The sequence below is a fragment of the Capnocytophaga sp. G2 genome (assembly GCF_035282625.1).
GTDB lineage: Bacteria > Bacteroidota > Bacteroidia > Flavobacteriales > Flavobacteriaceae > Capnocytophaga.
This window is the reverse complement of the sequence record NZ_JAYKBU010000003.1, coordinates 115,343-172,147: the sequence shown is the minus strand read 5'-3', so window position 1 is coordinate 172,147 and position 56,805 is coordinate 115,343. Positions and strand designations below refer to the sequence as shown.

At 35.7% G+C, this 56,805-nt stretch carries 60 protein-coding genes (1 of these 60 running past the window's edge); 28 read left to right on the top strand and 32 right to left on the bottom strand.

The window, feature by feature from the left end; translation table 11 throughout:
* The first annotated feature begins 587 nt into the window (after positions 1 to 587).
* From VJJ03_RS03295 to VJJ03_RS03265, 7 genes are all read left to right on the top strand, one after another.
* Positions 588 to 869, top strand: a complete 282-nt coding sequence (locus VJJ03_RS03295; protein WP_323973827.1) for a hypothetical protein — start codon at positions 588 to 590, stop codon at positions 867 to 869.
* Positions 866 to 1,642, top strand: coding sequence for a hypothetical protein (locus VJJ03_RS03290; protein WP_323973825.1), 777 nt, complete (start codon positions 866 to 868; stop codon positions 1,640 to 1,642). The genes VJJ03_RS03295 and VJJ03_RS03290 overlap by 4 nt, the downstream gene beginning before the upstream one ends.
* Positions 1,608 to 1,886, top strand: a complete 279-nt coding sequence (locus VJJ03_RS03285) for a hypothetical protein (protein ID WP_323973823.1) — start codon at positions 1,608 to 1,610, stop codon at positions 1,884 to 1,886. Before VJJ03_RS03290 ends, VJJ03_RS03285 begins: the two co-directional genes overlap by 35 nt.
* Positions 1,883 to 2,659, top strand: a complete 777-nt coding sequence (locus tag VJJ03_RS03280; RefSeq protein ID WP_323973821.1) for a hypothetical protein — start codon at positions 1,883 to 1,885, stop codon at positions 2,657 to 2,659. The genes VJJ03_RS03285 and VJJ03_RS03280 overlap by 4 nt, the downstream gene beginning before the upstream one ends.
* Positions 2,634 to 2,903, top strand: a complete 270-nt coding sequence (locus VJJ03_RS03275; protein ID WP_323973818.1) for a hypothetical protein — start codon at positions 2,634 to 2,636, stop codon at positions 2,901 to 2,903. The genes VJJ03_RS03280 and VJJ03_RS03275 overlap by 26 nt, the downstream gene beginning before the upstream one ends.
* Complete coding sequence (locus VJJ03_RS03270) at positions 2,900 to 3,682, top strand: hypothetical protein (RefSeq protein ID WP_323973816.1); 783 nt, start codon at positions 2,900 to 2,902, stop codon at positions 3,680 to 3,682. Before VJJ03_RS03275 ends, VJJ03_RS03270 begins: the two co-directional genes overlap by 4 nt.
* Before the next feature lie 270 nt (positions 3,683 to 3,952).
* Entirely contained in the window at positions 3,953 to 4,186 is a 234-nt protein-coding gene (locus tag VJJ03_RS03265; RefSeq protein WP_323973814.1) for a hypothetical protein, read from the top strand.
* Between the two features lie 181 nt (positions 4,187 to 4,367).
* On the opposite strand, the gene VJJ03_RS03260 is transcribed toward VJJ03_RS03265, so the two are convergent.
* From VJJ03_RS03260 to VJJ03_RS03245, 4 genes are all read right to left on the bottom strand, one after another.
* Positions 4,368 to 4,841, bottom strand: a complete 474-nt coding sequence (locus tag VJJ03_RS03260; protein WP_323973812.1) for a DinB family protein — start codon at positions 4,839 to 4,841, stop codon at positions 4,368 to 4,370.
* Between the two features lie 80 nt (positions 4,842 to 4,921).
* Entirely contained in the window at positions 4,922 to 5,326 is a 405-nt protein-coding gene (locus tag VJJ03_RS03255) for a DoxX family protein (protein WP_323973810.1), read from the bottom strand.
* 61 nt (positions 5,327 to 5,387) lie between these two features.
* Entirely contained in the window at positions 5,388 to 6,242 is an 855-nt protein-coding gene (locus VJJ03_RS03250) for an NADAR family protein (protein WP_323973808.1), read from the bottom strand.
* Positions 6,239 to 7,129, bottom strand: a complete 891-nt coding sequence (locus VJJ03_RS03245; RefSeq protein WP_323973805.1) for an AraC family transcriptional regulator — start codon at positions 7,127 to 7,129, stop codon at positions 6,239 to 6,241. Before VJJ03_RS03245 ends, VJJ03_RS03250 begins: the two co-directional genes overlap by 4 nt.
* A gap of 197 nt (positions 7,130 to 7,326) precedes the next feature.
* On the opposite strand from VJJ03_RS03245, the gene hemA reads away from it, so the two are divergent.
* Positions 7,327 to 8,565 (top strand): glutamyl-tRNA reductase, encoded by a 1,239-nt coding sequence (hemA, locus tag VJJ03_RS03240; RefSeq protein ID WP_323973803.1) that lies wholly within the window; start codon positions 7,327 to 7,329, stop codon positions 8,563 to 8,565.
* A gap of 185 nt (positions 8,566 to 8,750) precedes the next feature.
* Here hemA and VJJ03_RS03235 read toward each other — a convergent pair whose 3' ends face one another.
* Positions 8,751 to 9,233 carry an Lrp/AsnC family transcriptional regulator gene (locus VJJ03_RS03235; RefSeq protein ID WP_040358054.1) on the bottom strand — a complete coding sequence of 161 codons (483 nt, stop codon included), beginning with the start codon at positions 9,231 to 9,233 and terminating at the stop codon, positions 8,751 to 8,753.
* A gap of 65 nt (positions 9,234 to 9,298) precedes the next feature.
* Positions 9,299 to 10,378 carry a M14 family zinc carboxypeptidase gene (locus VJJ03_RS03230; protein ID WP_323973802.1) on the bottom strand — a complete coding sequence of 360 codons (1,080 nt, stop codon included), beginning with the start codon at positions 10,376 to 10,378 and terminating at the stop codon, positions 9,299 to 9,301.
* A gap of 133 nt (positions 10,379 to 10,511) precedes the next feature.
* Between VJJ03_RS03230 and VJJ03_RS03225 the strand changes: the two genes are divergently transcribed.
* The 3 genes from VJJ03_RS03225 (at position 10,512) to VJJ03_RS03215 (ending at position 13,276) form a co-directional block, all read left to right on the top strand.
* Positions 10,512 to 10,937, top strand: coding sequence for a helix-turn-helix domain-containing protein (locus VJJ03_RS03225; RefSeq protein WP_009745747.1), 426 nt, complete (start codon positions 10,512 to 10,514; stop codon positions 10,935 to 10,937).
* Between the two features lie 54 nt (positions 10,938 to 10,991).
* Positions 10,992 to 11,771, top strand: coding sequence for a TerC family protein (locus VJJ03_RS03220; RefSeq protein WP_416377842.1), 780 nt, complete (start codon positions 10,992 to 10,994; stop codon positions 11,769 to 11,771).
* A 608-nt stretch (positions 11,772 to 12,379) separates the two neighbouring features.
* Positions 12,380 to 13,276, top strand: coding sequence for a cation diffusion facilitator family transporter (locus VJJ03_RS03215; protein ID WP_323973800.1), 897 nt, complete (start codon positions 12,380 to 12,382; stop codon positions 13,274 to 13,276).
* A gap of 13 nt (positions 13,277 to 13,289) precedes the next feature.
* Here the strand turns inward: VJJ03_RS03215 and VJJ03_RS03210 are convergent, their stop codons facing one another.
* Complete coding sequence (locus VJJ03_RS03210; RefSeq protein ID WP_323973798.1) at positions 13,290 to 14,369, bottom strand: AMP-binding protein; 1,080 nt, start codon at positions 14,367 to 14,369, stop codon at positions 13,290 to 13,292.
* 8 nt (positions 14,370 to 14,377) lie between these two features.
* Positions 14,378 to 15,244 carry a CPBP family intramembrane glutamic endopeptidase gene (locus VJJ03_RS03205; protein WP_009745742.1) on the bottom strand — a complete coding sequence of 289 codons (867 nt, stop codon included), beginning with the start codon at positions 15,242 to 15,244 and terminating at the stop codon, positions 14,378 to 14,380.
* Positions 15,245 to 15,310: 66 nt separating this feature from the next.
* On the opposite strand from VJJ03_RS03205, the gene miaA reads away from it, so the two are divergent.
* Positions 15,311 to 16,216, top strand: a complete 906-nt coding sequence (gene miaA, locus VJJ03_RS03200; RefSeq protein WP_323973796.1) for a tRNA (adenosine(37)-N6)-dimethylallyltransferase MiaA — start codon at positions 15,311 to 15,313, stop codon at positions 16,214 to 16,216.
* 243 nt (positions 16,217 to 16,459) lie between these two features.
* Here the strand turns inward: miaA and VJJ03_RS03195 are convergent, their stop codons facing one another.
* From VJJ03_RS03195 to prfB, 5 genes are all read right to left on the bottom strand, one after another.
* On the bottom strand, positions 16,460 to 17,101 hold the full coding sequence (locus VJJ03_RS03195; RefSeq protein WP_323973794.1) for a hypothetical protein: 642 nt from the start codon (positions 17,099 to 17,101) through the stop codon (positions 16,460 to 16,462).
* A 9-nt stretch (positions 17,102 to 17,110) separates the two neighbouring features.
* Positions 17,111 to 18,109: a hypothetical protein gene (locus VJJ03_RS03190; protein WP_323973792.1), complete on the bottom strand. Its 999-nt coding sequence runs from the start codon at positions 18,107 to 18,109 to the stop codon at positions 17,111 to 17,113.
* 46 nt (positions 18,110 to 18,155) lie between these two features.
* A complete protein-coding gene (locus VJJ03_RS03185) occupies positions 18,156 to 18,464 on the bottom strand; it encodes a hypothetical protein (RefSeq protein ID WP_009745738.1) in 309 nt (102 codons plus the stop codon).
* Between the two features lie 386 nt (positions 18,465 to 18,850).
* Positions 18,851 to 21,370 (bottom strand): type I DNA topoisomerase, encoded by a 2,520-nt coding sequence (gene topA, locus VJJ03_RS03180; RefSeq protein ID WP_323973790.1) that lies wholly within the window; start codon positions 21,368 to 21,370, stop codon positions 18,851 to 18,853.
* Between the two features lie 51 nt (positions 21,371 to 21,421).
* A complete protein-coding gene (prfB, locus tag VJJ03_RS03175) occupies positions 21,422 to 22,525 on the bottom strand; it encodes a peptide chain release factor 2 (protein WP_323973788.1) in 1,104 nt (367 codons plus the stop codon).
* A 216-nt stretch (positions 22,526 to 22,741) separates the two neighbouring features.
* On the opposite strand from prfB, the gene VJJ03_RS03170 reads away from it, so the two are divergent.
* From VJJ03_RS03170 to dnaG, 4 genes are read left to right on the top strand one after another with little or no spacing between them, the layout of a single operon-like run.
* Positions 22,742 to 23,365: an L-threonylcarbamoyladenylate synthase gene (locus VJJ03_RS03170; RefSeq protein WP_323973786.1), complete on the top strand. Its 624-nt coding sequence runs from the start codon at positions 22,742 to 22,744 to the stop codon at positions 23,363 to 23,365.
* Positions 23,366 to 23,386: 21 nt separating this feature from the next.
* On the top strand, positions 23,387 to 24,130 hold the full coding sequence (truA, locus tag VJJ03_RS03165) for a tRNA pseudouridine(38-40) synthase TruA (RefSeq protein WP_323973784.1): 744 nt from the start codon (positions 23,387 to 23,389) through the stop codon (positions 24,128 to 24,130).
* Positions 24,131 to 24,139: 9 nt separating this feature from the next.
* Positions 24,140 to 24,532: a VOC family protein gene (locus VJJ03_RS03160; RefSeq protein ID WP_009745733.1), complete on the top strand. Its 393-nt coding sequence runs from the start codon at positions 24,140 to 24,142 to the stop codon at positions 24,530 to 24,532.
* A 9-nt stretch (positions 24,533 to 24,541) separates the two neighbouring features.
* Positions 24,542 to 26,506, top strand: a complete 1,965-nt coding sequence (gene dnaG, locus VJJ03_RS03155) for a DNA primase (protein ID WP_323973782.1) — start codon at positions 24,542 to 24,544, stop codon at positions 26,504 to 26,506.
* A 1-nt stretch (position 26,507) separates the two neighbouring features.
* Here dnaG and VJJ03_RS03150 read toward each other — a convergent pair whose 3' ends face one another.
* Genes VJJ03_RS03150 through VJJ03_RS03135 form a run of 4 tightly spaced genes read right to left on the bottom strand, consistent with a single transcriptional unit; the run spans position 26,508 to position 31,475 of the window.
* Positions 26,508 to 27,689 carry an aspartate aminotransferase family protein gene (locus VJJ03_RS03150; RefSeq protein WP_323973780.1) on the bottom strand — a complete coding sequence of 394 codons (1,182 nt, stop codon included), beginning with the start codon at positions 27,687 to 27,689 and terminating at the stop codon, positions 26,508 to 26,510.
* Position 27,690: 1 nt separating this feature from the next.
* On the bottom strand, positions 27,691 to 28,371 hold the full coding sequence (gene aat, locus VJJ03_RS03145) for a leucyl/phenylalanyl-tRNA--protein transferase (RefSeq protein ID WP_323973778.1): 681 nt from the start codon (positions 28,369 to 28,371) through the stop codon (positions 27,691 to 27,693).
* 43 nt (positions 28,372 to 28,414) lie between these two features.
* Complete coding sequence (locus VJJ03_RS03140; RefSeq protein ID WP_323973776.1) at positions 28,415 to 30,349, bottom strand: putative porin; 1,935 nt, start codon at positions 30,347 to 30,349, stop codon at positions 28,415 to 28,417.
* Positions 30,350 to 30,371: 22 nt separating this feature from the next.
* Complete coding sequence (locus VJJ03_RS03135) at positions 30,372 to 31,475, bottom strand: formimidoylglutamase (protein WP_323973774.1); 1,104 nt, start codon at positions 31,473 to 31,475, stop codon at positions 30,372 to 30,374.
* Between the two features lie 233 nt (positions 31,476 to 31,708).
* Between VJJ03_RS03135 and VJJ03_RS03130 the strand changes: the two genes are divergently transcribed.
* From VJJ03_RS03130 to VJJ03_RS03115, 4 genes are all read left to right on the top strand, one after another.
* Positions 31,709 to 32,530, top strand: a complete 822-nt coding sequence (locus tag VJJ03_RS03130; protein ID WP_009745726.1) for a universal stress protein — start codon at positions 31,709 to 31,711, stop codon at positions 32,528 to 32,530.
* Positions 32,531 to 32,727: 197 nt separating this feature from the next.
* Entirely contained in the window at positions 32,728 to 33,918 is a 1,191-nt protein-coding gene (locus VJJ03_RS03125; protein WP_323973772.1) for a porin, read from the top strand.
* A gap of 16 nt (positions 33,919 to 33,934) precedes the next feature.
* Positions 33,935 to 35,113 carry a porin gene (locus VJJ03_RS03120; protein ID WP_323973770.1) on the top strand — a complete coding sequence of 393 codons (1,179 nt, stop codon included), beginning with the start codon at positions 33,935 to 33,937 and terminating at the stop codon, positions 35,111 to 35,113.
* A 596-nt stretch (positions 35,114 to 35,709) separates the two neighbouring features.
* The gene (locus VJJ03_RS03115) at positions 35,710 to 36,519 is read left to right on the top strand and encodes a DUF6291 domain-containing protein (RefSeq protein ID WP_323973768.1); all 810 of its coding nucleotides are present in this window, start codon (positions 35,710 to 35,712) and stop codon (positions 36,517 to 36,519) included.
* Positions 36,520 to 36,590: 71 nt separating this feature from the next.
* Here the strand turns inward: VJJ03_RS03115 and VJJ03_RS03110 are convergent, their stop codons facing one another.
* Positions 36,591 to 37,163, bottom strand: coding sequence for a hypothetical protein (locus tag VJJ03_RS03110; RefSeq protein ID WP_009745792.1), 573 nt, complete (start codon positions 37,161 to 37,163; stop codon positions 36,591 to 36,593).
* A gap of 13 nt (positions 37,164 to 37,176) precedes the next feature.
* Positions 37,177 to 38,712 carry a helicase HerA-like domain-containing protein gene (locus VJJ03_RS03105; RefSeq protein ID WP_323973766.1) on the bottom strand — a complete coding sequence of 512 codons (1,536 nt, stop codon included), beginning with the start codon at positions 38,710 to 38,712 and terminating at the stop codon, positions 37,177 to 37,179.
* 210 nt (positions 38,713 to 38,922) lie between these two features.
* On the opposite strand from VJJ03_RS03105, the gene thiL reads away from it, so the two are divergent.
* The 5 genes from thiL (at position 38,923) to VJJ03_RS03080 (ending at position 44,514) form a co-directional block, all read left to right on the top strand.
* On the top strand, positions 38,923 to 39,966 hold the full coding sequence (gene thiL / locus VJJ03_RS03100; protein WP_323973764.1) for a thiamine-phosphate kinase: 1,044 nt from the start codon (positions 38,923 to 38,925) through the stop codon (positions 39,964 to 39,966).
* Between the two features lie 93 nt (positions 39,967 to 40,059).
* Positions 40,060 to 41,715, top strand: a complete 1,656-nt coding sequence (locus VJJ03_RS03095) for an SPOR domain-containing protein (RefSeq protein ID WP_323973762.1) — start codon at positions 40,060 to 40,062, stop codon at positions 41,713 to 41,715.
* A 115-nt stretch (positions 41,716 to 41,830) separates the two neighbouring features.
* Positions 41,831 to 42,595 (top strand): alpha/beta hydrolase, encoded by a 765-nt coding sequence (locus VJJ03_RS03090; RefSeq protein ID WP_323973760.1) that lies wholly within the window; start codon positions 41,831 to 41,833, stop codon positions 42,593 to 42,595.
* 1 nt (position 42,596) lies between these two features.
* Positions 42,597 to 43,199 (top strand): ribosome biogenesis GTP-binding protein YihA/YsxC, encoded by a 603-nt coding sequence (yihA, locus tag VJJ03_RS03085; protein WP_009745798.1) that lies wholly within the window; start codon positions 42,597 to 42,599, stop codon positions 43,197 to 43,199.
* A 22-nt stretch (positions 43,200 to 43,221) separates the two neighbouring features.
* Positions 43,222 to 44,514 (top strand): phenylacetate--CoA ligase family protein, encoded by a 1,293-nt coding sequence (locus VJJ03_RS03080; RefSeq protein WP_323973758.1) that lies wholly within the window; start codon positions 43,222 to 43,224, stop codon positions 44,512 to 44,514.
* A 78-nt stretch (positions 44,515 to 44,592) separates the two neighbouring features.
* Here the strand turns inward: VJJ03_RS03080 and VJJ03_RS03075 are convergent, their stop codons facing one another.
* The 13 genes from VJJ03_RS03075 to VJJ03_RS03015 all read right to left on the bottom strand — a co-directional run bounded on the left by VJJ03_RS03075 (position 44,593) and on the right by VJJ03_RS03015 (position 53,978).
* Positions 44,593 to 45,567 (bottom strand): glycosyltransferase family 2 protein, encoded by a 975-nt coding sequence (locus tag VJJ03_RS03075; RefSeq protein ID WP_323973756.1) that lies wholly within the window; start codon positions 45,565 to 45,567, stop codon positions 44,593 to 44,595.
* A 31-nt stretch (positions 45,568 to 45,598) separates the two neighbouring features.
* Positions 45,599 to 46,684 (bottom strand): 3-dehydroquinate synthase, encoded by a 1,086-nt coding sequence (aroB, locus tag VJJ03_RS03070; RefSeq protein WP_323973835.1) that lies wholly within the window; start codon positions 46,682 to 46,684, stop codon positions 45,599 to 45,601.
* Between the two features lie 12 nt (positions 46,685 to 46,696).
* A complete protein-coding gene (locus tag VJJ03_RS03065) occupies positions 46,697 to 47,194 on the bottom strand; it encodes a GNAT family N-acetyltransferase (RefSeq protein ID WP_009745802.1) in 498 nt (165 codons plus the stop codon).
* 31 nt (positions 47,195 to 47,225) lie between these two features.
* Positions 47,226 to 48,263, bottom strand: a complete 1,038-nt coding sequence (locus tag VJJ03_RS03060) for an RluA family pseudouridine synthase (protein ID WP_323973754.1) — start codon at positions 48,261 to 48,263, stop codon at positions 47,226 to 47,228.
* Between the two features lie 26 nt (positions 48,264 to 48,289).
* A complete protein-coding gene (locus VJJ03_RS03055) occupies positions 48,290 to 48,901 on the bottom strand; it encodes a hypothetical protein (RefSeq protein WP_323973753.1) in 612 nt (203 codons plus the stop codon).
* 85 nt (positions 48,902 to 48,986) lie between these two features.
* Positions 48,987 to 49,250: a hypothetical protein gene (locus tag VJJ03_RS03050; RefSeq protein ID WP_009745805.1), complete on the bottom strand. Its 264-nt coding sequence runs from the start codon at positions 49,248 to 49,250 to the stop codon at positions 48,987 to 48,989.
* Between the two features lie 31 nt (positions 49,251 to 49,281).
* Positions 49,282 to 49,980 (bottom strand): 4-hydroxy-tetrahydrodipicolinate reductase, encoded by a 699-nt coding sequence (gene dapB, locus VJJ03_RS03045; RefSeq protein WP_323973749.1) that lies wholly within the window; start codon positions 49,978 to 49,980, stop codon positions 49,282 to 49,284.
* 76 nt (positions 49,981 to 50,056) lie between these two features.
* Positions 50,057 to 50,905 carry a glycosyltransferase family A protein gene (locus tag VJJ03_RS03040; protein ID WP_323973748.1) on the bottom strand — a complete coding sequence of 283 codons (849 nt, stop codon included), beginning with the start codon at positions 50,903 to 50,905 and terminating at the stop codon, positions 50,057 to 50,059.
* A gap of 16 nt (positions 50,906 to 50,921) precedes the next feature.
* On the bottom strand, positions 50,922 to 51,518 hold the full coding sequence (gene pncA / locus VJJ03_RS03035) for a bifunctional nicotinamidase/pyrazinamidase (RefSeq protein ID WP_323973747.1): 597 nt from the start codon (positions 51,516 to 51,518) through the stop codon (positions 50,922 to 50,924).
* A 12-nt stretch (positions 51,519 to 51,530) separates the two neighbouring features.
* Entirely contained in the window at positions 51,531 to 52,208 is a 678-nt protein-coding gene (locus VJJ03_RS03030) for an SIMPL domain-containing protein (RefSeq protein WP_323973746.1), read from the bottom strand.
* Between the two features lie 98 nt (positions 52,209 to 52,306).
* A complete protein-coding gene (locus VJJ03_RS03025) occupies positions 52,307 to 52,597 on the bottom strand; it encodes an HPF/RaiA family ribosome-associated protein (RefSeq protein ID WP_009745810.1) in 291 nt (96 codons plus the stop codon).
* A gap of 17 nt (positions 52,598 to 52,614) precedes the next feature.
* Positions 52,615 to 53,505, bottom strand: a complete 891-nt coding sequence (locus tag VJJ03_RS03020; RefSeq protein WP_323973743.1) for a tyrosine-type recombinase/integrase — start codon at positions 53,503 to 53,505, stop codon at positions 52,615 to 52,617.
* A gap of 11 nt (positions 53,506 to 53,516) precedes the next feature.
* The gene (locus tag VJJ03_RS03015) at positions 53,517 to 53,978 is read right to left on the bottom strand and encodes a copper resistance protein CopD (protein ID WP_323973741.1); all 462 of its coding nucleotides are present in this window, start codon (positions 53,976 to 53,978) and stop codon (positions 53,517 to 53,519) included.
* Positions 53,979 to 54,135: 157 nt separating this feature from the next.
* Here VJJ03_RS03015 and VJJ03_RS03010 point away from each other — a divergent pair, with 157 nt between their 5' ends.
* The 3 genes in view from VJJ03_RS03010 to glmM are tightly spaced (at most 25 nt apart) and all read left to right on the top strand, a layout consistent with a single transcriptional unit that may run on beyond the window.
* Positions 54,136 to 55,227 (top strand): hypothetical protein, encoded by a 1,092-nt coding sequence (locus VJJ03_RS03010; RefSeq protein ID WP_323973739.1) that lies wholly within the window; start codon positions 54,136 to 54,138, stop codon positions 55,225 to 55,227.
* A gap of 25 nt (positions 55,228 to 55,252) precedes the next feature.
* Positions 55,253 to 56,389, top strand: coding sequence for a hypothetical protein (locus VJJ03_RS03005; RefSeq protein ID WP_323973737.1), 1,137 nt, complete (start codon positions 55,253 to 55,255; stop codon positions 56,387 to 56,389).
* 13 nt (positions 56,390 to 56,402) lie between these two features.
* A protein-coding gene (gene glmM / locus VJJ03_RS03000; protein ID WP_323973735.1) for a phosphoglucosamine mutase crosses the window boundary here: on the top strand, positions 56,403 to 56,805 show its 5' end (the start). It continues 983 nt past the right edge of the window; only the first 403 of its 1,386 coding nucleotides appear in the window; the start codon lies at positions 56,403 to 56,405; the stop codon falls past the right edge of the window.

The following is a 56,805-nucleotide window of genomic DNA, read 5'->3' as shown; positions in this document are numbered from 1 at the left end:
GTGTTCTTTTTTTTCAAACACAAAATTACTAATTTTCGGGAACTTTTACTTCTCTAAAAAAAGTTTAAACAGCTTCAAGAAAAAAAATATAAAATTAGCATTAAAAAATCTAATGACCTATATGTCAAATATTTATATGATAGAAAAAAAAGTAAGGATTTAAATTATGATGAAACTTTTCTTTCTCCAACCTTAATTGTTGATGATCATTATGTATATTCTTTTCATAATTTGATTGAGAAAAAGGTAGCCGTTTTTGGTGTTTGGATAAATGCCAATACAGGAAAAATAACTAATTGTAATGAGTATATATGGTTAAAAGAGAAGGATATTTTTCTTCAAAAAAAATAAATGCAGATTATTATAGGTAATTATAGAACTTAAGGCATAACAAAAGTAGATGAAAAAATATTAAATGATTATAAATTAACAATAAATAAAGAGTATCGCGAGATTCCTTACATAGAAATTAGTAATTTCAAATTAAGTTATAACCAACAATTGAGTAATTAGAAATAAAAATATGTATAAAGTTATTAAAATAGTTATTATTATGGGTATATTAAGTAGTATTTTTTCTTGTAGGAGTGAAATCAGAAAAATATAAGGGTTTCACAGATGTTAGGAATAATCACTCTTTTTGCTTCTTAAACGCTGGTGAGCAAACTGCTGCACACGAAGTTTTGCACAGTATTGGGTTAGATCATACTTTTGAAAAGAATAGTGATGACTTCATCTATAAAGGGGAAGAAACAGATAATGTGATGGATTATCTAAACGAAGGAGTTGCTCTCTATCAATGGCAATGGAAATTAATAAACCCCGCAATAAAAGAAATATTAAATAGAATAATTAATGAGCAATTATGAGAGTATTTTTAGTATTACTATATTTGTATGCTTCCTATGTAATAGCACAACCTAAAAATGAAACGTTTGATTTTGAATTATATAAGAATCTTGGAAAAAATGCTGATATTTACAGACATCAGTATTTAAAAACAGATGGTTGTATTCTTTATAAGATTAGTTTTGACAAAGAAGAAGGGGGGTATATAGAGGAAAGTTTGCCCTCCCCTTCTTTTATAACACGCCGTAAAGATTATTATCCGAATGGAAAAATTAAAAGCATCAAGCATTTTATAGGAGAAAATGTACTTATCGGAAAATCTGTTTATTACAATAAAAAAGGCGTTAAAAGAATTGTAGATGAAGATAAGAAATTCAAGAAAATTAAATATCCTTATATTTTACAATTCTTGGAAAAGAAAGGGCATATCAACCTTAAAACGGGAAAAGGTAGAATTGTTGATATTAAAGGAACAAATTATTTTGGATTTCAATTATATTATGTAGAAGAAATGAATATGTGGGAGGCTATCATAAAAGGCGGTTACCCAGAAGATAAATGTTTAGAGAAATATATAGAATTAGCAAAAAAAGAAAAACAAAAAAAAGAAAAACAAAAAAAAGAAGAGGATAGTCATCTAGATTGTTCATATCCAGAAAGAAATTGTGATCTACATTATTTTATAGATGCAATTTCTGGAAAACAGATTTCAAAACAAGAGTACGCAAAAAGATATAGAGCAGCGTTTGGTGAAGAGGATGAAAGACTTGATTATATCTTTACAGAGCCGTGATATAATTTTTGAGTTGGCAGCTTCTAATGCTGGTGAGCAAACTGCTGCACACGAAGTTTTGCACAGTATTGGGTTAGATCATACTTTTGAAAAGAATAGTGATGACTTTATTTATCAAGGGGAAGAAACAGATAATGTGATGGATTATCTAAACAAAGGAGTTGCTCTCTATCAATGGCAATGGAAATTAATAAACCCCGCAATAAAAGAAATATTAAATAGAATAATTAATGAGCAATTATGAGAGTATTTTTAGTATTACTATATTTGTATGCTTCCTATGTAATAGCACAACCTAAAAATGAAACGTTTGATTTTAAGCTCGCTAAAGAGCTTGAACATAAAACAGGGGTATTATTGAGAGATATATATATGAAAGAAGGGTGCAGAGTTTATGATATATATTTTGACAAAGAAGAAGGGGGATATATAGAGGAAAGTTTGCCCTCCCCTTCTTTTATAACACGCCGTAAAGATTATTATCCGAATGGAAAAATTAAAAGCATCAAGCATTTTATAGGAGAAAATGTACTTATCGGAAAATCTGTTTATTACAATAAAAAAGGCGTTAAAAGAATTGTAGATGAAGATAAGAAATTCAAGAAAATTAAATATCCTTATATTTTACAATTCTTGGAAAAGAAAGGACATATCAACCTTAAAACTGGAAAAGGTAGAATTGTTGATATTAAAGGAACAAATTATTTTGGATTTCAATTATATTATGTAGAAAAAATGAATGCGTGGAAAGTTGTGATAAAAGGTGGTTACCCAGAAGATAAATGTTTAGAGAAATATATAGAATTAGCAAAAAAAGAAAAACAAAAAAAAGAAAAACAAAAAAAAGAAGAGGATAGTCATCTAGATTGTTCATATCCAGAAAGAAATTGTGATCTATATTATTTTATAGATGCAATTTCTGGAAAACAGATTTCAAAACAAGAGTACGCAAAAAGATATAGAGCAGCATTTGGGGAGAATTATAAAAACCTTGATTATATCTTTACAGAGCCGTGATATAATTTTTGAGTTGGCAGCTTCTAATGCTGATGAGCAAACTGCTGCACACGAAGTTTTGCACAGTATTGGGTTAGATCATACTTTTGAAAAGAATAGTGATGACTTTATTTATGAAGGGCAACAAACAGATAATGTGATGGATTATCTAAACAAAGGAGTTGCTCTCTATCAATGGCAATGGAAATTAATAAACCCCGCAATAAAAGAAATATTAAATAGAATAATTAATGAGCAATTATGAGAGTATTTTTAGTATTACTATATTTGTATGCTTCCTATGTAATAGCACAACCTAAAAATGAAACGTTTGATTTTGAATTATATAAGAATCTTGGAAAAAATGCTGATATTTACAGACATCAGTATTTAAAAACAGATGGTTGTATTCTTTATAAGATTAGTTTTAACAAAGAAGAAGGGGGGTATATAGAGGAAAGTTTGCCCTCCCCTTCTTTTATAACACGCCGTAAAGATTATTATCCGAATGGAAAAATTAAAAGCATCAAGCATTTTATAGGAGAAAATGTACTTATCGGAAAATCTGTTTATTACAATAAAAAAGGCGTTAAAAGAATTGTAGATGAAGATAAGAAATTCAAGAAAATTAAATATCCTTATATTTTACAATTCTTGGAAAAGAAAGGACATATCAACCTTAAAACTGGAAAAGGTAGAATTGTTGATATTAGAGGAACAAATTATTTTGGATTTCGATTAAATTATGTAGAAAAAATGAATATGTGGGTTGCTATCATAAAAGATGGTTACCCAGAAGATAAATGTTTAGAGAAATATATAGAATTAGCAAAAAAAGAGAAATATATAGAATTAGCAAAAAAAGAAAAACAAAAAAGAGAAAAGGATCATCTGATAGTTTGTTCAGAAAGAAATTGTGATCTATATTATTTTATAGATGCAATTTCTGGAAAACAGATTTCAAAACAAGAGTACGCAAAAAGATATAGAGCAGCGTTTGGTGAAGAGGATGAAGGACTTGATTATATCTTTACAGAGCCGTGATATAATTTTTGAGTTGGCAGCTTCTAATGCTGGTGAGCAAACTGCTGCACACGAAGTTTTGCCTCGGAAGCCGTAAGACAACGATGGAAAGATTTAATAGAGAGGAAATGGAATGGGATTGCAAAAATAAAAATAATCAACAACGGTGTTACTGAAATCTATGATATTAATTTTAATCTAAGATGGAGTGAAGAAAGTACGGCTCATTACATAATTATTCCCGATGGGAACAATTCTCAAGGGACATATGGTTCAGGAGGCACTACAAGTATGCAAAATTGGGGAACTTATGATAGAGAAGATATTACTCATGAGTTTGGACATATGATAGGAAATAAAGATGAATATTTTACAGTTGATGGGAGAAGATATGGGAGCGGTAGAGCACACAAAGGTATAATGAATGACCCTTCCGATAAACCTAAGAAAATTCACTTTGAAAAAATCAGACAGAACATTGCTAAAATGCTTAATGTAACGGATAATAATTGTGTAATCATTTAGGGACTATGAGCAAAATATTGAATTTCCTTATCCTATTTGTATTACTTTTAAAGTGTTCTTTTCCTGAGAATAGAGCCTCCAACAACCAAGAGAAAAAAGATGTTGTCGTAACTTTATCTTGTACAAATAAAGAAAAAGGTCTTATTACTATAAAAAATAATCTTGATGAAGCTATAATTTATCATTTTTGGAAACTCTCCCTTCCCCAGAAGAAAGGTGGCTCTATGTGCAAGGCTCTAAGATAAGTATATCCCTGTCCTCTATGGTGACTTTCGTTTTCTATGGCATAGAGAATCCACTGAGTAAAGCTAAAAGTCATTTGATACAGCGTTATAGGTTGGGTAAAATCCCTTATCTCTTTCCATTCTTTGTCTATCTGAGCGGTAACCTTATCCCATAAAGCCAACAGATCGGATTTCTGAGTAGGAAACTTTCCTTCTTCCAAAAATTTATGATGTTTTTCAGGGAGTATTTCGCCAAATATACCATCTGTTATTGCAATAAATTCTTCTACCATAGCAGAAAATGGACGTAGGTTAGCAATATTAAAAGTAAAGAGATCTTTTTCAGAAAAAGCCTCAATGACCTTACGGGTCAAAGCACGTACATCTTTGAAATTGGTATGCAGTGCCTCAGAAGTAAGCAATTCTTTCATGTTTATTTGTATTTATTTGTATATCAGTAATTCTATTTAGTGGTTCAGAGTATTAATCATTGTTGGCATTAATTATTAGATTAGTCCCATTTGTTACGAGTAGAAACGGCATACTTACCACCACCTGTAAAAATCAGTGCTAAGGTTGGAAATAGGAACAAGGCAGGAAGTTCAGGAGCCCAGCCTCCGTGTGGAGTAAGTTCCAAAAGCACTTCTGAATAAGCTAAGAGTAGTACAAAGCAACCCGTACCCACCATTACAAAAGCTGCCAAGCGGGTTCTATAGCCTATAGCTACCAATAAAGGGGCTAAGATTTCTCCTAAGAAAACCCCATAAGCGATAAATGTAGGTAGGTGTTTCTTTTCTAAAAGAGATACAATGTATCCAAAAGCCTCTGCATGGATAAGTTTGTTTATCCCGTGAGGAATCATCAAAAGCCCTATAGAAAGGCGAATGATCAGCAGACCTAAATCTTTATTCTTCATTGTTGTTATATTTAAAATTCGGCGCAAAAATAGTTTTTTTTCAAATAGTAGAGAATTTTTTCTATTTCTTTAACAAATGTACATTTTGATAGAGTTTCCTGATCTCCTCCCTTACCTCCATTAGGGCAAAACCCAAAAGGTTTTTACCACGCCATGTGCTGATATTTTGTGCCTTTTCATTGTCTTTGCCTAAGCCTATCCCCCAAATAGTGTCTAATGGGCTGGCTTCTACCAATATTTTATCACCCGTAGAGAGCAGAAAGTTCATCATAGCCTTGTTTTGCGTAAATTTGTAGTAATTTCCATTAAGCACAATACTATATTTGACCTTGTCCCATACTTCAGAGTCAAAATTACGTACTCTTCTGCCCAATGCTTTCATGAGTTTAGGATCAGAAGTGTTCATGATCTCTTTCGCTATCTCTTCATCTTCAAACAAACAGGCTTTCTGAGTCATCATATACTGCTCAGTACAAGAATATTCATCTCCATCTATACAAAAAGATGAAGGTTGCCATTGCGAAAAACAAGATTCATCTACTACCTCGCAATTAGGCTTCCAAAAGAAGACAAACTTGAGCTTCTTAGCCGAGTTGATAAACGTTGCTTTAGAGTATTTATAAGCCCCTTTAGGCTGCCAAAAAGGAATCCCTTCGTAGTAATAATCCTCTTCATTAGGATGTCTGTCTTTCAAATCCTTATCATTTACAGCCCAATTGTTGCAGTGCCAAAAGCAAGGATACGGAAATAGTCGTTGATATTCCTGTTGTTGTGCAGAGGTAAGTGCTTCGTACCAATCCCAAAACTGATAACGGTAGTCCTCACCACCCCCCATACGCCAGCCCATAGAGAACTCAGTAAATTCAGGGTATTCAATCCACTGTGGTGGCATAAGTTTAAAATTAGGTTTCATCATTGTGTATTTTTAGTAAGTACATATTTCTTAGGGGTAGTCCCAAATTTCTTTTTAAAGGCAGCTATAAAATGACTGGGCATACTATAGCCGAGTTTCAAGGATAGTTCATTGACATTGTATTGTTCGGTAGTGAGCCATTTACGTGCCAGCTCCATTTTGTAATCAAAGAGAAAGCCATAGACGGACTCCCCATAGATCTGCTTAAAACCACTTTTGAGCTTCTTTAGGGGCAATCCCACCTCCTCTGAGAGTTCTTGCAAGGAAGGTGGTGAGGTCATGTGCCTAAGGAGTAGCTCCTTAGCCTGTCGAATCTTCTGTACATTCTCCTCACTGGAGAGAAAAGGACAAGCCTCTGTCTCAGTCTCTTGTCCTTTATTAAAATACAGGCTCAACAGCTCATATATCTTTGCCCTAAGGTACAGCGAATAGAGACTTGCAGGTAAGTGCATAGTACGTATCTGGTGCAAAATGATGAACAACTGTGGAGAGATTCCTACCAAGGTATAGTATTTCTCATGCTGACGCATAGGAGAGAGAAAATCAATTATCCCTGATTCTCCTAAAAATAACGAATGAAACCTTCCTATAGTGATAAAGATCGAAAAAAGAGTGGTTCCTGGTGCCAATCGTACCTGTAAGGGTAATATTTCCTTAGGATTATACAATAAAAGACTTTCCATTTCCTTTAGGAGCATAGAATAATTTCCTGAATGAAAAACAAAGGTTACCGCTCCCTTATCACAGAAATGAAATTGAATAAAGTTTTGCTTAATTTCTTGGGTAACCATCTGAGAATCATTACTTTCATTTTCCTTCCGTAAGACAAATATTCCTTCTTCTATTTCTCGAAAAAGTGAAGCACTTTGGTCGTTATTTTTTGTGTACATAGATAGGTGTTTTTTGCGTTTTCTTATTTAGACTTTTTCTATATTTTGATAGATAAAGAATAGTAAAATACTGACTTACAATCATTAATAAATTAAAGTGCAAAGATAGTACTTTCAGAGCAAAAAAAAGAACTTTTAGCGATATTTTTTTTCAGAATATAACCTTATTTTTGCGTTTGTTTTTATGGATATAACAGATGACTCAAAATACAATTCAAAAAGAAACCCATTTTTATACTATTGGAATTAGTTACAAAAAAGCAGATGCAGATATGCGAGGACTTTTTAGTTTGGATACCGAGCATCAAGAAAGTATCCTTGCAGAAGCTCAAGCAGGAAAAATGGAAGGACTTGCTATTATTTCTACCTGTAATCGTACAGAACTCTATGGTTTTGCAGAACATCCCTTTCAATTAATTCAGAAATTATGTGCTCATTCCAAAGCAACTCTTGAGGATTTTGAAAAAGTGGGATACATCTATAAAAACAAGGAAGCTGTTAATCACTTATTCAATGTAGGAACAGGCTTAGATAGTCAAATATTAGGGGATTTTGAAGTTATAAGCCAATTGAAGAAATCTTTTTCTCTGGCAAAACAATATCATCTTATCAATGCTTTCTTAGAACGTTTGCTTAATAGCGTGATCCAAGCCAGTAAGCGAATCAAGAATGAAACAGAACTCTCCAGTGGAGCTACTTCTGTATCTTTTGCTTCTGTACAATATATCTTACAAAATGTAACTGATATTTCCAATAAGAAAATACTCCTTTTTGGTACTGGAAAAATAGGTAGAAATACTTGTGAAAACTTAATTAAACACACTAATAACGAACACATTACTCTTATTAATAGAACTAAGGAAAAAGCACAGGAAATCGCAGGGAAATTTAATGTTTTAGTGAAAGACTATGCTCTTCTGGAGAGTGAATTAGCCCAAACAGATGTGTTAGTAGTTGCTACAGGGAGTAAAACACCTACAATTACTGAGGAAATACTTCCTAAAGATAGAAAAATACTCATATTAGACCTCTCCATTCCCAAAAATGTAGCTGATTCGGTACAAAGGATGGATAAAGTAACACTTATTCACATGGACCACCTCTCTCAGATAACAGATGATACTTTGGAACGTAGAAAAGCATTTATTCCTCAAGCTCAGCAGATTATAGAAGAAATTAAAGAAGAGTTTGACCAATGGTTACAGAATAGGCGATTTGCTCCTACTATTCAAGCGCTCAAACACTCCTTAGAGGAACTAAAAAATGGAGAAATAGATTTTCAACGAAAAAAGATACCTGACTTCAATGAACAACAGGCAGAAATTATTAGTGATAGAATCATTCAAAAAATTACTACTCGCTTTATCAATCATCTAAAAGAAAGTGCTTCACCGGAAGAGAGCCTCTCCCTTATGAAACAAGTTTTTGAACTTTAAACCCAATCATTTAAGCATAAAAAAATCGGTAAGAAGTTTACCGATTTTTCTTTTGATTTTTGCTAATGAAAGAGACTACTGCATAAGTGAGTATCAGACAGACTAACGCAAAGAGTAGAATCATCATAGTTCCATTGGTGTGATTGTACAATGGAAAAAAATATAAAATATTCATCTTTATTATTTTACAATTCTTTAAAAACAGTATGTAATAAGCGTTTCTTATCACTGATGCTTTCCTCCATGGAGATCATACTCTCAGTTCTGCTTACTCCTTGAATATCATCTATCTGGAAAATAATTTCTTTAGCATGTTTAGTATCTCTCGCTCGTATTTTACAAAGAATATTATACTTCCCACTAATGATACTTGCTTGAGTAATATAAGGAATTTCAGAAAGTCGTTCTATAACAAATTGTGTTTGGTGGTTCTTTTCTAAGAAAATACCTACATAAGCTACAAAGGTGTAACCTATCTTTTCATAATCTACTGTAAGTGTAGAACTCTTAATGATGCCTGATTCCTCCATTTTTTTTACACGGATATGAACTGTCCCTGCTGATACTTCCAGAGCTTTGGCTATATCGGTGAAAGGCATTCGTGTATTCTCAATAAGCATATCAAGAATTTTATGATCAATCTCATCTAACTTAAATCGTGCAGCCATACTTTTAATTTTGGGAGCAAAGGTATAACTTTTTTGGGGATAAAAAAGGAAAAACAGCAAAAAAATTATATTTTTTTTACTTCATCTTCAATATAAGCTAAAATATGAGAAATAATATTATCAATATTGCAATTATTTTCATTATATACTTCTGATAACATATAAGTATGATGAGCATAATAATCCTGTTTATTTCCTATTTCTAATAACTTAGGAGAGAATGTAACTTTCTCCCCATAAAGGGTTTCCTCCAATTGTATATAAAATCTTTGTGTCAGGTTTTTATCATTTATAATACAGTAATCACAGAAATTCTTTCGATTCTCAGGAATCTGGAAATACTCCTGGTATAATGTCCCTGTTACATTATTATCATTAATGTATTTTAGTCCTTCTAGTATTGATAAAGCAATATATTTTCTGGTTTGCTCTCGAAGGTAATCATTAGGATAAAAGCCAGATTCAATAAGTATCGTAGGAGTTCCTAAAAGGGAGAATTGATCTCCTGTGCAATTGGGATTAAAACTATCATCAAAACGACCTACACAATTACAAATTAACTTTTGTAAATTACAATTCATTTTTGTAATCACCTCCATTGCTTTTTTTCGTATTATTGTTATACTTCTTGATTCATCTACCGCAGGGGCTAAGAAGGATATAGTAGCAGATTTGTCCTTTACTCCAAAAATAGTTCGTTGATCATGCAAATTAAAACAGAAAGCAGGCTTTATTTCTTCAAAAATCCTTCTAAGAAACTGACTTTCTTTTTGTGAAAGATTTATAGCATCTCTGTTAAGATCTACTTTATTGAAATTCTCTCTTGTATATAAGTTAGCTCCATCAGGATTTAGCATAGGAATAATATATAACTGACTATCTGAGAAATAATATCCTTGTTCCGAGAACAGCTTTAATATATCCACTAAGGCACGAGTGGTAGTACTCTCGTTTCCATGCATCTGTGACCATAATAAAATACGTTTATTCCCTTCTCCAATCCTATATAAAGGAATAGGAAGCCCATTTTCAGAAGTTCCTTCCAACATTCTCCAAAATGAATAGTCCTTAAGGATTTCCTCTAAATGATAGAAGGAAACATACTTTCCTGTAATTCTCTCATCTTTAGTATAAATGTAATTCATTTGATTTTTTTACAAAAGTAATATTAATATCATTCACTTTTGTAAAAACTAATTAGTTTATTGTTGTAAAATATTTTTGTATCTTTAAAATAATTGTTTTACTTTTGTAATTATAATTTAATCTTTATAGACTATGTTTAACCAACAAGATTTTATCGCTCGTTTACAGAGACTTATGGAATATAACGAATTAAGTGCATCTGCTTTAGCAGATCATTTAGGAGTGCCTCGTTCAAGTATATCTCATCTATTATCAGAAAGAAACAAACCTAGTCTAGATTTTGTACTTAGAATTATAGATAAATATCCTGAGGTGGACTTATATTGGCTACTCTATGGAGATGGAAATTTCCCTAAAGAAGAAAAGAAAGAAAAATTAGTGAATACTACGCTTATAAACACAGAAATTCCTTTTCCTAATATGGACGAAATTTCTTCTAAAAAGCGTGAAAATAAAGAAATTATTAAAGCATCTACTCCTGATAAGATAACCAAACGCATCCAGAAAATAATTTTCTTTTATACTGACAAATCCTTTGAAATATTTGAAAATTTGTAGTATATTTGTACTTTAATTATTGAACTTTATTGATTTTACATTTGTAAACTTTTTATGATAGAACATTTATTAACTTTAGATGCCTTAGTAGCATTGCTTACCCTTGTTTTCTTAGAAATAGTATTAGGAATTGACAATATTATTTTTATATCAATTGTTACTGGAAAACTTCCTGACCAACAAAGAAAAAGGGCTACTCGTGTTGGATTATTTTTAGCTATGCTTATTCGTATAGTATTGCTGTTCTGTATCTCCTTATTAATACAACTCAAAGAGCCATGGATTCGTGTAGACTATAGCTGGTTTAAAGTATCTCTTAATGGGCAAGCCATCATTCTACTTATAGGAGGATTATTTCTTTTGTATAAATCAACCCGAGAGATTCATGCCAAAGTAAATCATATAGAACACATTACAGATTCCAATGAGGCTGAGAAGTCAAGAAGAACTTCTTTTTGGGGAACTATCCTCCAAATTCTTATGATTGATATCATTTTCTCCTTGGATAGTATTCTCACCGCTGTGGGAATGACAAATGGTTTAGAAGGAGCTCTTTTAATAATGATTATTGCAGTAGTTATTTCGGTAGGTATTATGATGCTCTTTGCTGTTCCTGTAGGAGATTTTGTGAATCACAATCCATCCATTCAAATATTAGCACTCTCCTTCCTCATTCTCATAGGTTTTATGCTTATTACAGAGAGTATGCACCTGTCTCATGCTATTATTTTTGGAAAGGAAGTAGGTGCCATCCCTAAAGGATATCTATACTTTGCTATTGCCTTCTCTTTAGCCACTGAATTCTTAAATATGCGAATGCGAAAAAAATCTTAACTTCACAATATTAATTCAGAAAGATTAAAGACTCCAATGCAATTAACTGTTTTTGGAGTTTTTTTATTGTTATGCCCTTACTACTTATTATTATATTATCTATTGAAATTTCCTGCCTTTAAATAACCAAGAAAACCAAAAATATATGATTTAGATATCTAAGATATCGTTTGTTCCTTTGCCCCCTTTCTTTGTAAAACAAAAATAAAAGAAAACTTACAGTTTCATAGAAACTTATTAACTTACAAATTCAATAAAAATATTACCATTTTTCAAATGAATTTTATTAATAATTTGCTAATTATATAATTGGTTATTAAGTGTATACAATATAATTTATAAACTAAATATTTATATTTATAGCTTATAAAATTAACTATATTAATGAATATCAATATATTACATACATATATAGATTGTATATTTATATTTTATATAGTAAATTAATTGTAAATAATATGAATGTAAAACATTACACTATAATATATAAATATATATAAACCAATTATTTATATATAACTAAAATTAATTATTTAATAAAAGAAAACTTTTATGTATATTTGCATTCAATTTATAGCGTTCTTTCCTTGAAGGATAGCACATGACTCATGGAAAAAAAATCACCTTATAAAACGATTTGCTTTAGTATTTTTGGAAATTTAGGATTGGCAGGAATCAAGATTAGTGCTGGGATCTTGGGGAACTCCTATGCCCTAATTGCCGATGGCATAGAGTCTGTTTCTGATGTTTTCTCCTCCAGTTTGGTATTTTTGGGGTTAAAATATGCAGAAAAACCTGCTGATGAAAATCATCCTTATGGACATGGGAAAATAGAACCTTTGATTACTTTCCTTGTTGTAGGATTTTTGATTGCCTCTGCCCTACTGATTGCTTATCAAGGATACCAAAATATCCTTACCCCTCAGAAGAGTCCTAAGGCATGGACATTAATATTGTTAGGAATCATCATACTTTGGAAGGAGATCAGTTACCGTGTAGTTCTTAGCAATAGTAAACTTACAGGGAGCACTTCCCTTAAAGCAGACGCTTGGCATCATCGGTCTGATGCCATTACTTCTGTAGCTGCTTTTATAGGTATTAGTATCTCCTTACTCTTTGGAGAAGGTTTTGAAACGGCTGACGATTGGGCTGCACTGTTCGCCTCTGGGATTATACTCTTCAATGCTTATCTGATTTTCCGTCCAGCTCTTGGTGAAATTTTGGATGAAGACGTTTATGAGGGGCTATCCTTAAGAATTAAGGAGATTGCCAAGGATATTTCAGGAGTTATGGCAGTGGAAAAATGTCATATTAGGAAAGCAGGGATGTCCTATTGTGTAGATATCCATATCATTGTCAATGGAAAGATTACAGTAAAAGAAGGACATGATATAGCCCATACCTTCAAGGATACTTTACAGAAGAGGATTCCTTCTCTCACTTCTATACTTATTCATGTAGAACCTGATTATAGAGATATTTGTCTTAAATGTAAGAATATTTAAGCATAATACTCCTCTACAAAACTAACTTAGCAGTAGCTTCTCTTTGAATCTTATCGGAGGAAGTAAGCTTAAATTGAGGGAGGAAATATATCTTTTTAGGAAGTTCATACTTTGAAAATATAAGCTCTTTTTGTAAATTACTAAGCAAATTAGGATAATCTTCTTCCTTACCTTCTACAAAAAGGACTACCTTTTCACCTAACAACTCATCTGGCTCTTTCCATATAAAAAATCTGTCTGAGATAAATGAAGATAGCTTGCTTTCTACTCCTTCTGGAAAAATCTTTATTCCTCCTGAGTTAATGATATTATCCAAGCGACCTTTCCATTGGAAGGATTTATTCCCATGAAGAATAACTACATCATGAGTCCTTATTTGCTTATCAGACACCTCTGGACAATCTATGACCAAGCAATGATTCTTATCCTGGGATACGGTTATTTTTCCTAATGTAGTGTAAAAGGAACTATGTTCTTTTCTGGGACTAATGGTTCGTAAGGCTATATGAGAAACTGTTTCCGTCATTCCATAAGTAGCATATATTTTAGAAGGTACCTCTTGGAATGCTTTTTCCATTTCTAAAGAAATAGGAGCTCCTCCTAAGATAATCTTTCTGGCTCGGTATAGTTCACTCAAGGATTTTATAGCTTGCATAGGAGTTAGGGCTACAAAATCATAACTCCCTACAGCAGAGGCAAAAGGAGTACTACTTGGTGGCATTATATGCAAAGAAAGCCCCAACACTAAGGCTCTGACTATCATCATTTTTCCAGCAATATAATCAGTAGGAAGTACACATAAAGCAGTATCTCCGGCTTTTAAGCAAAGAAAATCTCCTGTAAGCATAGCAGAGTGAACCATATACTTTTTCTTAACTTGTATTTTCTTAGGAATTCCCGTAGTACCAGAGGTTTGTAACTCTATGTGATCATATTCATCGAACCATTGAGTAAGGAAAATAGCTGCTTTTTGCAAATGCACTTCTTTACTTTCTGAAAATAAAGTAATTATTTCTCTTATTCCTTGCTCTTTACAAGGAATATCATTTATCTTTGTAGCCTTATGCAAATGATTTATTATGAATGAATTCATTTCAATATTTAATCAATTTTTCCAAAAAGACGTGATTTCCAGTCTGTCCAATGATATTTCTTGGCAAAAATATACAACAATAATAACAAAGGTAGAAAGAAGGAAAGCAGATAAAGTCCTGTGATTTCAGGTTCGGATACCTCTTTAAGTAATGAAGGCGTTTGAAATACACTCCATGAGGAAGTGGTCAGAAAGGAAATAAAGAAATTATTAGCAATATGGAAGCCTAAAGAGAGTTCTAAGCCATCGTCCATCAAGGTAAGTATTCCTAAAAATAGCCCTAAACTAATGTAGAATAATAAAAAACCATAGCCCATTTTACCTATTTCAGGATTAGCCACATGTACCAAGCCAAAGAAAATGGAGCTAAATAGAAGAGGTATCCCTTTGTTTCTACTTACAATAGCCATTGCTTGAAGAAAATATCCTCTAAAAAAGTATTCCTCAAAACCTGCTTGAAAAGGGATAAAAAGCAAAGAAATAAGAACTAAAGTAAAGAAAGGTATAGGCTCAAAATTCCATTGATAATCAGAAGGAAAAATCCAGTAGCTCAAGAGGGTCTGTAGAACAATTATCCCTCCCCACAAGGAAAAGCTAAAAAGGATTCTTTTAAAATCTATTTTCTTTCGTCCGGTAGTGAACTGGACAATAGGTTGATTATGTATGACCCTAACTATAAAGAAAAGGAGCGTAAAAAAGAGTAAGAACAATGCTACATTCATTGTGAAGAAAGGCAATTCTCCCACTTGCGCTACAAGAGCACTATAATCGGGTTGTGGAGAGAAAAAAGCATTAATATTCAATAACAAAAATAAAGATATCGGGATAAAATAAAACCATTTATTCTTGACAAAAAAACCATTTTTAATATACATATTTCCTAAAAAAATTATACTTTTGCAAAATTACGAAAAATACCTGAAGTAGAGAAGAATTGAGTCATGAATTTCTTAATCAATATAGTAGGTACTACTGCCATAGGGAAAACATCTTTAGCCATTGCCTTAGCCCAATATTTTAATACTGAGATTATCTCCTGCGACTCTCGCCAGTTCTATAAGGAAATGTGTATAGGTACTGCCGTCCCTTCCCAAGAGGAGTTATCAGCAGTTCCTCATCACTTTATCCAACATAAGAGTATCTTTGACCCCTATTCCGTGGGCGACTTTGAGCGAGAAGCAATAGCCTTGATTACCAACCTTTTTAGTAAAAAAAACATAATTATCATGGTGGGTGGCAGTGGCCTGTATAACGATTCCATACTCAAGGGTTTAGACAATTTTCCCCCTACAAGGGAAGGGGTTCGTGAACAGCTCAATCAACTGTACCGAGAAGAAGGGATCACCGCTCTACAACAGCATCTCAGAGAGTTAGACCCCACCTATTATAATAAAGTTGATTTACAAAACCCACAGCGTATCATACGTGCCTTGGAAGTATGCCTTAGCAGTGACCACCCTTACTCCTACTACCTTCAACAGAAAATCATTTATCGCCCCTTTACTCCTATCACCATAGGTCTCAGAGCCGATCGGGAAGCGATTTACGACCGTATCAACCAGCGTATGGAGGTGATGCTTGAGGCAGGTCTCCTTCAAGAGATAGAGTGCCTACTCCCCTACCGCCACCTCAACGCCCTACAAACGGTAGGCTACCGAGAATTCTTTGACTTTTGGGAGGGCAAAATCTCCCTAACCGAAGCCATAGAGAATGCCAAGATGAATACTCGTCGCTTTGCCAAGCGGCAACTCACTTGGTTTAAGAAATCTAACGATATACAATGGTTTGACTACAAAGAAGATAGAAGAAATATTATAGACTACATTGAAAGGAGTTCTGAGTTATAAGTTTTGAATTGTTTATAGAAATAGAATTTAGGAATGTATTCATTCCTTTATGGACTTCTTGGCTATTGTTCTATTTTAATATATTAGATTTTGGCAATATATTTGTTTTATTGTCGAAATCTAACTAATTTAATAGGTTCAATTTTCATAGAAAAAGCACCCCTACAAAGGCTATAACACAAAATTCGTTAGTATTTTGTAGGGATGGTGGCTACTTAGGATTTCTTATTAAGTAGATATATATTATAAGGAAAAACACTCTTTAAGTTCATTATATACTGTTTGATAATGGAAACTAGAAGCAGAAGGATGGGTAATATACATAGCTGGAATCTTTTTGTCCTTCACTTTATAGTAGTACAAACCTTTCCCTTTATTTATTAGTGTATTTTCTTTAGGAAGATATTCTCCTGTATAAGGTAATTTTGTCCAAAGTCTTTGCCCCCATACTGTGATTATATCTGGCTGATAAGTCTCCAATATTTCCCAAAATGCTTTTTCTGATTTGGCAAATTGTTCTTCAGTGGGAGATTGACGAGGTGCAACCATAGGTATCTGTACATAATTATAAAAGGCCACGTGCTCCCAAAAATCTATAATTTGCTCAGCAGACAAGTCTCCATTATTGAAAGCTTTGGCGAATTTGGTAAAAGTACGCATCCAATTACTATGTTCCTTATTACCTCGCTGATATTCTTTAAAATTTTCTATTACCTCATTGGTAAGACTCTCCCACTCAGGATAGTCCTTAATACTTGTATTCCCCTCATCATCTGCACAATAATGGCTCTCCCCTAATACTAATACTTTTTTACCATGGTATCCTTCTTCGTATTTATCACCTATATAAGGAATGAAGAATACATTTTTTAAATTAGTTGTCATATTTCTACATCATTTGGAATTGCACTCTTCTATAATTTCATCGATTGTTTTGCCATTAATTAGCCCACCTTCATGAAAATTAATAATTTCATTAACAAGAGTTTCTATACTTTCTTGGTTAAGTTCTTCGCCTTTTCTCAGTAAATTATAATCAAAGCTGTCAATTAGTTTACAGCCTTGTATCCAATCTTTTGATGCTCCTTTTTGAGCATAACGATAAGGGGCATATTGGCGATTATTGTAGAAGTCAGACCAATAGGTGATATAGGTTGATCCATTATTATTGGTATCCCCTACTCTGAGCCACATACCTGTTTCTTCTCCTTTTACTCGCCACCATAATATTCCATCTTCTTCTATAAAATCAGTGAGATTCTTTCCTAATCTTTCCTGAACTAAGTCTTTGATTTTCTGAATATATGATTTTCTATTAAGGTAAGGTAGAATATGTTCTTCAAGTTTGTTGAGTTCAAGGGCGACTTGCTTTTCTATGGCTCCTCCTAAACCTATTTCTTTGGCTAAAATATTGATAATACTATACAAGTAGGTTTGAACTTGTACTTTGCTTTCCTTGCTATTTTGTTGTTTTTGAGCTTCTATAGCAATGTTGTTAAGTGATCGTAAAATGCTTTCAGAACTCTCTGGTTTGGCATAAGGGATAATATCCTTGGCTACCAATTTAAGTAATTCATTGAGTTCTTCCATAGAAATATACCTATCATCCCATATCCTCCATAGTTCTTCTATAAAGTTATTGAAAAGTTCGGATTTCTTCTCAAAAACTTTTACATTTCTTTCCTTATCTTCTTCACTGGCGGTTTGTCCTTGTAGAAGGAAAACAGTGATAATAGCTGTAAAGATTGCCCCTATAGCAGAATTGTTGATATTCTCAACTAACTTAGACATTTCTCCTTCATAGATAATACTAAATATGAATATACTTAGTGAAATAGCTAATAGAATAGCCAATGCAATGAGTAATTTACTTTTAAAAAATTCTTTTTTCATTATTATAAAGTTTTAAAAGTAGGGGTAATAATGCCCCTACTTATTTTTACAACCATTTATGAGAAAGTTCTTTAAGTTTCTCATCATAGACATACATCATTTTATTCCTTACAAATGTAATTGTCTTCCCTGCTACATTTCTAAATTCACCTAAAGAGTTTTCCCAATTATGGGAGATTTCTTTTAACTTCTCATCATAAATATAGAACATTTTGTTTCTATAGAAGACAACAAGTTCAGAACTAAACCCCTTTAGTTCTCCAAGAGTATTCTCCCAATTATGTGTAATTTCTTTTTGCTTTTCATCATACACATAATACATTTTGTTTTTTAGTTCAATGTTTGAAATTGCCATTTTTTTAAAATTTAAATTTCTCCCTTACTCTATTACAGGCTTTTCGGGTTTCGCCTTCTAAAAACACAGCCCTTCGGATAGCTGTTTCTATTTCTGAGTGCAAAATTAGAGTGCTAAGTGGTCAAGCTACGACCGACTTGTTATTTTAACAAAGACAAAAAAGCAAACCTACTCACGAAAAAATTTCGTAAGCAGGCTTGCTTTTCTGAAATATTTTTATATATAAATCGCTTAAGCTAAGACACAATAAGGGCTGGCGTTGCGTTGCGTTGCGTTGCGTTGCGTTCTTAAAATATTCATAATTTATTTATTTCTAATCCTCTGCAAAGGTAATAAAAAATTATGAAAGTATATTAATTCTATTTGTTAAATTTTCAAATCATTTCTTATTTCTTAATAGTTTTTCGGGTAGCTGTCTTAGTCGTTGTCTTAACGGATGTTTTTTTGGTAGCCTTCTTAGGCTTCTCCTTAGGGACCAAGAGTGCTTGGGCTTCTTCTAAAGTAAAGGCTTCTATATTGGTATCCTTGCTGAGCTCTACTTTAGTTTTTCCTTTGACGAGGTGATAGCGTCCCCAGCGGGCTTTTTCTATACGAATTCCCTCGGATGTCCATTCTTTGACCACCTTCTCGGATTCTTTCTTTAGCTTTTCTTCAATAAGGGTGGTTATATCACTCGGGGAAAGATTGTCAAAGTCATATTTCTTACTGACACTGATAAACATATTATTCCATTTGATAAAGGGACCAAAACGTCCTACTCCCTTGGTTACTTCCTTGCCATCATATACTGAGATAGGAGCATCCGCTTTTTGTTTTTGCTCGATCACCTCTTTTGCCTGTTCAAAAGTAACGGAGAATACATCCAAGGACTTATCTAAGGAAATAAAGGATTCTCCAAAGCGGATATAAGGACCAAAGCGCCCAATATTGGATTCCACTTCCTTGCCTTGGAATACGCCCAACTTGCGAGGGAGCTCAAAGAGCTTCATAGCTTCCTCAAAGGTAATCGTATCTATGGACTGATTGGGAAGCAGGCTAGCAAAGCGAGGTTTCTCTTCGTCCTCTACAGTGCCTATCTGTACCATAGCTCCATAACGACCTAAGCGAGCACTTACAGGCTTCCCAGTAGCTGGGTCAGTTCCTAAAACACGTTCTCCTGTTTCCCGTACTGCATTCTGTTCTACATCGGTAACCGTTGGGTGAAAAGCATCATAAAATCGCCCGACCATCTTTGACCAATCCTCTTTACCAGAGGCGATGTCATCAAACTCCTCTTCCACCTTGGCGGTAAAGTTATAATCTACAATATTGTCAAAGTGAGCTATAAGGAAGTCATTCACCACCATTCCTATATTAGTAGGAATGAGTTTTCCTTTGTCTGCTCCCACTTTTTCAGTAAGTTTCTTTTCTTTCACTTCACCTTTTACTAAGGATAATTGTAGATAGGTACGGCTTTCTCCTTCAAAGTTACTACGCTCTACATAGCCACGGTTTTGTATAGTGGAAATAGTAGCAGCATAAGTGGAAGGTCTCCCAATTCCTAATTCCTCCAATTTTTTCACCAAGGAGGCTTCTGTATATCGTAAAGGAGGTCTTAAGAAGCGTTGGGTAGCAATAATATTCTTATTATCAAGATGTTCTCCAATTTTTAAAGAAGGTAACATTCCCTCGTTTTCTTCTTCTTCGTCATCTTTGCCTTCGAGATACACCTTCAAGAAGCCATCAAAGGTAATCACTTCTCCAGTAGCTACAAAGGGCTCCGAATGGGTATTAGCATTGATTTTTAACTGAGTGCGTTCTACAAGCGCATCACTCATTTGGGAGGCAATAGTTCGCTTCCATATAAGTTCATATAAGCGCATTTGATCATTTTCTGCCTTAATGGTATGTACTGCCATATCGGTAGGGCGGATAGCTTCATGAGCCTCCTGAGCTCCTTTGGAATGAGAGGTATATTGGCGTGTTTTGCTATATGCTTGTCCGTAGGACTTCTCTATTTCTTTCTTTGCAGCACCGAGCGCCTCTGGAGAAAGGTTTACGCTATCGGTACGCATATAGGTAATAAGCCCTGATTCATAAAGGCGTTGCGCTATTTGCATCGTTTTGGATACTGAGAAGCGGAGCTTGCGGGATGCCTCCTGCTGAAGAGTGGAGGTAGTGAAGGGAGGTGCAGGAGTTCTCTTAGTAGGCTTGGTTTCCAGATGAGTAACTGAGAAAGTAGCCCCTATATTTTGCTCTAAGAAATCTCTAGCAGCCTCTTGGGTAGGGAAAGACTTATTGATATGGGTCTTGATGAGTTTTCCCTCCTTGTTAAGGAACTCAGCAGTTACCTTATAGGAGGCTTCTGTTTTGAAGTCCTGTATCTCCCGTTCGCGCTCTACGATAAGTCGTACAGAAACGGACTGTACACGTCCAGCCGATAGCCCCTTACGTATTTTTTTCCATAATACAGGAGATAGTTCATACCCTACTAATCGGTCAAGCACCCTACGTGCTTGTTGGGCATTAACTAAATTATAGTCTATTCCACGGGGATTTTTTATAGCATGGTCAATGGCGGATTTAGTAATGGAATTGAAGACAATACGCTTTGTTTTCTCCTTAGGTAATTTGAGTTCTTCAGCTAAGTGCCATGCGATTGCTTCTCCCTCACGGTCTTCATCGGAAGCCAGCCAAACGGTGTCCACCTTTTTCACTTCTTCTTTGAGTGTTTTTACAAGGGTTTTCTTATCCGATGAGATAAGGTAGTGAGGCTTAAATCCATGCTGAACATCCACCCCCAGTTCCTTGTCCGGAAGGTCAGCAATATGTCCATAACTGGACAAAACTTTGTAATCATTTCCCAGAAATTTCTCAATAGTTTTCGCCTTGGCAGGAGACTCTACAATTACTAAATTTTTTGCCATTCGAATTAATATTAAAGTAAAAAAGTAATGATTAATGCCCAATGATAATGATTAATCTTTATCATTATTTTGTTGTCCCATAAGCATCAAGTATGCTTTTAAGAAATCATCTATTTCGCCATTCATCACCGCATCCACATTAGTTGTTTCATAGTTTGTACGGACATCTTTGACGAGCTTATAGGGTTGCATCACATAATTACGAATTTGACTACCCCATTCTATTTTCATTTTGTTAGCCTCAATTTCATCACGCTTAGCCTGTCGCTTCTTGAGTTCCATTTCGTAGAGTTGTGACTTGAGCAACTGCAAGGCTTTGTTCTTATTATCCAGCTGGCTACGTGTCTCAGAGTTTTCAATAATAATTCCCGTAGGATGGTGACGGAGGCGCACTGCCGTCTCTACCTTGTTGACATTCTGTCCACCTGCTCCACTGGAACGCATGGTTTCAAAAGAAATATCGGCTGGATTTATCTCTATTTCAATGGTATCATCGGCTAAGGGGTACACATATACAGAAGCAAAAGAAGTATGCCGCTTGGCATTACTATCAAAGGGCGAGATCCGTACAAGGCGATGTACCCCATTCTCCCCTTTGAGGTAGCCAAAAGCAAATTCACCATCTATTTCAAGGGTAACCGTCTTTACTCCAGCCACATCACCTTCCTGATAGTTAAGTTCCTTTACAGAGAAACCTTGTCTATTTGCCCACATGATATACATACGCATAAGCATAGAAGCCCAATCACAACTTTCTGTTCCTCCTGCTCCTGCCGTAATCTGTAAAACTGCACTAAGAGCATCTCCTTCATCGGAAAGCATATTGCGAAACTCTAAATTCTCAATATGAGTAAGTGTTTTAGCATAAAATGCTTCTACTTCCTCAGCAGAAATAGCATTTTCCTTATAGAAATCCAACATAACTTGGAGTTCTTCCAGCATTTCAGCTAATTTTTCATAATCGATTACCCATTTTTTTTGAGATTGAAGTTTTTGAACTACTATTTGCGCTTGTTTTGGGTTATCCCAGAAACCTGGTGCTAATGTTTTTTCCTCCTCATTGGCAATTTCTATTTTTTTTTTGTCAATTTGGAGGTACTTCTCTAAGTTCTCTACCCGCTGGCTAAGTTCTCTTAACTGCTCTATGGTTATCATTCACGAAAATTTCGGCAAAAGTACGACTTTTTATCTATTATTTTTAGGGAGAATATTATTTTTTTACCTAAATCTTTCTAAATAAAATTAAAAATATTTCTAATATTTTGACAATCAAATAGATAAATATAAAATATAATCTTCATATATCAATCATATTTTTTTGGCAGATAAGAATATTATCGTATTTTTGCCTATTAAAATCTGTAGTAAAAAATGGCTAAATTCATCAAAATATATCCTGAGAATCCCAATGAACGAGAAATTCAAAAAGTAGTGGACTGCTTGCGAGAAGGGGGAGTGATTATCTATCCTACTGATACTGTGTATGGTTTAGGGTGTGATATTACCCATAGCAAAGCCTTAGAGCGTATTGCACAACTAAAAGGAATAAAATTGGAAAAGGCTAACTTCTCATTTGTATGTGCGGATTTGAGTAACCTTTCGGATTATGTAAAACAGATAGACACGGCTACTTTCAAAATACTGAAAAGGGCTCTTCCAGGGGCTTATACTTTCATTTTACCAGGTAATACAAACCTTCCTAAGGAATTCAAGAAGAAGAAAACAGTAGGGATTCGAGTGCCCGACAATAATATTGCACGGATTTTAGTGAAAAAATTAGGCAATCCCATTGTCTCTTCCTCTATCTATGATGAAGATGAAGTAATTGAGTACACCACTGATCCTGAGCTCATCTTTGAGAAATGGCAAGATAAGGTGGATATGGTCATAGACGGTGGGTATGGAGATAATGTAGCTTCCACTGTAATAGACCTCTCCACTGGGGTACCAGAACTTATCCGTGAGGGAAAGGGCAGTATAGAAGGACTCTTCTAATCATAAAAGAAATACATCATAGTGCGCTTTTTTATAGAACTATCTTATAATGGAAAAAATTACTTTGGTTGGCAGAAGCAACCCCATTCCCTTTCTGTACAAGAGGAATTGGAAAGAGCTATATCTCTATTGCTTCATGAAGAGATTACTTTAGTAGGAGCAGGACGTACCGATACAGGAGTGCATGCAAGGGATTATTTTGCTCATTTTGACTTTTCTCTTCCCTTACCTGAGAATTTAGTGAACAAGCTTAATTCTTTTCTGCCTAAGACGATTGCTATCAAAGGTATTTTCCCGATGAAGGACACGGCTCACGCTCGCTTTGACGCCCTCTCTCGTACCTATCAATACTTTATCTCACGGGAGAAAAATCCTTTCCTATATGAACAAAGTTACTATGTATATCAGCCTCTTGCTATAAGCCAAATGAATAGGGCTTGTGAAATACTTCTGAGACATAATGATTTTCAATGTTTTTCAAAAACAAATACCGATGTAAGGACGTATATTTGTCATCTTACAGAAGCATTTTGGAGAGAAGAGGATAGCTTACTTATTTTCAGGATTACAGCAGATAGGTTTTTGCGTAACATGGTACGGGCAATAGTAGGGACTATGATAGAGGTAGGTATAGGGAAAATATCCTTAAGTAATTTTGAGCAAATTTTGCTAAGTAAGAATCGTTCCCAAGCAGGATATTCTGTACCTGGACATGCACTCTTCTTAGAAAAAGTAGTATATCCTAAAGAAATTTTTCTAACCTAAAGCAAAATTATGACATTAGAAATAGAGAAAATACATCATATAGCAATTATTTGTAGCCATTACCAAAAGTCAAAGTACTTTTATACAGAAATATTACCCTTTACCATACGGGAAGAGCATTATAGAGTGGAAAGGCAATCTTTTAAGTTGGACTTATGCCTTCATGGAGAATATGTTCTTGAATTATTTTCTTTTCCTAATCCTCCCAAGCGACTTAGTCAGCCGGAGGCTTGTGGAGGAAGGCATCTGGCTTTGGCTGTAAAGAATCTGGAAAAAGCTATTGCCTACCTAAAGAGCAAAGAGGTAGCCTGTGAGGCTATTCGCACAGATGAATATACGGGTAAGCGTTTTGCTTTTTTGGAAGACCCTGATGGATTTCCTATTGAATTATATGAGGATTAATATATAGATGTGATTACCAAAGAGAGTATAGATAAGGTATATGATGCCATTCGTGTGGAAGAAGTCATTGGTGATTTCATCCAACTAAAGCGTGCAGGTTCCGGTTACAAAGGATTAAGCCCTTTTACCAATGAACGTACGCCAAGTTTCTCTGTGTCCCCTTCCAAACAAATTTGGAAAGATTTCAGTAGTGGGAAGGGAGGAAATGCCATTGCCTTCCTTATGGAATATGAGCATTTTTCGTATGTAGAAGCCATTCATTACTTAGCCAAAAAGTATCATATAGAGCTTGAGGAGACCCAACAAAATGAAGAAGAGAAAAACAAGGCTAATGAAAAGGAGGGGCTGTACTTAGTCAGTGAGTTTGCCCGAGATTATTTCCACAGGACTCTGCTTGAGTCCGAAGAAGGAAAAGCCTTAGGACTTACTTATTTTAAAGAAAGGGGATTCACTGATGAAATGATTCAGACCTTTCAACTGGGATATTCTCCAGATAACTGGACAGCCTTCACCGATGAGGCACTAAGCAAAGGAATGAAATTGTCTTTCTTAGAAAAGACAGGACTTACTATCATTAAGGAAGATAACCGTAAGATAGACCGTTTTAAAGGACGTGTAATGTTCCCTATTCTCTCCATGAGTGGACGTGTTTTGGGCTTTGGAGGACGTATCCTCTCTCAAGAGAAAAAGGTAGCCAAATACCTTAACTCTCCTGAAAGTGACATCTACCATAAGAGTAATATATTATATGGTATCTTCCAAGCCAAACCCTTTATTTCCAAAGAAGATATCTGTTATTTGGTAGAAGGATATACAGATGTTATTCAGCTCTACCAACGAGGCATTAAGAATGTGGTTGCCTCCAGCGGCACAGCCCTTACACAGGAGCAAATTCGCCTTATTCGCAGACTTACTCCCAACATTACAGTTCTCTATGATGGAGATTCAGCAGGACTTAGGGCAGCTATTCGCGGGGTGGATATGATCCTTGCTGAGGGAATGAATGTACGAATCTGTACCTTTCCTGAAGGAGAAGACCCCGATAGTTTTGCTAAAGAATATTCTTTAGAAGAAATTCAAGAATACTTTAAGGAACATACACAAGATTTTATCCGCTTCAAAGCCTCCTTACTCATGAAGGAGGCACAGAATGACCCTCTCAAGAGAGCCGATACCATTCGGGACATGATTGAGAGTATTTCCAAAATTTCTGATCCTATCAAGCGAGAAATTTATGTGCGTGAATGTGCTCAAATTATGGAGATTTCAGAGGAGGTACTCTTCACTTCCCTCGCCCAAATCAACCAACGACAACTTATCAAAGCCAACCAGGAACTCAAAAGGGCACAAAAGGAAACTCCATCTCAAGTAACAGAGAATCCTATAGCTGTAAATCCTGTTACCTATTTGGAGAAAGACCTTATCAAATACCTACTTCTATACGGACAGAAAGAATGCAATTTTGAGGAAAAATTCTTATACTATGACCCAGATACAGGAGAGGAAAAAATACAAGAAACCACCCAAAAAATGAAGGTGTATGAAAAGCTATTTCTTGAACTACAAGCCGATGAGATAGAGCTATCCACTCCAGAGTTTAGGGAGCTCTATACCTTTTTCATAGACCAATATCAAGAAGGATTACAGGACATTTCCCTCATTATCAATAAAATTCCACCCTCTATGGCTTCTCTGGTAGCCTCCTTCCAAGCTCAAGAGGAAGACTTGCACTTACATGATTGGGCACGGAAAGATGTAGTGGTCAAGGACAAGGATGAAGACCTTCCTTATGCTATTACGAGTATTATTCTAAACCTTCGCAAAAGGCTCATTGATAAAAAAATAGAATCCTTACGTGAGGAAATCATTACCATAGAGAATGAAGATGGCGATCCCTCTTGGTCACTTCAGGAAGTGATAGAATACAATACCTTAAAGAATATCATTGGTCGCCGATTGGGATGGAATATGTAGGCTATTTTTTATAATTTTCAATTGCTTCCAATATCATAGCGCAAGCCTTTTCTATTTCTTCCTCTGTGATAGTAAGGGGTGGAGAAATTCTTACGGCTCTAAGTTCAAAGAGTAGCCAGAAGAAGATATAACCGTGCTCATAGGCATATAGGATTACGTGATTTGCCAGTGCCTCATCCTCCATGATAGCAGCCAACATAAGTCCTTTTCCATTCACTGATTTTATTTTAGGGTGCTTGAGGAACTTACGGAAAAGTTGCTCTTTCTCTAAGGTTTGCTCCATTAAGTGCGTAGTGAGCAGTTCATTCAAGGTAGCCAAAGAGGCTGCTGCCACCACAGAATTTCCTCCAAAGGTAGTGATGTGGGACATCTTAGGCTTATCTGCCAAGAGGTGCATAAGGTCATAAGAGGCTACAAAAGCCCCACAGGGAAGTCCGCTTGCCATTCCCTTACCAATAGCTATAATATCAGGGACTACATTATAATTTAAGAATCCAAAGAGCTTTCCTGTGCGTCCAAATCCTGGCTGTATCTCATCCAAGATAAGCAGTGCTCCTACCTGATCACAGCGCTTTTTCACCTTTGCTAAATAATCATTCTCAGGAGTAATAAAGCCAGCTCCTCCTTGGATAGTCTCCAAAACCACCCCTGCAGTCCGGGTAGTAATTTTCTCTAATTCAGCTTCATTATTGAACTCTATCCATGCTACATCAGGGATAAGAGGGCGGAAGGGTTGCTTACGGAGTTCATAATCCATAATACTTAAGGAACCTTGTGTATTACCATGATAGGCTTTGCGAGCTGCTATGATTTGCGAACGTCCTGTAGCACGCTTAGCCAGCTTAATACTTCCCTCTATGGCTTCTGTACCGGAATTAACCAAGTAAGTAGTTTCCAGTGGTTCAGGTAAATGCTCTGCCAATAGCCTGCAGTACTCCACAGCAGGGGATTGAGCATACTCTCCGTATACCATTACATGCATATACTTAGCCGCTTGTTCCTGTATGGCTTTAACTACCTTAGGATGGCAATGCCCCAATGTACAAGCGGAGACCCCTGCTACCAAATCCAAATAAGCCTTTCCTTGAATATCATATATATAGGATCCTTCTGCACGAGCAACTTCCAATCCTAAAGGGTACAGAGAAGTAGGTGCTTGATATTGTAAAAAATCTTTATTCATATTATTTTGATTGTTTCATTTTCTTAATTCTAAGAGATATATTGCCTTGTAAAAGAATCTTCATATATTCGGTGCGAGGGATTTCCTTAGAGCCCAGATTTGCCAAGTGATCATTATATATTTGGCAATCCAAAAGCAGATATTTCCTCTCCTTCATCCACTTGAGTAAGGTGAAGAAAGCTACCTTACTTGCATTAGATACTTTAGAGAACATACTTTCTCCACAAAAAATACCGTTACCTAAATCCACTCCATAGAGTCCTCCTACGAGTTGTTGATCTTGCCATACTTCCACCGAGTGAGCCAGACCTAAATCATGCAATCGTGTATAAGCAGTTACTATTTCATCTGTAATCCAAGTTCCTTGCTGGTCTTTGCGGAAAATATTTTTACAGAAGGAAATCACCTGAAAAAAATTTTGGTTAAAGGTTACCGTGAATAATTTTCTATTGAGAATATTACGCATACTCTTAGGTACCTTATAATGTTCAGGATATACCACCATTCTTTTAGGAGGCGCCCACCAAATAATAGGCTCATCCTCATTATACCAAGGAAAAACGCCACTCTTATAGGCTAAGATAAGTCGTGGAATAGAAAGGTCTCCTCCTATGGCAAGAATACCTGTCTTATCGGCTTGCTCCACAGGTGGAAAATACAGATTTTGGGTTAATATGTACATGGTAATTGGTTAAAAAAAGGTTAATAACAAAATAAAAATATCTCTACTTAAAGAAATACCAGATAATACCTAATCGCACTTTCCAGTCACGATAAGGCTGGGAAGGAGCTGCATAATAATTATAATTTCCCAATAGTGCTTCCAAGTGTTCCACTGTAAAGAAGATACGCATAGTTCTCACTTTGGCATTGAGAAAAAAATCGGTTACAGGGTAGTTTCCTATCTTCTCAGCAGATTGTACCTGAAAATCTGCTAATAAAGGATTATATTCATCGGCATAATAACGTGTAAAGTACTTAAAAGTAAGCCCTGTTTGCAAGAACATCGCTTTTTTAAATAAATAAGAGGTAAAATAAAGAGTATTACGTGTGGTGAATAGAGGAACATTGAATACATTTTCATTATTTTGTAATACCTGCTGGTACATAAGGGTATTTTCTAATCCCCATTTTCCATAACGAAATTCTCTTTCTCCTATAAGTTTCAAATATTGTATATTTCCACCATATTGAGCGGGCTTGGATTGTCTTTTCTGACCATTTACTGCTGGTTGTAATTGAAAATAAGTATAATTATTGATATTGGTAATATCCAAAGAAAGGTTTCCCCATTGTGTTTGTGCTGAAGCAAAGAGTGTTTGTATATTTTCCTTAGAGAAATCATCAAGATGATACCAATTATAATTTTTATAATCACTTTGGTAAAGTAAGAAGTTAAAATTAGGTACTTTAGAAGTCACATTCACTCCTGCTGTGATTCTATTTTTCTCATCAAAGATATATGATATATCTCCTGCAATTTCCGTGCCAAGTAATTTTCCTATAATCATTTGCTCTGCCTGTGCATTGATAGCAAATCCCTTATAAGTTTTCTTCCATTGAGCTCCTAATCCATAATCCGTTCCTTTTATCTGGTGAGGAATGAAATTTCCGGAAGTATCTACGAAAATTCCCTTAGCAAAATAGTTATAGAAATAGCTCTTTCCATAAAGAAAAGTCTTACCCAAATAAGGTAAGGAGAGTTCTGCTCCCAAGCGATTGGTCAATGCCCGCAATGCATGCTTATCACGGAGGTTCTTAAGAGTAAAACTTTCTCCTAAAAAAGCATTAGGTGCCACCTCAGGTTGATCATAATAGTAATTTTCTGTTTGGTAGAGGAACTGATGCTTAAGCAATATCTCAGAATTTCCCTCCTCCTTCATGGGACGTAGGAAATTATACTGATGTTGGATAAAATAACGTTTTGAGTTCTCTTCCGAAGTAGCATCGGAAAGGGCTACATCTAACCTTGCTCGATTGCGAAACTGCGGGTCTCCTTGGTAGAATTGTTCTGGGTAGAGCAATCCTCCATTCTCCTGACGATTCACCTCTTGGTTGGCATAATGAGCCATGATTAGGTATTTTTTATTCTTAGAATAATAGGAGAATCCTGCCAAGAAATTACCTACAGAGGATAGGATATTCTTATAATCTCCTAAAGAGCGTAAGGCATTATAGCGTATAAAGAGGTTGAATTCTGGCGTGATATTTGCCGAAAAAAAGGACTGTAACATCTGCCCTTGCGAGAGTCCTGATTTAAAAGAAAACTCTGTCATAGGGGTAGGTATATAATAATAGGGAACCTCCTGTGATTTTATAAAATAAAACTTATTTCCACGCATTCCAAAAGTAGGAGAGAGTTCAGAAGTCCGATAATCGTATGCAAGGGATGTATAAGTTTGCCCCATATTCTCAAAGGGAACATAGGCGAACATATCTTTTCTAACAGGATTTTGCTTATACATAGCCTTAAGAGTAAGGGTGGTATCTATAGCAATGGTATCACGGAAGATAGAAATACGCTTATAATCCCGCGAGGAAAGCTCTATACTATCCTTTTTCTTAGGTTTGGGACGGACGGACTTAAAACGGATACTGTCCTGAGCAAAAATTCCTACAGAAAGGAAGAAAGTCAAAAGAAAAAGTAGTTTCTTGGGCATACTTTCGTTTCTATTCTTTATATTACAACAAGGATTTCTGATGGAGGTTCCACCAACGTTGAGGGATGACTCCTTCACAGGCTTTTTGATAGTCTCTTTCAGTACAAGGGAGCATGGCTATCCCTTTGCTATCTTCACTGGGGAGGATCCACCAACGACCTGTACGGTTACTTTTGTAAAAATCTATGGTAAAGTCATCCAAAAGGACAATGTGCTTGGTATAGTTCTTATCCTCAATAGTAGGGAATTCCTTCACTCGGTAATTGATTCCTTCTATAAAATACCAGAGTACCTCTCCGGTAAGCATTCTTCCTCTGACAGAAGTAGGTACATTAAAGACTCCCAAGGCTGCCATCTGTGAACTAAGTCCTGCATAGCGACTTACGGCACATATTTCACGAGAGGTAAAACCATTAACAAAATTCTCTGGCATATCAATATCAGCGGCTTGGACAGCGGTCATATTAAGGCTTACCAAGTCTGTATTTCTCAGAATAGGCTCTACCTGTTCCATATAGCTGGTAATTTCCCCCAAGCGATAGAAATCAAAGAACATTTTCTGCAGCAAATCCATGGACTCCTGTGGATTGTAATAGGTTTGATAACCTATATTGGTAAAATGGTTCAGATGTGTAGGGTTTTCCATAAGGATACGGCTCATATAGCTATCCTCAGAGAAGATTTCTTGTCCATCTCCAAAATCAAAAAGTGCATTGACTGCAGTGAGGTTAACCATCTGCTCCATATTATCAAAAGCACGGTAAAGGGCATAAGTATTCTCAACTCCCCCTCCCACAAGAATAGGGATAATACCTTCTTTGAGCAGGAAAGAAACGGTTTCCTTAATCGCTAAAAAAGTATCCTCCTGTGTGGTTCCCTCAGGAATATTTCCTAAATCAGCCAAAGTAAGGTTCCAATTTCCTAAATAAAGAGAATAAAAATGCTCTCTGAAAGAGTTCTTAAGAATATTTTCACTATTGGTTAGGGAAAAAATAGCCACCTGTACCCCTTTCAAAGAGGGAAGTCCTCCTTTGCGGGTATGCTTATGTATCTTCCCTCCAATGGTCTGGGCAAGATATATATGCTGGGTGAAATAATCTTCTATAGGGTATAAAAAATCTAACACACTAAAAAATATCTAATGATTTAAAGGTGTGCAAAAATACATATTTAAAATTGTACTCTAATATTTTTAGGTAATTTTATGAATTACCTCCCTATATTTTTATATTTATTAGTATTTATTCTTTTATTTTTTGGTAAAAATCAAGGGAAAATAATTTGTTTTTTTGAATATAAAAACGTAATTTTACAGCGTAATAATTCAAGAATTGTCTAACTAAATAAACTTTAACTCCCATGAAAAACATTCTCGTTCCTATTGATTTTTCTGAGCACTCTAATTACGCCGTAGAAGTTGCGGTGGATTTGGCAAAAAAGAATGGAGCTACCATTCTGTTGTTGCACTGTGTAGAGTTGCCTCAGCGCTTCGTAACAGAGACAACCTCCGTACTTCCTGAGGAACTTTTCTTTATGAAAGAAGCAAGTTTTAACATTAAAAAAGTTTCTGAAACACTTTCCTCTCAAGGAGTTACTGTTGAAACTCTTGTAGAAACTGCAACCCTTACCAATGCTGTAAGAATCCTACTAGAAAAAGAATCCATTGACTTTATAGTTATGGGTTCCACAGGAGCCTCTGGTTCTAAAGAACTTTTCTTAGGCTCCAATGCAGAAAAGATAGTACGTACCTCCCCTATTCCTGTTTTGGTTATCAAGGATAAAACCGATATTTCCAAAGTGAAAAAAATGGTTTTTGCCTGCGATTTCTCCCAGAGATATGTAAAAGCCTTTGAGAAAGCCATTGCCTTTGCTAATATTTTAGGAGCTAAAATTGATTTCGTATATATCAATACACCTTATCATTTTAATTCAAGCAGAGAGATAAAAACACTTATTGACAACTTCTCTAAGGAACATGGTGAAATACTCACCCATAGCATACACATGTATAGTGACTTCTCTATAGAAGAAGGAATTATCCACTTTGCCGAAGATAACCAAGGAGACCTTATCTGTATGTTCCCTACCAAGCAAAGCACTCTTATGCATTTGTTCAACGGCAGTATCAGTGAGGATATTGTAAATCATTCTGAAAAACCTGTCCTCACTATTAAACTGTAACTTTTAATTTCATTTTAATTTTTTCATGGAGATTGTCCGAAGTGAGTTCTTTAAAGGCTTATTTCGGACTATCTTTTTAGAATATCTTTGTTAAAACAAGTTAATTACCCATAAAATAACCTTATTTTTGTTAATTAGAAAATTCTTTTTAGGATATTAAGACTAAAATTCTTACTTTTGCTCATTAAATTTTTTTTATGAAAAAAATTATATTTATTTTTTTCTTACCGCTTATTACTTCTATTACTTTTGCAAGGGAAAAAGAATCCTTGGTAAGGGACACACTTTCTACACCTTTTTCTCTGGGGAGAACAAATATAGAATGTTATTTTCGTGGTAATTTTTTTTCAGACAATCCCTCCCTTACTCATTCCTCAGCTCATTTCCAGTTTGAGGACACATGGCTAAACCTTCAAGGAGATTATAATAAGGCGCTATCCTACCAAGTACGCTTTAGGCTAAACCGCCCGCTTACTATTACAGATTTGGATAATACTGCTGTAGGATTAGACTATGCCTATCTGCTCTATCGTCTTGGCAAAAATCGTCAATGGGAGGTAACCATCGGCAAACAATGTGAAGCAATTGGCTCCTACGAACTAACGATACACCCCTTGTATGAATATATTTATGGGGATTATCTAAACTATGTAGTTAATCCTTTTGTAGCAGGAGCGAAGGTAGAGTATACCTTTAATAATACTCAAAAAATAGGCTTTCAGCTTCATAATACTCTAAATGAATCCTTTCATTCTTTCTTGGAGAAAAGGGGCTTTATTAGCCCTTCTTTACTTCCTTCCAAATTACCTATAGGAGGTCTTATTTATTGGAAAGGTGAGTTTGGGGATCATCAGTTCAAGACCCATTATTCCTATGACCTCTCACAATTTGCTCAAGGAAAGTATACCCATACTTTCTCTTTGGGGAATTGGCTTGAAGTAGGAAAGCATTTAGCCTACTTGGATTTGTATTATGCCTACATGGAGGCTGACTATGGATTACTTTCTTCAAAGATACTAAGCCAATATGAGGGACGTACTCCAGGTAATTATGAAGTATATGAGAATACGGTATACAAAGGACTTATTTCCCGTTATGAATACCAGATTACTCCCTTGTGGAGCGCTTCGGCAAAGGGAGGAATAGAGTTTTTAGGCAGCAGGAATTCTCTAAATGAGCATTTTCGTACCCATTATATATATGCCTTAGCCCTACAGTATGCTCCCTTTGGTAATACTGATTTTAGGGTACATCTGGCTTATATAGGCAAAACAGTCTCCTATATAGAAGAATTAAAGCTACCTGAAGAGCAACTACACCGCTTCAGTTTAGGAGCGTCCTATACATTGCCAGTAATAAAAAGAGAAAAAGTAAAAAGTAAAAGATAAATCAACTATTCTTGATATGATAAATAAAAAAACAGTCGTTATCATGGCATTTTGCCTACTGGGACAGAGCCTATTAGGACAGGAACAAATGCTTGAAAAGAAGGATTCCCTAGAACCTACCTCTTCTAAGAGGATGAAATTAGAACTTTACTTCCGTGGAGGATTCATATCGGATAAGCATACTCAGGAGAGGCTTTCTTCTTCTCATTTTCAGATTGATAACGCTCGGTTGAACTTTCAAGGGGATTATAATGAGGATTTGTCCTACAGAGTTCGCTTTCGCCTAAATCGTCCCCTCTCCCCTACCTCACAGGACAACGCTTCTGTGGGGTTGGATTATGCCTACCTATCTTACCGATTCGGAAAACAAAAACGTTGGGAGGCAATGGTTGGTAAACAACTCTCTGCTATGGGTTCCTTTGAACAGGATATTAATCCACTCTATGAATATATTTTTACCGATTATCTCAATGGGGTATATGCTAATGTATTCTTAGCGGGGGTACAACTCACTTATAAGATTAATGACCAACATAAGATAGGAGTACAGCTTCATAATACACTGAACGAATCTTTCAGTAATCACTTAAGCAATAATAATTTTTCTACCAGTGATTACACAGCTTCTAAAGCACCTATAGGCGCCTATTTCCTTTGGAATGCCAATTTGTTCAAAGGCAAATTTAAGACCAAATATACGTATAATATTTCTCAATTTGCTCAAGGTTACTATACGCATTCCCTCTCCTTAGGGAATAAGTTTCAGTCAGATCCTCATACTGTCTATTTGGATTTAGTATATTCACACATGGGGGCTGATTTTGGACTAACTTCCTCTCGCTTGCTTAGCATAAGTGATGGACTCGTAGAAGGGAATTATACTATGCGCAAGAATATTGTATACAAATGCGCTGTCTCTCGGTATGATTACCAAATAGATGACCATTGGAGTGCGACGGCTAAGATAGGAGTAGAACTTACTGGAAGCAGAAATATACACAATGAACAACTCAGAACCAATTATATTTACTTTCTTGCCGGGCAATATGCCCCTTTTAGAACGCAGGATTTGCGATTTTATATAGCTTATGTGGGCAATACTATTCAATACGCTAAGGAACTGGCTATGGATAAAGAACAACTACACCGCTTTGCCATTGGTGCCTATTTCACGCTCCCCATACTTAAAAAATAGAATCCAGATCACTTAGAGTTTAGAAAGTCACAAATGTTTGTAACAAGTATATCCCACACTCGCCGTGTGCGATACTTACTATCCCTGTTATCGCTTAAAACAAAGACAAAAAAGAAGAAAAATACAAATACAAAAAAATAAAGAAGAAGAAGAAATAAAATAAGGAACAAATAACGAAATCATTCATCATCACCAGCGACTTCTCCATTTTTCAAGAAAAAGGATTCTTTACCCTCCTTTGAAAGTGAACAGTAAACAGTGAATAGTGAATAATGAATAATGAACAGTGAACAATGAATAGCGAACAGTAAAGTCGCGTGAGCGAGTATGTGGGTGAACAGTATAGCCAGCGAGTGCCCACAGCTGGGTATGTGGGTGAATAGTAAATAGTGAACAGTTAAAAGTGAATAGTTAAAAGTTAAAAGTGAAGAATTTTTCGTTTTTCACTTTTCGTTTTTCACTTATTAAGGGGTGGACACTTCTCTGTCTGTTTTTCCTTGACATAGCTACAAAAATGTTGTATATTTGCGGTGTTATTGAAGGAAGCACATCGCCCTTCAGCTTCATGATTTCAGTAAACAAATCTCTTCATTATTATGAAAAAATTCTTCATCCTCTACAATGACATGCTCGAAGTACTGGACGAGCTCACCGACGAACAAGCCGGTAAGCTCTTCAAAACCATCAGAGCCTATCAGCAACACCTAAACAATCACCTTGACCCTCAACCGCAAGAGATTCCTCCCTTCCCTGTGGATGACTTTGTAACTCGAATTGCCTTTGCCTCCTTCAAGGCTCAGTTCAACCGAGAAGCCAAACAGTGGCACCAAAGCGCCGTGAATAACAGAAAAAAGGGACGTATGGGAAACCTTAAGCGGTGGCATCCTGAGCTTTACAACAAAGTAGTAGCCCAAGAACTCTCCTTAGAAGAAGCTGAAGAGGAGGCTCGTAGTAAAAAAGCCCGTCCTTCCAAGGGAAAAGAAACTAAAAAAGAGGAAAACATAGCGGAGCCTGCCCATAATTCTATGGAAAGTATCTCTATAGACCAGATTGTTCCCTATATTCCTAAAAAAAGAAATACATACTGGGAGATTAAACCCATAGAAGCACTTAAGGAAGAATACCTTAGCAATGAAAGGCTCACACAAGTAATGTTCAAGATACTAAATATCAACGATAAGCAACAGCTCTCTAAGCTCTTGTGTCAGTTCCACGAACACTTGGAATCACAGGGAGAATATGAGAAAGATATTCGGGACTACTGTAGCCATTTTAAGAATTGGATCCGGAAAAGGAAACAGGAGGAGGCGGTAGAGAAGCAGAAAAAAGCCGAAGAACAAGCACAATACCCCAGATACAGAACCTTTGGAATGAATGAACACGGGCAGGCGGTATACCTAGATTAAGTGAAAAGTGAAAAATATAGTCGTGTGAGTGAGTATGTGAGTGAAAAATATAGCTTTTTTATATGATAGGCTTAGTGTACCCAATTGATCATTAGGCTTTTTACTTTAGCATCCTCTGGAATACTCTCTATAGTATAGGTATCATCCAAGGGAGGAAGTAAGTCATTCTGATCAAAAGTAAAGAAAAGGTTACTTCCTTTAGGCATAACTACTACTGTGGAAATCAATTGCTCAAAGTCAAACTCTTTATATACTTTTTTAATTTCACCGAAAGTACTTCTCAATGAGATATTTTTGTCAGTCGCATAGCGACCATCTAATACCTGAACTCCTTGTATATACTGAGGCTTACCTTCCTGAGGAATACTAGGAGTAAGTTCCAGTAACTGTTTTTTTCCTTTTCCTTTCTCAAAGACAAGAAATCGTTCATCACTTATATACCTAAATTCTCCTTCAAGAGATGTTTTAACTAATGAATCATTTCTATAAAGAGAATCCAACTGGATTATTTTAGTACTTTTAGTTAGTTCTCCTACACTGTTATTAGTAATTAAGAATTTTTTATCTGTCTTTGAACAAGCACTCATTAATATAGTTACTATAACTATAGGAAGGAATCTTTTAAAAATATCTTTTTTACTCATTGGGACAGGTTTATTATTTTTTCATCAGTTTACTCAGTACACCAAAGACACCACGGACAAAAGTAGCGCTGGTTAGTAGTTTCACTATTGGGTTTTGAGCAGTACTCTTTTTGGGAGTAGCTTTAGGGGCTGTGGCTGTATTAGGGGTTCTTGTTTCCGTCTTTTTAGAGGTTTCCTCTTTAGCTGAAGCAGCATTAGTATTAGCAATCTTAGCATTGAGTATCTCATAAGCACTTTCTCGGTTTATCACCTCATTGTATTTCTTTTTCAAGGAAGAGTGTTGTAGGACTTCCTTAATTTCATTATCAGAGAGAATATCCATGCGGCTCATAGGGGCTCTCATCATAGTTGCCACCAAAGGTGTAGGACGTCCTTTAGCATCAAGAGCTGTTACAAAAGCCTCTCCTGTTCCCAGTGAAGTAAGGGATTCAGGTACATTATAGAAGGAAGTTTCAGGATAGTTCTGAGCTGTAAGCTTAATGGCTTGGCGATCTTTGGCTGTGAAAGCACGTAAGGCATGTTGAATTTTCAATCCTAACTGAGAGAGTACTGCATCGGGTACATCTGTAGGAGTTTGTGTACAGAAAATAATCCCTACTCCTTTGGAACGAATAAGTTTGACAATATTCTCCAGTTGGTTAAGTAATGCCTTAGAAGCCTGATTGAATATCAGGTGTGCTTCATCAATAAAGATAACGAGTTTAGGCTTATCCTGGTCTCCTATTTCTGGGAAAGTGTTATAGATTTCGGCTAATAAACAAAGCATGAAGGTAGAGAACATCTTGGGGCGGTCTTGTATATCGGTTAGGCGAATAATATTAACCACTCCCCTACCCTTTTCATCTGTATGTAGGAGATCTTCAGGTTCAAAACTTCTTTCACCAAAAAAGAGTTCTGCTCCTTGATTTTCAAGTTCTACTATCTTACGTAAAATGGCACTGGTAGAAGAAGAGGATACTCGCCCGTATTCAGATTCAAATTCACTTTTTCCTTCCTCAGTGGCATATTGGAGTACCTTCTTAAGGTCTTTTAGGTCTAAGAGAGGGTACTGGTGGTCATCACAGTATTTGAACACTACGGCAAGGACTCCTTCCTGCACATCGGAAAGATCTAAGATACGAGAGAGGAGGACAGAACCAAATTCGGAGACTGTGGCACGCATACGCACGCCATCCTGCTTGGAAATGGTTAGCAACTCTACAGGGAAAGCCTCTGGAAGATAGGGTAAGTTCATCTGAGCATGACGCTCTTTGATAAAAGGTTTTTCTTCTCCAATAGCTGTAATTCCACTGAGGTCTCCCTTAAGGTCCATAAGCAAGGTAGGTACTCCTTCCTTGGAGAGATTTTCGGTAAGAGCCTGAAGGGTTTTTGTTTTACCAGTTCCTGTTGCCCCTGCAATAAGTCCATGCCTATTGAGATTCTTTAAGGGAATATTTACAAACAAATCTGCTATTGCTTTTCCCTGATACATAGCTCCTCCCAGTGTGATATATTTTCCATCCACAGTGTAACCTGCTTGAATGGTTTTTTTGAATTCTTCTAAGCTCATTTTATTTAAAGTAGAAAGTAAAAGAAGTTATTTGGGTGCAAAAGTACTTATTTTCCTTGAAAAAAATAGTGTTTTAACGAAATTTTATTTCAAAAAGAATAAAAATAGAAAGGAATATGAATTTTATTCCTTAGTAAAATTAATCACAAATCATTAGCTAATGAATCATTATTATTTGTACCTTTGCCCTCAAAATTAGTATTCTATTCTATGTTAGAAGATAAGAACATTCACAAAACTTCGCTTGAGCAAATAGGAGAGTTTGGACTGATAGATATCCTCACACAAGGTTTTCCCTTACGTAACCCTTCCTCTCTCAAAGGCATTGGTGATGATGGAGCCGTGATAGATTTTGCCCATGAAAAAGCAGTTATTTCTACGGATTTGCTTATAGAAGGTGTTCACTTTAACCTTTCCTATATGCCCTTAAAACATCTGGGATACAAAGCGGTAATGGTGAATCTTTCCGATATTTATGCTATGAATGCAATAGCTACTCAAATTACTGTGTCCATAGCTGTCTCCAATCGTTTTCCTTTGGAAGCTTTAGAAGAGCTTTATGAAGGAATTCGCTTGGCTTGTGATATTTATAAGGTTGATTTGGTAGGCGGAGATACTACCTCTTCCTTGCGAGGACTGATTATCTCGGTTACCTCCATAGGGAAGGCACCTTTAGAGAAAATTGTTTATCGCAATGGAGCTAAGGAAAATGATCTTATTGTAGTGAGTGGTGATTTAGGAAGTGCTTATATGGGATTACAGGTATTGGAAAGAGAAAATGAGGTGTTCAAGGTAAATCCTAATTTGCAACCAGATTTGGAACCCTATCAATACCTTATTGAAAGGCAACTTAAGCCTGAAGCACGTAAAGATATAGTACTCTTATTGGAAAAATTGGGAGTGAAGCCTACTTCCATGATGGACATCAGTGATGGGCTTTCCTCTGAGCTTTTGCATATCTGTAAACAATCTCAAGTAGGGTGTCGCTTAATGGAAGAAAAAATTCCTCTTGATCCTGTGCTAATAAATGCTTGTGAGGAATTTAACCTCAGTAGTACTATGGTAGCCCTCAGTGGTGGAGAAGATTATGAACTACTCTTTACTATTTCCCAAGCAGATTATGATAAGATAAAAGGCAATCCTAACTTAAGTGTAATTGGTTATATTACAGATGCTTCACAAGGTTGTAACCTTATTACTCGTGCTAATGAGGCTATTCCTTTGGAAGCTCGTGGTTGGAATGCTTTTAGATAAAAAGTGAAATTATTCAAAATTTCTTAGGAAATTCATTTTTTTTACGTATATTTGCCTCCTAATTTGTGAAATTTGTAAATAAAAACTAAGCTTATGAGAACGGTTCTTAGCTTTATCCTTACCCTTTCTGTAGGAGCTACACTGCTCGCTCAAGAGAGTGATACGCTGACCACTCGCTATAAGGTACTTGCCAAAGGAAACCTTTATATTACAGGAAATAATATTCTTAATCGGCAAGAGGGAAAAAAACTCTCAGCCAATAAGGCTAATGATGATACTACAACAGGTATGAAAGTCAATGATAACCAGACTATGGAATACATTGATATAGATAAAGATAAGAATACTTTCTCCTCAAGTGCTGCTAATGTTCTTCTCCCTAAGAATAGCAAAATTCTTTTTGCGGGACTCTATTGGAGTGCCACTTATCCCTTTGAACGAGGAGAGTTAAAGGCAGGTAAGGTAGTTATTTCAGATGCCAAACGAGAACCTGTAGAGGAAGTGCTCCTAAAGCTTCCCAAAGGGAAATATACCTCCGTAAAGGGGCAGTTTGTTTTTGATGGTAGTACTGATTCTCGCTTTATTGACAAAAATGCTCCTTATGTGATGTTTGCCGATGTTACTAAACTGCTTCAGGAAGCCAAACGTTTGGACGGAGAGTACACTGTTGCCAACATACGATCTGCTAAAGGAATGATTACCGGTGGAGCTTGCGCTGGGTGGGCACTTGTTATCGCTTATGAGAATCCACAAGAGCCTTTTAGAAAAATAGATATTAAGGATGGTTTCTTGGCAGTGAAGGAAAGTAAGGATGTTATCTTTACTAATTTCAAAATTCCTTCTGTAAAAGAAGTATTCCCCCGCCTTATAGGAGCTGCATTGGATGCCGATATTGACCAAGGGGAGAATAAAATGGGAATCTTCTCTCAAAAAGTAGGTATCTATATGGAAACACGAACAAGAAAAGTAAAAAATTTTCTTAATAGTTCTATTACTTATGGAGAAGATATTATTAAGGAAAGAAAGCCTAATAGTAAAAATACTTTAGGGGTAGATATTTTCTCTGTAGAAGTACCTAATTATGATTTTGAAGTATTTCCAGTAGGGGGTGATTTTCTAAGGGTGAACTTCTCTTCCACCCATGATGAATTCTATACTTACCTCTTGGGGTTGGCTATACATACGGAAGAGGGCACTTCCTTACGGGATGAGGAAGTGGATAGAATCCTAGGAAAGAAGCCAACTCCTAAGCCTGTAACCCATCAAGCCCAAACACCTGTAAGTACTCAGGAAAAGCAACCTGTCTCAACTGCAGTACAACCTAAAACAACCCTGCAGCCCAAAACAGAAGTGGCTCAAGCGGGTATTGCTAAAGTGACCAATACTCAAAATCCTATCTCAAAACCTGTACAACAACAGCCTTCCTCACAGTCAGTTTCTGAAAAGACAGAAATCCCTTCTAATGTGTATAAGATAAAAGTAGATAATGTAAAGAAAGGTTGTTATCTTATCTTAGGGGCTTATTCTTCTAAAGAAAATGTAGATAAATACATATTCAACCTCCGACAAAAAGGAATGCATGCAGAAGGTTCTTTCTTCTATCCTGTTAAGAATTTGCATTATGCTTATTCTTATTATCTTCCTACTTATGAGGAAGCTCTCAAGAAGCAAAGGGAAGTAAATACACTTAAAAAAGCAAATCCTGCTCTTGAGAAAGTGAAAGATGTTTGGATACTTATTGTTGAATAATTAGCTGTATATTAATTATTCAGATGTCATATAGCTAACTGAAAATATTTTTTTTCATGCAGAAGGTTATTTGATAAATATTTTATATTTTTGTAGTCAATAGAACCAAAAAGAAATGATAAATCTTTTTCGTAAAAAAGAAGACAAATTCTCCTATATAGAGAAAGGTGAGGGAGTTCCAATAATCCTATTACATGGGCTTATGGGGGGGCTTAGTAACTTTGATAGCACTATTGAGTTCTTTTCAAGAAATTACAAAGTAATAGCTCCAGAATTGCCCATATATGACCTTCCTTTGCTCTCAAGTACAGTAAAAAACCTTACCAATTGGCTTACTCGCTTCATTAATCACAAAGGTTTTGATCAGGTTATTCTTCTGGGAAATTCTTTAGGTGGGCATATAGGGTTACTTTATACTAAGTTACATCCCAAAAAGGTAAAAGCCCTTATCCTTACAGGGAGTTCCGGATTATACGAAAGTGCTATGGGAGACAGTTATCCTAAGCGAGGTAGTTATGAGTTTATTCAAAAGAAATGTCAAGATGTGTTCTATGACCCTGAAACAGCTACTAAGGAGCTGGTAGATGAAATATTTGCTATTGTAAATGACCGTACTAAGGTGATCAAAACTCTTTCTATTGCAAAGAGTGCTATTCGTCATAATATGGCTAAGGATTTACCAAATATGAAAACCCCCACTTGTCTTATCTGGGGAAAAAATGACCCTGTGACACCGCCGAAAGTAGCTGAGGAGTTTTACGAACTATTACCTAATGCTTCTCTTTATTGGATAGACAAATGTGGACATGCTCCTATGATGGAACATCCAGACCAGTTTAATGAAGTATTGAACAAATGGCTTACAGCTAATAACTTGTAAGATGGAAATCAGACAAGCCTCCTTTGTAATGAGTAATACTCAGATTGCTAAGTGCCCTGCTCATGGATTAGCCGAATATGCTTTTATAGGTAGGTCTAATGTAGGAAAATCCTCCCTTATTAATATGCTTACCAATCATAAGGGACTTGCTAAAACTTCCTCTAAACCAGGGAAAACACAGCTTATCAATCATTTTCTTATTAATAAAAATTGGTATTTAGTGGATTTGCCGGGGTATGGGTATGCACAAGTGTCCAAGCAGTCTAAGAGAGTCTTCCAGCAATTTATTACAGATTATTTTAAGAAACGTAAGGAACTTGTTTGTGCTTTTGTCTTAGTGGATATACGTCATAAGCCTCAGAAGATTGACTTAGAGTTCATGCAATGGCTGGGAGAAAATACAATCCCTTTTGCTATCATCTTTACCAAAGCGGACAAACTCACTGACAAACTTATAGAGGAACATATAACTGCCTATCAGGGAATCCTCTTAGAGCAATGGGAGGAGATGCCTCCTTACTTTATCTCTTCTTCTGTAAATAAGTTAGGAAGAACTGAAATACTCAATTATATAGAAGATATCAATAATTCATTAACGCACTGATATTTTCTTTATGTTTATCCCCATGATACCTGAAATAGAAAAAAAAAGTAAAGCTGAAATCCAACAATTTCAAGAGAAAAAACTTCAAGAACTCTTACAATATCTCAAAGAAAAATCTCCTTATTATCAGCGTATATTTAAGGAGAATGATATTGATATAGAGAAAATAAAAACTTTAGATGACCTTCAGAGACTTCCTACCACTTCCAAGGATGACCTCCAGTACTATAATGATGATTTCCTTTGTGTCCCTAAAACAGCCATTGTGGACTATGCCTCTACCTCGGGGACTCTGGGAACCCCTGTTACTTTTGGACTCACGGATAAGGATTTAGACCGTTTGGCGTATAATGAGGCTATTTCTCTCTCCTGCGGAGGAATTCAAAAGGGAGATGTCGTACAGCTAATGACTACTATTGACCGAAGATTCATGGCAGGATTGGCTTATTTTCTGGGAATTCGTAGGCTTGGGGCAAGCATTGTTCGTATAGGTGCTGGAATTCCAGAACTCCAATGGGATTCTATAAACTCTTACCATCCTAAGTATTTGATAGCGGTGCCTTCTTTCCTATTGAAAATGATAGAATATGCCGAAAAAAATAATATTGACTACTTAAGATCGTCTATAAAAGGGGTTATTTGTATAGGAGAAACACTTCGTGAACAGGATTTCTCCCCTAACTTACTCACTCAAAAGATTATGGAAAAATGGCCATCCATTGCGCTATATTCCACCTATGCTTCTACTGAGATGAGTACTACTTTTACGGAATGTGAATATAAACATGGTGGTCACCATCATCCTGAACTAATTATTACTGAAGTATTGGATGAACAGGGGAATGCCCTTCCCTTAGGAGAACTGGGAGAGCTTACCATTACCACTCTTGGAGTAGAAGGTATGCCTTTGCTACGTTTTCGCACAGGGGACATGGTAACTCTTTATCAAGATAAATGCCCTTGTGGAAGGAATACTATAAGAGTAAGTCCTGTGGTAGGCAGAAAGCAACAAATGATAAAATATAAAGGAACTACCTTATACCCCCCTGTATTGATGGATTTATTGACTGAGTTCACTCAAGTGGAGAACTACATCATAGAAATTAGTAATAATGAAATCCTCACCGATGAAATCCTTATTAAAATAGGCACTCATACTCCTTCAGAGGCTCTTAAAGAAGAAATAGCCAATCACTTCCGTGCTAAAATGCGGGTGGTACCCAAGATAGAGTTCTATCAGGTGGAAGCTATAGAAAAACAACTTTATCCTAAGGGAAGCCGTAAGCCCGTAAAATTCATTGACAAACGAAAGTAATTTTGAGTTTATATTCTTTATAAGCTTCCATACCAAGTATTCCCATATCCAAGCACTGCGTATTTGCTTTAAGTTTTATTAAATATTATGTTTTATAAAATGTTGGTATACAACGGAAGATATTGAGTAATAATTCTCTAAAGAAGGATTCTCTCTCTTATGGTAGAAATGGCAAAAATACCTATAGAAAGAAACGTGAGCTCTGATAATAGCCCAAGTGTTACTTATTTTTCCTTGAAGGAAAAAGCGTATCCCTGCAATTCCATCTAAAATCATTCGTAAAAAAATAACAGAGAACCACTTACCTTTAGGAAGATTCTTTAAAAGCATAAACAAACTATTACGGAAGTTCAAATATATTTTCTTAGGACTCCCTTCATTTAAGGTAGCCCCTCCTAAGTGATACACCTGTGATTGAGAGGTATAATATACTTTATAACCCTTATTCTGTGCTCGCCAACATAGGTCTATTTCCTCTTGGTGAGCAAAAAAATCCTCATCAAAGCCTTGCAAAATATCAAAGACTGATTTCCTAATAAAAAAGCAAGCTCCTGATGCCCAAAATATCTCTTTATTATCTTCATATTGCCCCTTATCCTCCTCTATGGCGTCAAAAATACGTCCTCTGCAATAAGGATAGCCATATTTATCTATATAACCACCTGCAGCACCTGCATATTCAAAAAGATTCTTCTGCCTGTAGGATTTTATCTTAGGTTGCAATATACTAATTTGAGATTGTTGTCCAAAAATGGTCATAGGAGCCTCAAGCCAATGAGGAGTTACCTGTACATCGGAATTAAGTAAGCAATAGATATCCGCTGATATGTGCTTTAAGCCTTCATTATATCCTTTGGCATAGCCATAGTTATGTGTATTCTGTATAATTCTCACTTGAGGATAGTACTTTTGCAGAAAAGCAATACTCTCATCGGTAGAGGCATTATCTATCACATACAGATCAGCCTCCTTAGAATAAGTGACTACCGAAGGTAAAAACTGTTCTAACAAGTGCATTCCGTTCCAGTTAAGTATAACAACAGCAATATTCATAAGTTAAGTAAAGGTCAGTTTTCAGGATTATTTAATGTTTATTCTCTGAAAGAGGAGTCATGTAATAAACAAAGGCTTCTTGAATGAAGGACTCTTCTACTTCCATATTCCACTGAGGTACTCCTATTTCTTTAAGTAGAACAAAATAAATATGCCCATATACATTCTTTTTGTCATACTTGAGTAGTTCTAATATAGCTTTAATCTCATCGGTACTAAATTCTTCTTGAGGAAAATATTCCAGAAGAGTAGTTTTAATTTCTTCCACCTGCTTCCAAGAGAAATTGATAACTTTATGAGAGAGGAAAGCAGCCAAAATCATCCCAATAGCCACTGCTTCTCCATGAAGTAAGCGTTTGCATCGGTGTGCTAAGGAATAAGATTCTATAGCATGTCCTAAGGTATGCCCAAAATTTAATATTTTACGGAGCCCTTGTTCTTTAGGATCTTGTAAGACTACTTGATGCTTAATAAGTACCGATTCATAAATAATCTCCTCAAGATCATCAGTAGTAAGAGTACTTAAGTGTTGCATTTTCTCCCAATAATGAGGAGACTGTATCAGTCCATGCTTGAACATCTCTGCTAAACCACTGCGAAACTCTTCTTTAGGAAGGGTATTAAGGTAATTAATATCTATTAAAAGGAGTTGAGGGTTATTAATGACCCCTATTTGGTTCTTCAGTGCTCCCAAATCTATTCCTGTTTTTCCTCCAATAGAGGCATCAACCATAGCCAAGAGAGAGGTAGGAATATTAATGAAATCAATCCCTCTCTTAAAGGTAGAAGCCACAAAGCCTCCCATATCGGTAATTACGCCTCCTCCTATATTGATAAACAGGCTTTTCCTATCGGCACCTAAGTCCGAAAGTGTTTGCCAGAGGGAAAGACAAGTATCTAAATTCTTATGCTCTTCACCAGCCTCTACTTCTATAATCTCCACCTCAAAAGGGAATTTCTGTAAGAAGGTATACACGCAGCATTCATGTGTATGGGTATCAGAAAGAAGAAATATTTTAGAGTATTTCCTCTCCTTTACCCAATTTGTTAGACACTTATAGCCGTCTTCACCAAAGTAAATGAAATAACTCCCAGTATTAATCTCTTTTACGTTCATCATGTTCTCTAATTATCTTAAAATCTTTTGAAAGGCTTCTCTTTTCCCATCGCGTACCTGAATAATGCCACAGTAAGTATATCCTTGTTTCTCCAGAATATGCTTCATAACATAATTATCATAATTCGTATCTACCCGTATAGAGTGGATTTTAGCGTTGGTAGAAATCTTTTCAGCCTGTTGCATAATGTAGGATCCTAAGCCTTTATTCTTACCTTTTTCACTTACTGCCATTCTATGAATGACTGTATAGGGGGCAGTATTCAACCAAGCTCCCACAATATTCTGGTAAGTAGGCTCTCCTTCGAGACTGATAGCCACGTAAGCAATAATCTCGTTCTCCTCTTCCACTACATACGCATGCCCTTGGGTTATATCCTCTGTGATAGTCTCCCTAAAGGGATAACCATCTTGCCACTGCTGGCTTCCCCTTTGCTTCATTATTTTTTTAGCATAAAGAATAATTTGCCATATAGGCTCTAAGTCAGTTATCTTTGCTTGTCTGAACATGAATTTTACTTTTTTATCTTTTACGTATTTACTATACTCCTCTGTTTTTAATATAATTACGCCACTTCTCTATACATTCTTGCATATCTTGGGGAATTTCACTATCAAATCGAAGCATCTGTCCTGTAGAGGGCTTTTCTATGCCTAAGGTTTTGGCATGGAGCGCTTGACGAGGTAATACTTTAAAGCAATTCTCCACAAATTGTTTATACTTAGTAGAAGTAGTTCCCTTAAGTATCTTATCTCCTCCATAGCGTTCATCATTAAAGAGAGGGTGTCCTATATAGGTAAAGTGTGCACGAATCTGGTGAGTACGTCCTGTTTCCAAGCGACAGGAAACAAGGGTTACATACCCAAAGCGTTCTAATACTTTGTAGTGGGTGATGGCTTCTTTTCCTTCACTTCCATCAGGGAAGACAGTCATCTGTAAACGATTTTTAGGATGTCTGCCTATATGTCCTGTAATGGTACCTTCATCCTCTGGGATATTTCCCCACACAAGAGCAATATACTCTCGTTCGCTCGTTTTATTAAAGAATTGTTTGGCTAAGTGATTCATTGCCTCTTCCGTTTTGGCAACTACAAGTAAGCCACTGGTGTCTTTATCTATTCGGTGTACAAGTCCCGGACGGTCAGAACTATTTTTAGGTAGCTGTTCAAAGTGATAGATAAGCCCATTAATAAGAGTTCCTTGATAATTTCCATGTCCCGGATGCACTACCAAACCTGCAGGTTTGTTAATGATAATCAGTTCCTCATCTTCATAGACAATATTCAAGGGAATAGGTTCAGGTACTAACAAATATTCATGAGGAGGATGAGCGAACATAACTTTTACCTCGTCATTAGCTTTTACACGATGATTGGATTTTACAGCCACTCCATTAACAAATATATTTCCATCCTTAGCTGCTTGTTGTACCTTGTTGCGAGAGGCATTTTCTACAAAATTCATTAGAAACTTATCCACTCTTAAAGGTTCTTGTCCTTTCCCTGCCTTAAAGCTATAATGTTCATATAACTCATCATCTCCAGAGAAAGACTCATCTATTAAATAGTCATTGAGCATTTTTAGTCAATATAGATATTAATTCATTATTCGTTAATCATTATTTTGATATTTTTCCATCGTTTCCGAGTGTTAATATAATTCTCTAATTCTTTTTTTGCATTTTTTTCCATTGCATGAGAGGCATACTCTTGCATTACTTCTTGTTGGTAACCTGCTTTCTCTTGTACTGTAGGTTCTTTGTAAGTGATTCTATGCTTTTCATCAGAAATATCTATGAATTCATATTTGAATATACCTTTTTTATCTTTTGTAAATAAAATAAATTGAAAAAAAGCATCTTTACGCTTTCCTTTGAGGTCTCCTTCGAAAAAGGTCATAAAGAAAATACGTCCATCCGTCTGCATACGTTCTCCAAAAAATAAACTTATTTGGGTATTCTCATTCTTTTGTGGAATTGCTTGTAACAGATTATGATAAAGCTCTTTGAAAAGAGGCACTTTTGTCTTATCTTCTATGGGAGGATTCTTTGCCATTGCTTCAAAATCCTTAGTGCAAAAAGCATATACAAAATCGGTAAGATAGTTCTCCTTATAAGCCCACTGCTTTTCTCCTTCTACATATAGCTTATATTTTTCCTGTGCCAAAGAAGAGAAAAAGGTGAGTACTGTAAAAAATATATAAAGTATTTTAGTCATTTTTTATATTTATATCAAAAAACACCAATTGCATTATATGAATATAAATACAATTGGTGTAAGTTAGGTGATAGCAAAACTTCTTTTAGCTTAAAGCATTAATTTTTGCTATAATAGCATTTACTTCTTCTTCAAAGTTCTTAAGGAGTTGCTTATAGAAAACACCTTTGTTTTCAGTAGGGTGGTTAATTTGTTCAAGGTATTTGTCATAAGTGTTATAGATATCATCTACAATTCCTTGTGAGGTTTCACTTTTCTTATCGGTAACCAACTCCCAAATAATAAGAGTATCTACTAATTCCCCTAAAACAGAAGCAACATTCTTTTTTAAACGTCTTACGCTTGCCATAAAATTTATTTTTATAAATTATCTATTTATTTTATTTGCTAAAAAGTACCTCTTTCATAGAGAATACTCCTTTTTTTCCTATAATCCATTCAGCTGCTAATACAGCACCCAAGGCAAAACCTTCTCGGCTATGGGCTGTATGTTTGATTTCAAGAGTATCTACAGCGCTTTTATAAGTAATTATATGAGTTCCTGGTACATTATCAATACGCTTGGCTGTGATAGGAATTTTACCCTCTGTAGCCTCTCCAAGCTCCCAACCTGTTTTGTCTGAACAAGTCATGATTTCCTCTGCCAGAGTAATGGCTGTTCCACTAGGAGCATCTAACTTTTGAGTATGATGAATTTCTTCAATAGAAACACTATATTCAGGATGATTGTGCATTAGTTGTGCTAAGGTTTTGTTCAATTCAAAGAAAATATTCACCCCTATACTGAAATTAGAAGCGTATAAAAAGGCTGTATTATGTGCCTTACACAGTGCCTCTGCTTCGGAATACTTATCAAGCCAACCTGTAGTTCCTGCTACAGTAGGCACTCCCGCTATTAATGCTTTACTGATATTGGCAAAAGCACTCTGCGGTGTACTGAACTCAATAGCCACCTCTGCTTGAGTAATATCATAGTCCTGAGGAGCATCTATTTTTAAGACAATTTCATGTCCTCGTTCAAGGGCTATACGCTCAATAGTTTTCCCCATTTTCCCGTAACCTAATAGTGCTATTTTCATTTTTATAAGTTACTTTTATTGTAGCGCAAAAGTAAGGAAAAAATTACTATACAGCAAATTTTCTTATCAACAATTATTAAAACTTTTTTCGGATAGCCTTCCAACGATATTTGCGTATCCACTTACCTTCATTTTCATTAACTAAAAATGATTGCTTTTCTTTTTTTGCCTTAAAATAACCTTTAATATAGTCCCTCAAGAGAGAAAAACTCTTTTTCCTATAAGCTAACTTAGCACTTGCCAAAAATGAAAGAACCTCTCCATAACGTAGGCGATAGAACATCCCACCTTGTAAGTATTGTGCTTGCTTATTATAAGCACTTGCCGTAGGTCGTAAATGCTTCACGATAAGATTCTTATCTACCATCACCTCCCACTGATGATATTGTGCCAGTAATTCATCTACTGTATCCCAACCCATCGCCTCCCTAAGCCCTCCAATAGCTTCAAAACATTCCTTTCGATAACTTTTCAGAGCTCCTCGTAAGTGATTCTTATTAGTAAGATTCTCTACTATCCACCCTCCTTCCTTTTCTATACTGCATACTCCTCCACACATGCCTAACTTTGAATTCTCAGTGTAATGCTGCTCTAAGGTAGCTAAATAGTTTGCAGGGAAAATAAGGTCAGCATCAAACTTACAAATTATCTCTACTTCCGATAATAAGGGCAAAGCTGAGTTAAAGGCTTGCACTATCTTTGCCCCAGGTAAGCGATACTCTGATGAACTTCGGTAGAGTTTTTGCACATTAGAATACCGAGCACAGTATACCGATAAGATCTCTTGGGTATTATCTGTGGAGTTATCATCTATCACAATAATTTGATGTGGAGGAAAGCTTTGTCCTAATAGGGAATCCAAGGTTTGTGACAAAAAATTACCCTCATTATGTGCAGGAATAATGATACCAAATCGCTTTTTCACGTCTGCTTTTTATGTTTTAAGGTAGTAAAGTAAAGTTGGGGTAAGTATGAAGCTCTCTTTTCTGTTGTTCAAAGGATTCCTTATTGATAGCTCTTGTACAATGTTCATGTAAGAATACTTTATATCCCAGACTTAATGCGTCCATCATGGAAAAATATACACAATAATCTGCCGCCAACCCTACAAAATGGAGTTCTTCTATGGATAATCCCTTCAAATAACCATCTAACCCTGTGCTTTTTAGTTGTTGATTATCAAAAAAAGCACTATAACTGTCTATATCAGGATTTGTCCCCTTGCGAAATATAGCAGCAATAGTATTCATTTGCAATTCTGGGAAGAAATTAGCTCCTTCACTGCCTTGTACACAGTGAGGAGGCCAGAGAGTTTGTTCGTAACTATCCTTAGTGATGGATTCAAAAGCCTTTTTCCCTTTATGATGAGTGAAAAAGCTAAAATGATTTTCCGGATGCCAATCTTGAGTAGCTATTACATGGTCAAACTGTAGTATCAAGCGATTTACAGGAGCTATAATAGCCTTTCCATCGGGTACAGGAAGCGTCCCTGTAATAAAATCATTTTGAATATCTATTAGTATAAGTACTCTATTCATAGTATGACAGATTTATTTTATTTCAAATACCACTGAAAACTCCACATGCAACTTTATAGGTGAAAAATCTGGCACATAACTTCTCTCCATGACTTCCTGAGAAGATGATACGGATAACCCCATTGCTTTTCCTTCAAGGTAGTAAGGACGATTATATTCCTGAATACTCAGTACTTTACCTATCCCCTGCCCTACTATTTTTATGAGATTTTCAGCATTATGCTTAGCTTTTTTAAGGGATTTTTCTTTGAGAAGTTGTACAATTTTATCTGTTTGAGAATACTCTTTCCGGCTAATTTGTACATTGGAAATACCATTTTTCTCTAAACTACTAATTACCTTAAGGGCTGTCACAGCATCAAAAACTAATAGTTCATAGTTCTCAACTTTGTTGATATTTGTTCTAAGAAATTTCTTATCATAAGTACTGGACATTCCATATACAGTAAGTTGCTTTTGAATATCTATTCTCACCTCTTGTAAAGATTGAATCATCTTGTTATAGAGTTCCTCTGTGGATTTCTTTCCTTTATTATCTTCCAAAGAGATATGTAGATAGATTTTGTCAGGAATTACCAAAGTATCAGTCTCTACTTGGGTTCTATAATAAGGTTTCTCTAAAAAATTTTGTTCCTGAGCATACCCGAAAGTAATTGCTATAAAAGTTAATAAAATGAATGCTTTTTTCATAAAAAATGTGTATTATTATTTATTATAATAAGTAAAAAATAATGAATTTTGTATAAAGAGAATACAAAATTCATTATTTTTCAATCCTAAATAATCATTTAACGAGTTTCTTTGTATTTTTTTAAATATCTCTCAATAGGATTTACACAGGAATCTATTCCTTCTTCAAAGGTTTTGAATTGTTTTTTAACCACGAAGCTATCTCCTGGTACATTTACTTTTACTTCCACTATCTTATTTTCTTTTACAGTGGTATTGTCTAACTTTAAATAGACTTCAGCATCAATCACCCTATCATAGAAAAGGTCTAGCTTATCCATTTTTTTTTGGATGAAGTCAATTAATTTTTGATCTACAGTAAAATTAACGGCATTGTAATTTACTTTCATATTTTAAAAATTTAAAATTAGTATTCTTTATTTGTCTCTCTTGGATGTGCATTTTTGTATTGGTTTTTCAGTTCAGCTATACTACTATGAGTATATACTTGGGTAGCTGCTAAACCTGCATGTCCTAATAATTCTTTCACCGCATTAAGGTCTGCTCCGTTGTCTAACAAATGAGTAGCAAAAGAATGACGCAGCACATGAGGGCTTTTCTTCTGCTTTGTTGTAACACTGCTAAAGTACGAATTTATTATATTATACACAAGTTTTGGATACATTTTTTTTCCATTATTAGTAAGAAAAAGAAATTCTTCACTGGTTTCTACATCTTTACGTATAAGCAAATACTTTTCAAGACTCTCCACAACAGTATGTATTAAGGGAATTATACGTTCTTTATTACGCTTACCTAATACTTTTATTGTTTTTTGAGAAAGATCTATATCATTTATTTTCAATTCAATAAGTTCTGATCTACGAATTCCCGTAGCATAGAAAAGTTCTATAATCATCCTATTACGCAACGATGTATATGAATCTTCTTCTGTAGGTATAGAAAGGACATCCTCTATCTCTTTTTCAGAGAAAGGAATAGAAAGCTTTTTCTGCGTCTTCAGTGGAATATGCTGCAGAAAAGGGGTACTCTTTATCGCTAAGGAGCGTACTAAAAAGGCATAATAAGCCTTTAGGGATGCTATTTTCCGGTTGATAGATCTATTAGTAATCTTACTTTCCACTAAGTGAATGATCCAAGAACGAATGAGTGGATAATTTACTTTAGAAAGTTCCACTGTAGGATCTTCTTCCTTGAGAAAAGCAGCAAATTCCTCCACATCTGTAAGGTAAGCAGTTACTGTATGAGGAGAGTATTTCTTCTCCAAACGTAGATAATTCTCAAAAGCATCTATCATTTCTTATCTCTTTAGAATAAAAAACCTCCATTACGAATAGTGCTTCCTAAAATAAGTAGGATCACTGCAATAAGTGTTACACAAAGGATATGTATTGCCATCTCAGGAAGCTTTTGGATTTGCCCTTTGGCAAGCTTAGGCAAAACTCTTGTTTGCGCACTGATTGCAAAACAGATGGTGGTCAGTAGCCCTATGATTTTTAAAGAAACTACAGTCTCCACCCCTGAGGTAAAGGAAAACCACGAAGGCAAGGGAGCATTCAGGTCGTATGCCATCCAAACACCTGTAATGACTAAAAGGAGTAAGGAGGGCATCCCTATAGGCTCGTAAGTCTTCTCAAAACGAGAGATAAAGTCAAAATTCTTATGCTTAAGTGCCTTTGGCAAAAAACCTAAAAGCAAAACCAAATGTCCTCCTACCCAAACAGTTGCACTGATAAGATGAATAATAAGTAGAATATGATGCTTGTCCATAATATAAATTATTGCCTATTTACTCTTAATAAACGAGCAAAAATACGAAATAAATTAGGATAAGCGAAACTTTTATTCAAAAATTTCTCTTGAATGATACACTAAGTATTTATTCTTTTTTGTATATTTGCCTTCTGATAAGGAAATATCTCAGACTATGAACAGATACTTACTTTTCTTGCTGTTACTTGCTTACTCTTGGACTAGTACTGCCAATATGGCGAGTCCTAATATATATGGGACTTTCCATTCTTCTCTTATCTTCCCTCAAAAATGTACTGTAACTCAAGAGAAAATCAGGGCTGATATCATTAAGAATTCTGACAAGGATTTTTACTATGAATATATCATTCGCCTAAAAGTAACATACCATATCACTTCCCCTACTAAGCAGGAGATGCCGCTGCTCTTTATGGCATCCAACTACCTAAATGACCAGCAAATCTATGTTAACGGACAAGCTATCCCCTCAAGCCCTATTGATAAGGAACAAGACTATCCTTTTCTGATAAAAGAGGAGATCACCGACACCCTGCAATATACGAATGCACCTACCAGATACCATGCCTATACCAAGTATTACATTTCTTATGATGGAAAAGAAAAACAAGAGGTAGAACCCTCCAATCTCATTTACTTTACAGCTCCTCTTAAGACAGGTGAAAATATGATAGAGGTCAGTTATGGTGCTTTCCCCTCTACTCGTAGATATGGCTTTCTACCTCCTTATACCTTTGAATATAGCATATATCCCTCTAAGTTTTGGAAAACTTTTCCCGAAATAGATATTGAGATTCATTTTCCAAAGGAATTAAAATTCGAGCAATCATCTATGGAAGCGGAAGAATATACCGTGAGTGACCACCTCTTTCAGGGGAAGATTAAAGATTTTCACTCTACCCCTGAGCATTATTGGAGGTTTTCCCCTAAACCTTCTTGGTTAGGCAGTGTAGTCCTTGCTATAGGTCCTTTAGGATTTGGAATTATTCTCTTTTTAGGAGCTGTAGGGCTACATCTCTATTGTATAAAGAAGAAAAAAAAATGGGGCTTATGGCTCGGAGTATTCCTAACACCACTGCTTTTTTATGTAGGTTTCTTAGGTGCTTATCCTTTTATTGATTGGGTCTTAGGAAAAAAATCTTTACAAGGATATGTTTTCTTAATAGTGCTTACCTATCCTATTTTTCTTATTTTCTATGGGATATTCACTTTTATTTGCTATCACTTTAGGAAATCAAAGGTTTTTTAGTAATTTTGCCAATGAAAATAAAGCTATGAAAAAACTTTTACTCCTCCCCTTTCTATTCCTTTTGGCTGCTTGTCCTAAAAAACAAGCTCCCCTCTTGTCCTCTGACGAGACTGCTCTCCCTAATACTACAATACAGGATTCCTTCCATCCTCTGTGTGAGATTTCCAAAAACATTATAGCTTATGTAGATGCAAATAAAGATGTTTTTACCATTATTGATGTAGAAAAACGCTTTTCTAAAAAATTTTGGGAATACTACCGAACCCACCAAGGTAAAGGGTGTCCTGTTATTTGTTATGGAGATTTCAATACTGACGGTCAGCAAGATGCCGCTCTTATAATTGATTACAAGGGAGTAGGAGACAGAACATACCCTGACAACACCCCCTTTTTAGCAATCTTCCACAGCTATGAGACCAAGGTAGAAAAACCTATTATCATCTATCAATTAGATAGTTACAAAGATCATAATCACTCTGTCATCTATGAGCAACCCGAAGGGATTGAGTGCTATATAGAAACAAGGAAAAGAAATGAAAAAGATATCATCAATCTAATACTCCCTGAGAAATCAGGTTTCCTAATATACTGGAATGAAGATACCTACCGATACCGATATATAAATGTCTTAGATGAAGCAGAAAATACCCTTCCTCTAACAACACTTACTCCAGAGGTAGAGGCGGATTTGTACCAACTCCTAAAATGCAGTCATTTCTCTTGGAGAGAAGGATATTATCAAATTCCTGATTATGGCTGTTGGAGTCAAGTCCAGAAATTAGGTATTGCAAATGTTATCCTAATCCCCCAGACATCTGTCTTTGATACCCATCTTGCCTGGCAAAAAAATCAGGAAAAAGAAGGATTTATTGATTCCTTAGAGGAAAAAATTGCTACCTTATCCATTAAAGAAATCAAAAAGCATTTTTGTGCTATTGTTTTTCTAACTAACCCATACTATTTGGATTATACTCCCTACTTAGATAGCTCCTATAATCCTACTTACCCTTATTATGAAGAAACCTTCCTACTAACCAATGGAAAGTGGAGCAAGGGAAAAACTTATCTGATAACCAAAGATACAGAAGCTAAGGTATACGAACAACAAGAAAAATATATAGATAGCTTAGCCAAAAAATATCAACCTAAAATAACAAAATAAATTTTAAAGGGATATGTCATTAATCAAATCTATTTCAGGTATTCGTGGTACCATAGGTGGCAAGGTAGAAGACAACCTTACTCCTATTGATACTGTAAAATTTGCTGCCGCTTATGGCTCTTGGCTCAAGGGACAAGCAGGCAAGGAACAGGTCAAAGTCGTCATTGGGCGAGATGCACGTATCTCTGGCGAGATGATCCTGCACTTAGTACAATACACCCTTATAGGCTTGGGAATAGACGTGGTCAATATAGGACTGAGTACCACCCCTACTGTGGAAATTGCTGTCCCTTTAGAACAAGCTGATGGAGGAATTATCCTCACTGCCAGCCATAACCCAAAGGAGTGGAATGCCTTAAAATTACTCAATAACAAAGGAGAATTTGTCTCTGACAAAGATGGTAAAGCAATTCTTA

Coding starts and splice junctions, on each gene's coding strand:
- VJJ03_RS03290 (WP_323973825.1), top strand. CDS start 866: ATGAGAGTATTTTTAGTATTACTATATTTGTATGCTTCCTATGTAATA.
- VJJ03_RS03285 (WP_323973823.1), top strand. CDS start 1,608: ATGAAAGACTTGATTATATCTTTACAGAGCCGTGATATAATTTTTGAG.
- VJJ03_RS03280 (WP_323973821.1), top strand. CDS start 1,883: ATGAGAGTATTTTTAGTATTACTATATTTGTATGCTTCCTATGTAATA.
- VJJ03_RS03270 (WP_323973816.1), top strand. CDS start 2,900: ATGAGAGTATTTTTAGTATTACTATATTTGTATGCTTCCTATGTAATA.
- VJJ03_RS03265 (WP_323973814.1), top strand. CDS start 3,953: ATGCAAAATTGGGGAACTTATGATAGAGAAGATATTACTCATGAGTTT.
- VJJ03_RS03260 (WP_323973812.1), bottom strand. CDS start 4,841: ATGAAAGAATTGCTTACTTCTGAGGCACTGCATACCAATTTCAAAGAT.
- VJJ03_RS03255 (WP_323973810.1), bottom strand. CDS start 5,326: ATGAAGAATAAAGATTTAGGTCTGCTGATCATTCGCCTTTCTATAGGG.
- VJJ03_RS03250 (WP_323973808.1), bottom strand. CDS start 6,242: ATGATGAAACCTAATTTTAAACTTATGCCACCACAGTGGATTGAATAC.
- VJJ03_RS03245 (WP_323973805.1), bottom strand. CDS start 7,129: ATGTACACAAAAAATAACGACCAAAGTGCTTCACTTTTTCGAGAAATA.
- hemA (WP_323973803.1), top strand. CDS start 7,327: ATGACTCAAAATACAATTCAAAAAGAAACCCATTTTTATACTATTGGA.
- VJJ03_RS03235 (WP_040358054.1), bottom strand. CDS start 9,233: ATGGCTGCACGATTTAAGTTAGATGAGATTGATCATAAAATTCTTGAT.
- VJJ03_RS03230 (WP_323973802.1), bottom strand. CDS start 10,378: ATGAATTACATTTATACTAAAGATGAGAGAATTACAGGAAAGTATGTT.
- VJJ03_RS03225 (WP_009745747.1), top strand. CDS start 10,512: ATGTTTAACCAACAAGATTTTATCGCTCGTTTACAGAGACTTATGGAA.
- VJJ03_RS03220 (WP_416377842.1), top strand. CDS start 10,992: ATGATAGAACATTTATTAACTTTAGATGCCTTAGTAGCATTGCTTACC.
- VJJ03_RS03215 (WP_323973800.1), top strand. CDS start 12,380: ATGGAAAAAAAATCACCTTATAAAACGATTTGCTTTAGTATTTTTGGA.
- VJJ03_RS03210 (WP_323973798.1), bottom strand. CDS start 14,369: ATGAATTCATTCATAATAAATCATTTGCATAAGGCTACAAAGATAAAT.
- VJJ03_RS03205 (WP_009745742.1), bottom strand. CDS start 15,244: ATGTATATTAAAAATGGTTTTTTTGTCAAGAATAAATGGTTTTATTTT.
- miaA (WP_323973796.1), top strand. CDS start 15,311: ATGAATTTCTTAATCAATATAGTAGGTACTACTGCCATAGGGAAAACA.
- VJJ03_RS03195 (WP_323973794.1), bottom strand. CDS start 17,101: ATGACAACTAATTTAAAAAATGTATTCTTCATTCCTTATATAGGTGAT.
- VJJ03_RS03190 (WP_323973792.1), bottom strand. CDS start 18,109: ATGAAAAAAGAATTTTTTAAAAGTAAATTACTCATTGCATTGGCTATT.
- VJJ03_RS03185 (WP_009745738.1), bottom strand. CDS start 18,464: ATGGCAATTTCAAACATTGAACTAAAAAACAAAATGTATTATGTGTAT.
- topA (WP_323973790.1), bottom strand. CDS start 21,370: ATGGCAAAAAATTTAGTAATTGTAGAGTCTCCTGCCAAGGCGAAAACT.
- prfB (WP_323973788.1), bottom strand. CDS start 22,525: ATGATAACCATAGAGCAGTTAAGAGAACTTAGCCAGCGGGTAGAGAAC.
- VJJ03_RS03170 (WP_323973786.1), top strand. CDS start 22,742: ATGGCTAAATTCATCAAAATATATCCTGAGAATCCCAATGAACGAGAA.
- VJJ03_RS03160 (WP_009745733.1), top strand. CDS start 24,140: ATGACATTAGAAATAGAGAAAATACATCATATAGCAATTATTTGTAGC.
- VJJ03_RS03150 (WP_323973780.1), bottom strand. CDS start 27,689: ATGAATAAAGATTTTTTACAATATCAAGCACCTACTTCTCTGTACCCT.
- aat (WP_323973778.1), bottom strand. CDS start 28,371: ATGTACATATTAACCCAAAATCTGTATTTTCCACCTGTGGAGCAAGCC.
- VJJ03_RS03140 (WP_323973776.1), bottom strand. CDS start 30,349: ATGCCCAAGAAACTACTTTTTCTTTTGACTTTCTTCCTTTCTGTAGGA.
- VJJ03_RS03130 (WP_009745726.1), top strand. CDS start 31,709: ATGAAAAACATTCTCGTTCCTATTGATTTTTCTGAGCACTCTAATTAC.
- VJJ03_RS03125 (WP_323973772.1), top strand. CDS start 32,728: ATGAAAAAAATTATATTTATTTTTTTCTTACCGCTTATTACTTCTATT.
- VJJ03_RS03120 (WP_323973770.1), top strand. CDS start 33,935: ATGATAAATAAAAAAACAGTCGTTATCATGGCATTTTGCCTACTGGGA.
- VJJ03_RS03115 (WP_323973768.1), top strand. CDS start 35,710: ATGAAAAAATTCTTCATCCTCTACAATGACATGCTCGAAGTACTGGAC.
- VJJ03_RS03110 (WP_009745792.1), bottom strand. CDS start 37,163: ATGAGTAAAAAAGATATTTTTAAAAGATTCCTTCCTATAGTTATAGTA.
- VJJ03_RS03105 (WP_323973766.1), bottom strand. CDS start 38,712: ATGAGCTTAGAAGAATTCAAAAAAACCATTCAAGCAGGTTACACTGTG.
- thiL (WP_323973764.1), top strand. CDS start 38,923: ATGTTAGAAGATAAGAACATTCACAAAACTTCGCTTGAGCAAATAGGA.
- VJJ03_RS03095 (WP_323973762.1), top strand. CDS start 40,060: ATGAGAACGGTTCTTAGCTTTATCCTTACCCTTTCTGTAGGAGCTACA.
- VJJ03_RS03090 (WP_323973760.1), top strand. CDS start 41,831: ATGATAAATCTTTTTCGTAAAAAAGAAGACAAATTCTCCTATATAGAG.
- yihA (WP_009745798.1), top strand. CDS start 42,597: ATGGAAATCAGACAAGCCTCCTTTGTAATGAGTAATACTCAGATTGCT.
- VJJ03_RS03080 (WP_323973758.1), top strand. CDS start 43,222: ATGATACCTGAAATAGAAAAAAAAAGTAAAGCTGAAATCCAACAATTT.
- VJJ03_RS03075 (WP_323973756.1), bottom strand. CDS start 45,567: ATGAATATTGCTGTTGTTATACTTAACTGGAACGGAATGCACTTGTTA.
- aroB (WP_323973835.1), bottom strand. CDS start 46,684: ATGAACGTAAAAGAGATTAATACTGGGAGTTATTTCATTTACTTTGGT.
- VJJ03_RS03065 (WP_009745802.1), bottom strand. CDS start 47,194: ATGTTCAGACAAGCAAAGATAACTGACTTAGAGCCTATATGGCAAATT.
- VJJ03_RS03060 (WP_323973754.1), bottom strand. CDS start 48,263: ATGCTCAATGACTATTTAATAGATGAGTCTTTCTCTGGAGATGATGAG.
- VJJ03_RS03055 (WP_323973753.1), bottom strand. CDS start 48,901: ATGACTAAAATACTTTATATATTTTTTACAGTACTCACCTTTTTCTCT.
- VJJ03_RS03050 (WP_009745805.1), bottom strand. CDS start 49,250: ATGGCAAGCGTAAGACGTTTAAAAAAGAATGTTGCTTCTGTTTTAGGG.
- dapB (WP_323973749.1), bottom strand. CDS start 49,980: ATGAAAATAGCACTATTAGGTTACGGGAAAATGGGGAAAACTATTGAG.
- pncA (WP_323973747.1), bottom strand. CDS start 51,518: ATGAATAGAGTACTTATACTAATAGATATTCAAAATGATTTTATTACA.
- VJJ03_RS03030 (WP_323973746.1), bottom strand. CDS start 52,208: ATGAAAAAAGCATTCATTTTATTAACTTTTATAGCAATTACTTTCGGG.
- VJJ03_RS03025 (WP_009745810.1), bottom strand. CDS start 52,597: ATGAAAGTAAATTACAATGCCGTTAATTTTACTGTAGATCAAAAATTA.
- VJJ03_RS03020 (WP_323973743.1), bottom strand. CDS start 53,505: ATGATAGATGCTTTTGAGAATTATCTACGTTTGGAGAAGAAATACTCT.
- VJJ03_RS03015 (WP_323973741.1), bottom strand. CDS start 53,978: ATGGACAAGCATCATATTCTACTTATTATTCATCTTATCAGTGCAACT.
- VJJ03_RS03010 (WP_323973739.1), top strand. CDS start 54,136: ATGAACAGATACTTACTTTTCTTGCTGTTACTTGCTTACTCTTGGACT.
- VJJ03_RS03005 (WP_323973737.1), top strand. CDS start 55,253: ATGAAAAAACTTTTACTCCTCCCCTTTCTATTCCTTTTGGCTGCTTGT.